This window comes from Mucilaginibacter sp. AK015, assembly GCF_014200785.1.
Taxonomy (GTDB): Bacteria; Bacteroidota; Bacteroidia; order Sphingobacteriales; family Sphingobacteriaceae; genus Mucilaginibacter.
This window is the reverse complement of sequence record NZ_JACHCV010000001.1, coordinates 576,478-634,148: the sequence shown is the minus strand read 5'-3', so window position 1 is coordinate 634,148 and position 57,671 is coordinate 576,478. Positions and strand designations below refer to the sequence as shown.

At 44.5% G+C, this 57,671-nt stretch carries 55 protein-coding genes, 1 other RNA gene and 1 riboswitch (2 of these 57 only partly in view); of the genes, 33 read left to right on the top strand and 23 right to left on the bottom strand.

Annotated elements, in window-relative coordinates:
- On the bottom strand, positions 1 to 489 hold the 5' portion of the coding sequence (locus tag HDC91_RS02720) for an MBL fold metallo-hydrolase (RefSeq protein WP_183548241.1). It extends 912 nt beyond the left edge of the window; 489 of the gene's 1,401 nt are visible here — the first part of the coding sequence; it begins with the start codon at positions 487 to 489; its stop codon lies off the left edge, out of view.
- Between the two features lie 368 nt (positions 490 to 857).
- Here HDC91_RS02720 and serC point away from each other — a divergent pair, with 368 nt between their 5' ends.
- The 7 genes from serC (at position 858) to rplT (ending at position 7,060) form a co-directional block, all read left to right on the top strand.
- Positions 858 to 1,925, top strand: a complete 1,068-nt coding sequence (gene serC, locus HDC91_RS02715) for a 3-phosphoserine/phosphohydroxythreonine transaminase (RefSeq protein WP_183548239.1) — start codon at positions 858 to 860, stop codon at positions 1,923 to 1,925.
- Between the two features lie 57 nt (positions 1,926 to 1,982).
- Positions 1,983 to 2,936 carry a D-2-hydroxyacid dehydrogenase gene (locus HDC91_RS02710; RefSeq protein ID WP_183548237.1) on the top strand — a complete coding sequence of 318 codons (954 nt, stop codon included), beginning with the start codon at positions 1,983 to 1,985 and terminating at the stop codon, positions 2,934 to 2,936.
- Between the two features lie 90 nt (positions 2,937 to 3,026).
- A complete protein-coding gene (locus tag HDC91_RS02705) occupies positions 3,027 to 3,560 on the top strand; it encodes a DinB family protein (protein ID WP_183548235.1) in 534 nt (177 codons plus the stop codon).
- A 235-nt stretch (positions 3,561 to 3,795) separates the two neighbouring features.
- Positions 3,796 to 5,721: a threonine--tRNA ligase gene (thrS, locus tag HDC91_RS02700; RefSeq protein ID WP_183548233.1), complete on the top strand. Its 1,926-nt coding sequence runs from the start codon at positions 3,796 to 3,798 to the stop codon at positions 5,719 to 5,721.
- A 1-nt stretch (position 5,722) separates the two neighbouring features.
- Positions 5,723 to 6,289 (top strand): translation initiation factor IF-3, encoded by a 567-nt coding sequence (gene infC, locus HDC91_RS02695; protein WP_162432339.1) that lies wholly within the window; start codon positions 5,723 to 5,725, stop codon positions 6,287 to 6,289.
- A gap of 150 nt (positions 6,290 to 6,439) precedes the next feature.
- Entirely contained in the window at positions 6,440 to 6,640 is a 201-nt protein-coding gene (gene rpmI / locus HDC91_RS02690) for a 50S ribosomal protein L35 (RefSeq protein ID WP_162432340.1), read from the top strand.
- 75 nt (positions 6,641 to 6,715) lie between these two features.
- Positions 6,716 to 7,060: a 50S ribosomal protein L20 gene (gene rplT, locus HDC91_RS02685; RefSeq protein ID WP_067059791.1), complete on the top strand. Its 345-nt coding sequence runs from the start codon at positions 6,716 to 6,718 to the stop codon at positions 7,058 to 7,060.
- 79 nt (positions 7,061 to 7,139) lie between these two features.
- On the opposite strand, the gene HDC91_RS02680 is transcribed toward rplT, so the two are convergent.
- Complete coding sequence (locus tag HDC91_RS02680) at positions 7,140 to 9,044, bottom strand: OmpA family protein (protein WP_183548231.1); 1,905 nt, start codon at positions 9,042 to 9,044, stop codon at positions 7,140 to 7,142.
- Between the two features lie 39 nt (positions 9,045 to 9,083).
- Positions 9,084 to 9,707, bottom strand: coding sequence for a 7-carboxy-7-deazaguanine synthase QueE (locus HDC91_RS02675; RefSeq protein ID WP_183548229.1), 624 nt, complete (start codon positions 9,705 to 9,707; stop codon positions 9,084 to 9,086).
- A gap of 155 nt (positions 9,708 to 9,862) precedes the next feature.
- Here HDC91_RS02675 and HDC91_RS02670 point away from each other — a divergent pair, with 155 nt between their 5' ends.
- Positions 9,863 to 10,624 (top strand): hypothetical protein, encoded by a 762-nt coding sequence (locus tag HDC91_RS02670; RefSeq protein ID WP_183548227.1) that lies wholly within the window; start codon positions 9,863 to 9,865, stop codon positions 10,622 to 10,624.
- Positions 10,625 to 10,820: 196 nt separating this feature from the next.
- Here the strand turns inward: HDC91_RS02670 and HDC91_RS02665 are convergent, their stop codons facing one another.
- Together HDC91_RS02665 and ffs are read right to left on the bottom strand one after the other, a co-directional pair.
- Positions 10,821 to 11,777 carry a YpdA family putative bacillithiol disulfide reductase gene (locus HDC91_RS02665; protein ID WP_183548225.1) on the bottom strand — a complete coding sequence of 319 codons (957 nt, stop codon included), beginning with the start codon at positions 11,775 to 11,777 and terminating at the stop codon, positions 10,821 to 10,823.
- Positions 11,778 to 11,890: 113 nt separating this feature from the next.
- Positions 11,891 to 11,989: signal recognition particle sRNA small type (ffs, locus tag HDC91_RS02660), an RNA gene on the bottom strand.
- Positions 11,990 to 12,235: 246 nt separating this feature from the next.
- Here ffs and HDC91_RS02655 point away from each other — a divergent pair.
- On the top strand, positions 12,236 to 12,910 hold the full coding sequence (locus HDC91_RS02655; RefSeq protein ID WP_183548223.1) for a DUF92 domain-containing protein: 675 nt from the start codon (positions 12,236 to 12,238) through the stop codon (positions 12,908 to 12,910).
- Positions 12,911 to 12,913: 3 nt separating this feature from the next.
- Here the strand turns inward: HDC91_RS02655 and HDC91_RS02650 are convergent, their stop codons facing one another.
- The 4 genes from HDC91_RS02650 to HDC91_RS02635 all read right to left on the bottom strand — a co-directional run bounded on the left by HDC91_RS02650 (position 12,914) and on the right by HDC91_RS02635 (position 16,243).
- Entirely contained in the window at positions 12,914 to 14,170 is a 1,257-nt protein-coding gene (locus tag HDC91_RS02650; RefSeq protein WP_183548221.1) for an aspartate kinase, read from the bottom strand.
- The gene (locus tag HDC91_RS02645; protein WP_183548219.1) at positions 14,157 to 14,978 is read right to left on the bottom strand and encodes a DUF3298 and DUF4163 domain-containing protein; all 822 of its coding nucleotides are present in this window, start codon (positions 14,976 to 14,978) and stop codon (positions 14,157 to 14,159) included. The genes HDC91_RS02650 and HDC91_RS02645 overlap by 14 nt, the downstream gene beginning before the upstream one ends.
- 44 nt (positions 14,979 to 15,022) lie before the next feature.
- Complete coding sequence (locus HDC91_RS02640) at positions 15,023 to 15,496, bottom strand: GNAT family N-acetyltransferase (protein ID WP_183548217.1); 474 nt, start codon at positions 15,494 to 15,496, stop codon at positions 15,023 to 15,025.
- Positions 15,497 to 15,568: 72 nt separating this feature from the next.
- On the bottom strand, positions 15,569 to 16,243 hold the full coding sequence (locus tag HDC91_RS02635) for a YggS family pyridoxal phosphate-dependent enzyme (RefSeq protein ID WP_183548215.1): 675 nt from the start codon (positions 16,241 to 16,243) through the stop codon (positions 15,569 to 15,571).
- A 41-nt stretch (positions 16,244 to 16,284) separates the two neighbouring features.
- On the opposite strand from HDC91_RS02635, the gene HDC91_RS02630 reads away from it, so the two are divergent.
- From HDC91_RS02630 to HDC91_RS02620, 3 genes are all read left to right on the top strand, one after another.
- Positions 16,285 to 16,755, top strand: a complete 471-nt coding sequence (locus tag HDC91_RS02630) for a DUF4296 domain-containing protein (protein WP_183548213.1) — start codon at positions 16,285 to 16,287, stop codon at positions 16,753 to 16,755.
- Positions 16,755 to 19,118, top strand: coding sequence for an endonuclease MutS2 (locus HDC91_RS02625; protein ID WP_183548211.1), 2,364 nt, complete (start codon positions 16,755 to 16,757; stop codon positions 19,116 to 19,118). The genes HDC91_RS02630 and HDC91_RS02625 overlap by 1 nt, the downstream gene beginning before the upstream one ends.
- A 164-nt stretch (positions 19,119 to 19,282) precedes the next feature.
- A complete protein-coding gene (locus HDC91_RS02620) occupies positions 19,283 to 20,356 on the top strand; it encodes an SGNH/GDSL hydrolase family protein (RefSeq protein ID WP_183548209.1) in 1,074 nt (357 codons plus the stop codon).
- An 83-nt stretch (positions 20,357 to 20,439) separates the two neighbouring features.
- Here HDC91_RS02620 and HDC91_RS02615 read toward each other — a convergent pair whose 3' ends face one another.
- Positions 20,440 to 20,997, bottom strand: coding sequence for a hypothetical protein (locus HDC91_RS02615; protein ID WP_183548207.1), 558 nt, complete (start codon positions 20,995 to 20,997; stop codon positions 20,440 to 20,442).
- 393 nt (positions 20,998 to 21,390) lie between these two features.
- On the opposite strand from HDC91_RS02615, the gene HDC91_RS02610 reads away from it, so the two are divergent.
- Both HDC91_RS02610 and HDC91_RS02605 read left to right on the top strand, forming a co-directional pair.
- Positions 21,391 to 22,092, top strand: a complete 702-nt coding sequence (locus tag HDC91_RS02610; RefSeq protein ID WP_183548205.1) for a CoA transferase subunit A — start codon at positions 21,391 to 21,393, stop codon at positions 22,090 to 22,092.
- A gap of 109 nt (positions 22,093 to 22,201) precedes the next feature.
- Complete coding sequence (locus tag HDC91_RS02605) at positions 22,202 to 22,858, top strand: 3-oxoacid CoA-transferase subunit B (protein ID WP_183548203.1); 657 nt, start codon at positions 22,202 to 22,204, stop codon at positions 22,856 to 22,858.
- Positions 22,859 to 22,861: 3 nt separating this feature from the next.
- Here HDC91_RS02605 and HDC91_RS02600 read toward each other — a convergent pair whose 3' ends face one another.
- From HDC91_RS02600 to HDC91_RS02590, 3 genes are read right to left on the bottom strand one after another with little or no spacing between them, the layout of a single operon-like run.
- Entirely contained in the window at positions 22,862 to 24,088 is a 1,227-nt protein-coding gene (locus HDC91_RS02600) for an RNA polymerase sigma factor (RefSeq protein WP_183548202.1), read from the bottom strand.
- Between the two features lie 37 nt (positions 24,089 to 24,125).
- Positions 24,126 to 24,467, bottom strand: coding sequence for a YciI family protein (locus tag HDC91_RS02595; protein WP_183548200.1), 342 nt, complete (start codon positions 24,465 to 24,467; stop codon positions 24,126 to 24,128).
- Between the two features lie 14 nt (positions 24,468 to 24,481).
- Positions 24,482 to 24,835: a YciI family protein gene (locus HDC91_RS02590; RefSeq protein WP_183548198.1), complete on the bottom strand. Its 354-nt coding sequence runs from the start codon at positions 24,833 to 24,835 to the stop codon at positions 24,482 to 24,484.
- A 168-nt stretch (positions 24,836 to 25,003) separates the two neighbouring features.
- Here HDC91_RS02590 and rpe point away from each other — a divergent pair, with 168 nt between their 5' ends.
- Positions 25,004 to 25,654, top strand: a complete 651-nt coding sequence (gene rpe / locus HDC91_RS02585) for a ribulose-phosphate 3-epimerase (protein WP_183548196.1) — start codon at positions 25,004 to 25,006, stop codon at positions 25,652 to 25,654.
- A 41-nt stretch (positions 25,655 to 25,695) separates the two neighbouring features.
- Here rpe and HDC91_RS02580 read toward each other — a convergent pair whose 3' ends face one another.
- From HDC91_RS02580 to HDC91_RS02570, 3 genes are all read right to left on the bottom strand, one after another.
- Complete coding sequence (locus tag HDC91_RS02580) at positions 25,696 to 27,528, bottom strand: ABC transporter ATP-binding protein (RefSeq protein WP_183548194.1); 1,833 nt, start codon at positions 27,526 to 27,528, stop codon at positions 25,696 to 25,698.
- Between the two features lie 199 nt (positions 27,529 to 27,727).
- Entirely contained in the window at positions 27,728 to 28,267 is a 540-nt protein-coding gene (locus tag HDC91_RS02575; RefSeq protein WP_183548192.1) for a hypothetical protein, read from the bottom strand.
- 13 nt (positions 28,268 to 28,280) lie between these two features.
- Positions 28,281 to 29,057, bottom strand: a complete 777-nt coding sequence (locus HDC91_RS02570; RefSeq protein ID WP_162432362.1) for an S-adenosyl-l-methionine hydroxide adenosyltransferase family protein — start codon at positions 29,055 to 29,057, stop codon at positions 28,281 to 28,283.
- A gap of 103 nt (positions 29,058 to 29,160) precedes the next feature.
- Here HDC91_RS02570 and HDC91_RS02565 point away from each other — a divergent pair, with 103 nt between their 5' ends.
- The 4 genes from HDC91_RS02565 (at position 29,161) to HDC91_RS02550 (ending at position 32,567) form a co-directional block, all read left to right on the top strand.
- A complete protein-coding gene (locus tag HDC91_RS02565; RefSeq protein ID WP_183548190.1) occupies positions 29,161 to 30,126 on the top strand; it encodes a PhoH family protein in 966 nt (321 codons plus the stop codon).
- A 126-nt stretch (positions 30,127 to 30,252) separates the two neighbouring features.
- On the top strand, positions 30,253 to 31,197 hold the full coding sequence (locus tag HDC91_RS02560) for a phosphoribosylaminoimidazolesuccinocarboxamide synthase (RefSeq protein WP_183548188.1): 945 nt from the start codon (positions 30,253 to 30,255) through the stop codon (positions 31,195 to 31,197).
- 52 nt (positions 31,198 to 31,249) lie between these two features.
- Positions 31,250 to 31,627, top strand: coding sequence for an STAS domain-containing protein (locus HDC91_RS02555; RefSeq protein WP_162432365.1), 378 nt, complete (start codon positions 31,250 to 31,252; stop codon positions 31,625 to 31,627).
- Positions 31,628 to 31,649: 22 nt separating this feature from the next.
- Positions 31,650 to 32,567 carry a ribonuclease Z gene (locus tag HDC91_RS02550; RefSeq protein WP_183548186.1) on the top strand — a complete coding sequence of 306 codons (918 nt, stop codon included), beginning with the start codon at positions 31,650 to 31,652 and terminating at the stop codon, positions 32,565 to 32,567.
- A gap of 130 nt (positions 32,568 to 32,697) precedes the next feature.
- Here the strand turns inward: HDC91_RS02550 and HDC91_RS02545 are convergent, their stop codons facing one another.
- Entirely contained in the window at positions 32,698 to 33,642 is a 945-nt protein-coding gene (locus tag HDC91_RS02545; RefSeq protein ID WP_183548184.1) for an MlaD family protein, read from the bottom strand.
- Between the two features lie 33 nt (positions 33,643 to 33,675).
- The gene (locus tag HDC91_RS02540) at positions 33,676 to 34,596 is read right to left on the bottom strand and encodes an N-acetylmuramoyl-L-alanine amidase (RefSeq protein ID WP_183548182.1); all 921 of its coding nucleotides are present in this window, start codon (positions 34,594 to 34,596) and stop codon (positions 33,676 to 33,678) included.
- Positions 34,597 to 34,702: 106 nt separating this feature from the next.
- Between HDC91_RS02540 and HDC91_RS02535 the strand changes: the two genes are divergently transcribed.
- The 3 genes from HDC91_RS02535 to HDC91_RS02525 are packed head-to-tail and all read left to right on the top strand — an operon-like array spanning position 34,703 to position 40,192.
- Positions 34,703 to 37,390, top strand: a complete 2,688-nt coding sequence (locus HDC91_RS02535; RefSeq protein WP_183548179.1) for a putative LPS assembly protein LptD — start codon at positions 34,703 to 34,705, stop codon at positions 37,388 to 37,390.
- A gap of 10 nt (positions 37,391 to 37,400) precedes the next feature.
- Positions 37,401 to 38,642 (top strand): competence/damage-inducible protein A, encoded by a 1,242-nt coding sequence (locus tag HDC91_RS02530; RefSeq protein ID WP_183548177.1) that lies wholly within the window; start codon positions 37,401 to 37,403, stop codon positions 38,640 to 38,642.
- Between the two features lie 50 nt (positions 38,643 to 38,692).
- Positions 38,693 to 40,192, top strand: coding sequence for a dihydrolipoamide acetyltransferase family protein (locus HDC91_RS02525; protein WP_183548175.1), 1,500 nt, complete (start codon positions 38,693 to 38,695; stop codon positions 40,190 to 40,192).
- A 76-nt stretch (positions 40,193 to 40,268) separates the two neighbouring features.
- Here HDC91_RS02525 and HDC91_RS02520 read toward each other — a convergent pair whose 3' ends face one another.
- From HDC91_RS02520 to HDC91_RS02500, 5 genes are all read right to left on the bottom strand, one after another.
- On the bottom strand, positions 40,269 to 41,474 hold the full coding sequence (locus HDC91_RS02520) for a glycosyltransferase family 87 protein (protein ID WP_183548172.1): 1,206 nt from the start codon (positions 41,472 to 41,474) through the stop codon (positions 40,269 to 40,271).
- Between the two features lie 117 nt (positions 41,475 to 41,591).
- A complete protein-coding gene (locus HDC91_RS02515) occupies positions 41,592 to 42,824 on the bottom strand; it encodes a homoserine dehydrogenase (RefSeq protein WP_183548170.1) in 1,233 nt (410 codons plus the stop codon).
- On the bottom strand, positions 42,824 to 43,879 hold the full coding sequence (gene metX, locus HDC91_RS02510) for a homoserine O-acetyltransferase (RefSeq protein ID WP_183548168.1): 1,056 nt from the start codon (positions 43,877 to 43,879) through the stop codon (positions 42,824 to 42,826). The genes HDC91_RS02515 and metX overlap by 1 nt, the downstream gene beginning before the upstream one ends.
- Positions 43,880 to 43,976: 97 nt before the next feature.
- A complete protein-coding gene (locus HDC91_RS02505; protein ID WP_183548166.1) occupies positions 43,977 to 45,290 on the bottom strand; it encodes an O-acetylhomoserine aminocarboxypropyltransferase/cysteine synthase family protein in 1,314 nt (437 codons plus the stop codon).
- Between the two features lie 235 nt (positions 45,291 to 45,525).
- Positions 45,526 to 45,638: riboswitch (SAM riboswitch) on the bottom strand.
- 163 nt (positions 45,639 to 45,801) lie between these two features.
- Positions 45,802 to 46,917 (bottom strand): PLP-dependent aspartate aminotransferase family protein, encoded by a 1,116-nt coding sequence (locus tag HDC91_RS02500; RefSeq protein ID WP_183548164.1) that lies wholly within the window; start codon positions 46,915 to 46,917, stop codon positions 45,802 to 45,804.
- A gap of 185 nt (positions 46,918 to 47,102) precedes the next feature.
- Here HDC91_RS02500 and mqnE point away from each other — a divergent pair, with 185 nt between their 5' ends.
- The 11 genes from mqnE to HDC91_RS02445 all read left to right on the top strand — a co-directional run.
- Positions 47,103 to 48,296, top strand: coding sequence for an aminofutalosine synthase MqnE (gene mqnE, locus HDC91_RS02495; RefSeq protein WP_183548162.1), 1,194 nt, complete (start codon positions 47,103 to 47,105; stop codon positions 48,294 to 48,296).
- A 124-nt stretch (positions 48,297 to 48,420) separates the two neighbouring features.
- Entirely contained in the window at positions 48,421 to 49,041 is a 621-nt protein-coding gene (locus HDC91_RS02490; protein ID WP_183548160.1) for a histidine phosphatase family protein, read from the top strand.
- Between the two features lie 12 nt (positions 49,042 to 49,053).
- Positions 49,054 to 49,797, top strand: coding sequence for a menaquinone biosynthesis protein (locus HDC91_RS02485; protein WP_183548158.1), 744 nt, complete (start codon positions 49,054 to 49,056; stop codon positions 49,795 to 49,797).
- A gap of 136 nt (positions 49,798 to 49,933) precedes the next feature.
- Positions 49,934 to 50,743: an SDR family oxidoreductase gene (locus tag HDC91_RS02480; RefSeq protein WP_183548156.1), complete on the top strand. Its 810-nt coding sequence runs from the start codon at positions 49,934 to 49,936 to the stop codon at positions 50,741 to 50,743.
- 244 nt (positions 50,744 to 50,987) lie between these two features.
- On the top strand, positions 50,988 to 51,461 hold the full coding sequence (locus HDC91_RS02475; protein WP_183548154.1) for a hypothetical protein: 474 nt from the start codon (positions 50,988 to 50,990) through the stop codon (positions 51,459 to 51,461).
- Between the two features lie 233 nt (positions 51,462 to 51,694).
- Positions 51,695 to 51,892, top strand: coding sequence for a cold-shock protein (locus HDC91_RS02470; protein ID WP_067061679.1), 198 nt, complete (start codon positions 51,695 to 51,697; stop codon positions 51,890 to 51,892).
- Between the two features lie 119 nt (positions 51,893 to 52,011).
- Positions 52,012 to 53,256 carry an MFS transporter gene (locus HDC91_RS02465; RefSeq protein WP_183548152.1) on the top strand — a complete coding sequence of 415 codons (1,245 nt, stop codon included), beginning with the start codon at positions 52,012 to 52,014 and terminating at the stop codon, positions 53,254 to 53,256.
- A gap of 89 nt (positions 53,257 to 53,345) precedes the next feature.
- Positions 53,346 to 54,260, top strand: coding sequence for an oxygen-dependent coproporphyrinogen oxidase (hemF, locus tag HDC91_RS02460; protein ID WP_183548150.1), 915 nt, complete (start codon positions 53,346 to 53,348; stop codon positions 54,258 to 54,260).
- A 2-nt stretch (positions 54,261 to 54,262) separates the two neighbouring features.
- Positions 54,263 to 54,661, top strand: coding sequence for a hypothetical protein (locus tag HDC91_RS02455; RefSeq protein ID WP_183548148.1), 399 nt, complete (start codon positions 54,263 to 54,265; stop codon positions 54,659 to 54,661).
- A 177-nt stretch (positions 54,662 to 54,838) separates the two neighbouring features.
- Positions 54,839 to 57,481: a DNA gyrase subunit A gene (gyrA, locus tag HDC91_RS02450; protein WP_183548147.1), complete on the top strand. Its 2,643-nt coding sequence runs from the start codon at positions 54,839 to 54,841 to the stop codon at positions 57,479 to 57,481.
- A 2-nt stretch (positions 57,482 to 57,483) separates the two neighbouring features.
- Positions 57,484 to 57,671, top strand: partial view of a lipopolysaccharide assembly protein LapB gene (locus HDC91_RS02445; protein ID WP_183548146.1) — the 5' portion only. 922 nt of this gene lie beyond the right edge of the window; the window shows 188 of its 1,110 coding nt (coding positions 1-188); it begins with the start codon at positions 57,484 to 57,486; its stop codon lies beyond the right edge, outside the window.

Genomic DNA, 57,671 nt, shown 5'->3' with positions numbered 1-57,671 from the left:
ACCCGCCGGTATAAATGTAAGTTCGATATCGCCGGTTATACGGAAAGGTTTATCGAAGCCAATTGTTACAAAACGATCTACAGTATCCATCACATGCTTTTGCAGGTAAAGCGGCTGCGGGCCGCCGCCGCTGTGTTTATGCCTGCGCCGTTTACGGCCATTACTTTTTTCCGATTTAGCTAAGAATATATTTACCGAGTCTATCAATAACAGTTCGGTCAAATCGGCAGTAGGCGGGGTGCAAAGTATCTGCCCGTTAAAGCCCATGCGCACCAGCGTGGGCAGGTTGCCCGAGTGGTCGATATGGGCGTGGGTAAGGATAACCACGTCTATTTCTTCGGGACGGAAGCCGAAGTCTTCGTTAACTTGTATGTTATGGTCTTTCTCGTAGTCAAGGCCGCAGTCTATCAGTATCTTATATTGGCCTGCCTGCAGCAAATGCATGCTGCCGGTTACCTGGCGCGCGGCGCCGTGTATGGTTAGTCTCATTTAAGTAGTTCGCAGTTGGCACCTGTATAAGCTGCCACATGCAATTATAAGGATTTTAACTCAATTATGTAATGGTTTACGGGACATTGATGTTCGTGGTGCGACCACTATGATCAAACATTAAAATCTGATAACCAGGTAATTATAATATACCGTATTGTAAATGGCCACTTACTACATTTACTGTATACGCCTGACAACCAAAATTTTATATGCTTTGCAGGCAGTATGCCGATAATGACGACTTACTAAAAAACTCTTTTTTATAAAATTGTAAAAATACTCTATAAAATTTGTCGAATTTATTAACTTCGGCCTTTCTCAGTACAAAGTTGATAATTAGTTATAAGTCAAATATAGTTCAACATATGAAACATAATTTCGGTGCCGGCCCCGGCATATTACCACAAGAAGTTTTAAAACAGGCTGCTGCGGCAGTAATTGATTTTAACGGAACCGGTCTTTCCCTGCTCGAGATCTCGCACCGATCACCGGAGTTTGAAGCCGTATTAAACGAAGCTGTAAGCCTCGTAAAGGAACTTTTCAACCTTCCGGAAGGGTATTCTGTTTTATTTTTACAAGGGGGTGCAAGTACACAGTTTGCATTAGCGCCCTACAACCTGTTACCTGAAGGTGGTAAGGCCGCTTACCTGGAAACCGGTGTATGGGCTAACAAAGCCATTAAAGAAGCTAAATTTTTCGGCGATACAGAGGTGGTTGCTACATCAAAGGAAAGTAACTTTACTTATATCCCCACAAATTATAAAATACCCGAAGATGCGGCGTACTTTCACGTAACATCAAACAACACCATTTATGGTACGCAAATGCATCGTTTCCCCAAATCGCCAATACCGGTGGTTTGCGACATGTCGTCAGATATATTCAGCCGTACAATAAACGTTGCCGACTTTGGCTTGATATATGCCGGCGCTCAGAAAAATATGGGCCCTGCGGGTGTTACACTGGTAATAGTTAAAGATGACCTGCTGGGTAAAACCGGCCGTAAAATACCGGCCATGTTTAACTACCAGGTGCAAATAGAAGGGGGATCGATGTATAATACACCACCTTGTTTTGCCATATACGTATCCATGCTTACTCTTAAGTGGTTAAAAGCAAAGGGCGGCGTTTCGGCTATCGAGGTAGAGAACAACGAAAAGGCAAAAGTACTTTACGAGGAAATTGACCGTAACCCGTTGTTTAAGGCTGTTGCCGCCACCGAAGACCGTTCGCGCATGAACGTTTGTTTTGTTGCCGAAAACCCCGAGCACGAAAAGCCTTTCCTGAAACTATGCGAAGAAAAAGGAATAGTAGGTTTAAAGGGCCACAGGAGCGTAGGCGGTTTCCGCGCTTCAATATACAACGCGTTGCCAATAACCAGTGTTTATGTGCTGATTGATGCCATGCGCGAATTTGCAGATAAAAATAAGTAATCATCAGGGGTGGAGATCAGGATTGTCTGATCTCCTACCTCTAATCTCTAAAATATCATGATCAAAATATTAGCTAACGACGGTATCGACCCGATTGGAAAAAAAATGTTGGAAGATGCCGGATTTTTCGTAGAAACCAATAATATCCCTCAGCATGAATTGCCAGTACGTTTACAGGAGTTTGATGCTATAACCGTACGTAGCGCTACCAAAGTGCGCGCAGCTTTAATTGATGCTTGCCCAAACCTTAAACTTATTGGCCGCGGTGGGGTAGGTGTTGATAATATTGATGTAGACTACGCGAAGCAAAAAGGCATTGGCGTGTACAATACGCCGGCTTCATCTTCATTATCAGTTGCCGAACTGGTTTTCGCGCAGCTTTTTACAGGCGTACGTTTTCTGCACGATAGCAACCGCAAAATGCCGGTTGAAGGTGGCACTAAATTCAACGACCTGAAAAAAGCCTATGCTAAGGGTGTTGAACTGCGCGGTAAAACATTGGGTATTGTTGGCTTTGGCCGCATCGGTCGCGAAGTTGCAAAAATCGCGATAGGGGTAGGTATGGATGTAATTGCTTACGACCTGCACCCCTTTAACCCGGAAGTTGAGATTGTTTTAGGTACGGGCGGCACAAAAGTTAATGTAACTGTTAAAACTTCAACGCTCGACGAGATCATCAAAACAGCCGATTTTATAACCCTGCATACACCATTTATTGACAAAGCCCTGATTGGTGCCGATGAACTGGCGCAAATGAAAAAGGGTGTTAAACTCATCAATATTTCGCGCGGCGGGTTAATTGACGAACTGGCGTTGATAGAGGCTTTAAACAGCGGCCAGGTATCATACGCGGCTTTGGATGTGTTTGATAACGAGCCAACGCCTCGTGCCGAGATCCTGGCCCATCCTAAAATTTCACTGACCCCGCACATTGGCGCGGCCACAAACGAGGCCCAGGAGCGTATAGGCGTCGAACTGGCCAGCCTGATTATAGGCCATTTTAATAAGTAGATCGTTATCCTGAGTTTATCGAAGTATTAGAGCCCTTGCCGAAAAGCAAGGGCTTTTTCGTTAAATTTACTTTTTGCAAAACGTAAACTCATGAGAATAATAATGCCGCCCAAGCCGGGCGATTACCCGCCATATGCAATTATGTATATGAAGCTGATACCAACAGATGGCTTAATACTAAAGTATCTGCAAAACAACTTTTACCGGGTAAAGGAGTTGATCTATTCGTTATCTGAAGAACGCCTTTTGCATCGCTATGCGCCGGGTAAATGGAGTATTAAAGAGGTGTTGGTTCATATTATTGATGATGAAAGAATATTTGCTTACCGCGCCCTGCGCTTTGCCCGTAACGAGCAGCAAAACCTGATAGGCTTTGACCAGGATAGCTATGCCAGATACTCTGGCGCGGATAAGCGGGACCTGGACAATATTTTTGACGAATATGAGGCTGTACGCAAAGCCACCATAGCCTTATTCAACGGCCTGCCCGAAGAAGCCTTCGACAGGATGGGACACGGCACAGGTACCGCTAATGATGCTACCGTACGCGCGCTGGCCTACCACATTGCCGGCCACGAAATGCACCATTATAATTTAATCAGAAGTAAGTATTTGACAATTTAGCCTGCGCACGTAATTGCACGGTACAAGGCAATCCTTGACATGCTTATCGCCAACTTTTCTATCGAAGATTGCCGCACTACGCTCGCAATGACATTTCTGCATTAGCGAGGCTTATTTAAACATTTACTTTCGCTGTATAAATAAAATCCTATTTTTGCCATAAGTACAAATCGCGTTAGTATGCGATTGGTTTTTTATAATTCATTTTTTATTAAAATTTAAATCATAGTTGTAGATGATTAGTATTACTCTTCCTGATGGTGCCGTTCGTCAGTACGACAAGGGGATCACTTCCATGCAGATAGCGCTGTCTATCTCCGAAGGTTTAGCACGTAACGTATTAGCTGCCGAAGTAAACGGCGAGGTTTGGGATGCAAGCCGCCCCATTGAAGAAGATTCGGCCGTTAAATTGTTAACCTGGAACGACGCAAAGGGAAAATCAACCTATTGGCATTCGTCAGCCCACTTACTGGCCGAGGCATTGGAAGCTTTGTACCCGGGTACCAAATTTGGTATTGGACCGGCTATCGAAACAGGCTTTTATTACGATGTTGATTTTGGCGACCATGCGTTCTCATCAGACGATTTTAAAAAGATCGAGGACAAGATGGTAGAACTTGCTAAAACCAAAAGCGAATACATTCGCAAACCGGTTAGCAAAGCCGATGCCATTGAATATTTTACCGATAAAGGGGATGAGTACAAACTGGACCTGATCAAAGACCTGCCCGATGGCAGCATAACATTTTACACCCAGGGAAATTTTACCGACCTGTGCCGCGGGCCGCACATCCCTAACACCGGCGCTATCAAAGCTGTAAAACTGATGAGCGTTGCCGGCGCTTATTGGCGCGGCGACGAAAGCCGCAAGCAGCTTACGCGCATCTATGGGGTTACGTTTCCGAAAGCAAGCGAATTGACCGACTACCTGCATGTGATAGAAGAAGCCAAAAAGCGCGACCATCGCAAACTGGGTAAAGAGCTTGAACTTTTTGCTTTTAGCGAAAAAGTGGGCATGGGCTTGCCGTTATGGCTGCCTAAAGGTGCTGCCCTGCGCGAGCGCTTGACAAACTTTTTGCAAAAAGCACAGGTAAAAGCCGGTTACGAGCAGGTAATCACTCCGCACATCGGACATAAAAACCTGTATGTAACATCGGGGCATTATGATAAGTACGGTGCGGATTCTTTTCAGCCGATAAAAACCCCGCAGGAGGGAGAAGAGTTCTTTTTAAAGCCGATGAACTGCCCGCACCACTGCGAGATATATAAAACAAAGCCACGCTCTTACAAAGATCTGCCGGTTCGATTGGCAGAGTTCGGTACCGTTTACCGGTACGAACAAAGCGGCGAGCTTCATGGCTTAACCCGTGTACGCGGCTTTACACAGGATGATGCGCACTTATTTTGTCGCCCCGACCAGGTAAAGGATGAGTTTAAAAAGGTAATAGACCTGGTATTGTATGTATTCGGCGCTTTGGGCTTTGATAATTACATTGCACAGGTATCGCTGCGCGACCCCAATAACAAAGCTAAATACATCGGTACCGACGAGAATTGGGCATTGGCCGAATCATCAATTATTGAGGCTGCCGAAGAAAAAGGATTGCCAACCGTAGTGGAGTACGGTGAAGCGGCTTTCTACGGGCCTAAGCTCGATTTTATGGTGAAGGATGCTTTAGGCCGAAAATGGCAATTAGGAACTATCCAGGTGGATTATAACCTGCCGGAGCGTTTTGAGCTGGAATACACCGGCGCAGACAACCAGAAACATCGCCCGGTAATGATACACAGGGCGCCGTTTGGCTCGCTCGAACGCTTTGTTGCAGTATTAATAGAGCATTGCGCGGGTAATTTCCCGTTATGGTTATCGCCTGAGCAATTTATTATTTTGCCGATCTCCGAAAAATATGAAGATTATGCAAAAAAACTTTCAGATGAGTTAAAAGATTCCGATATTTGCGGGCTGATTGACTTTAGAGATGAAAAAATAGGTCGTAAAATACGCGACGCTGAAGTTAAAAAGATCCCATATATGCTCATTGTAGGCGAAAAGGAAGCTTCCGAAGGGTTAGTTTCGGTTCGCAGGCATGGTACAGGCGATTTGGGAAGCATGAGCATTGAAGATTTTAAAAAACAAATAATTACAGAAATAACAGTATAACTTGGCTTTAAACAAACCTTTCAACAGAGGACCCAGGCTTCCATTTAAGAAAAAAGAGGCTGAACATAATATCAACCAGTTTATAAGGGCACAAGAGGTGCGCCTTGTTGGCGATAACGTGGAACAAGGCGTTTACTCATTAAGAGATGCTTTGGCTATTGCCCAGGAGCAGGAACTTGACCTGGTTGAAATATCTCCGAACGCAGTACCTCCCGTTTGTAAAGTAACAGATTATAACAAATTTGTTTACGAACAAAAGAAAAAGCTTAAAGAGATAAAGAGCAATGCCAAGCAAACCGTTATTAAGGAGATCCGTTTCGGACCGAATACTGATGACCATGACTTTGAATTTAAATTAAAGCATGCTCAAAAGTTTTTAGAATCAGGCGAAAAGGTAAGGGCTTACGTACACTTTAAAGGCCGCGCAATTGTTTACAAAGAACAAGGCGAGATTTTATTACTGCGTTTTGCGCAGGCCCTTGAAGATTTAGGTAAAGTAGAGCAATTGCCAAAACTTGAAGGAAAGAGGATGTTTTTAACGGTTGCTTCAAAAGCGCAAAAAAAGTAGATATGAGATGTTAGATATGAGATTTGAGACTTGTCTTGAACTCACCTAACAAATTGAATAGTAAAAACCGGGAAATGAAGTATGCCGGTGTGGGAGTAGTATCTCACATCTCGTATCTCAAATCTCACATCTAAATAAATAAATAGAGTTATGCCAAAAATGAAAACCAATTCCAGTGCAAAAAAGCGTTTTAAGCTTACTGGAACCGGTAAAATTGCCAGAAAGAATGCTTTCAAAAGCCACATCTTAACCAAGATGTCGACAAAACGCAAGCGTAACCTTAGTCACACAAGTTTGGTTTCAAACGCTGACATGGGTAACGTTAAACGTATGCTTTGCATTGGCAAGTAATTAAACAAATTTTTAACCAGGTATTAGAGTCAAAAAGCTTCCGAGAGGGACACTCACTACCAAAAAACAAACAAAATGCCACGTTCAGTTAACGCAGTAGCGTCCAGAAGACGCAGGAAAAGAATCATGAACCTCGCCAAAGGTTATTGGGGTTCACGCAGCAAGGTTTACACCGTTGCTAAAAACACGGTAGAAAAAGGTTTACAATACGCATACCGCGACCGTAAAACCAAGAAAAGAGAATTCAGGGCTTTATGGATACAACGTATCAACGCAGGTGCCCGCCAACACGGTATTTCTTACTCGCAATTAATAGGTAAGTTAGCCGCTAAAGAAATCGGTTTAAATCGTAAGGTTTTAGCTGATCTGGCGATGAACCATCCTGATGCTTTCAAAGCGATCATCGACGCTGTAAAATAAGCCATATACGCCCGGAAACGGAACTTATAATAAAATCCCGATAGCTTTTCAGCTACCGGGATTTTTATTTATATACCTATTATTTAGCAATGATCATGAACTCCGTCCGCCGGTTCAACGCGCGGTTTTCGTCGGACGTGTTTGGCGCAATGGGCTGCGCTTCGCCGTACCCTTTGTAAACCAGGCGGGTTGCTAAGATGCCATTTGCCGACAAATATTGGTATACCGAATTAGCCCTTTTTTCTGATAGCGCTATGTTAGTTTCAGTGTTACCTACATCATCCGTATATCCCGATATTTCGATCTTAACGGTAGGGTTGAGCTGTAAAAATTCTATCAATTTTTGCAGTTCGGCTTTCGATTCGGCTCTTAACTCAAACTTATTGGTATCAAAAAATATATTCCTTAATATCACTTTATTACCCACCTCAATAGGCGCTAGCAATACGGAAAGGTCAAATGCCTTTTTATCTTTAAGCCCTATCAGCGAAAAGTTATCCGAATAAAACAAATATCCTTCGCGTGATATATTTAAGCCATAATTTTTTCCGGCCGAGAGAGTGGCCAGAAACTCCCCGAGATCTGTCGAACTGTAGTCCTGATACACTGGGATATTCTTTTGCAGGTCGATGATCTCCACGGCTGCTTCTAACGGTTGTTTAGTCTTTTTATCTGCCACGGTGCCTTTAACATAAGTAACGATATTGGGCCGCAGGTTTGGCGGCAATTCAAACGTGTAAATATCATAACCACCAAAGCCCTTCAAATTATTTGACGAAAAGAAAGCGAATGAGCCGTTTGCCGTAAGCGTTAAACCATTTTCGTCCCCGCTGGAGTTGATAGGATAGCCCAGGTTCTCGGGCTTTTGCCATTTACCATCTTTGCCAAGTCGGCTTACAAAAAGGTCTTTGCCTCCCATACCCGGCCACCCATTGCTGGAAAAGTAAAAAGTACTGTCGTCAGGGTGTATAAACGGCGATTGCTCGTCATAAGCCGTATTTATCTGCGGACCCATATTTTCAGGTTCGCTCCAGCCTTTATCGCTCAGGGTCGACTTCCAGATATCGTAACCGCCATAGCCTCCTTTACGGTTACTTACAAAATACAAGGTACGCCCGTCGGCACTGATTGAGGGCTGCGCTTCCCAGCCCGATGTATTAACCGGGGCGCTCAGGCTAAACGGCTTTGCCCAATCGTTGCCTTTTTTCTGCGCGATATAAATGTCACACCGGCCCAAACCATCAGGCCTGTTGCAACCGGTAAAAAAAAGGTACTTGCCATCCTGCGAGATAGACTGCGCACCTTCGTTATATGCCGAAGTATTAATTATATTGCTCAGATAGCCAGCCTTTTGCCAGTTATTATTTAATTTAACGCTTTTATAAAAATCTTCATTATTATCAATCTTACGGGTAAATATCAGTGTACTTTCGTCAGCCGTGGCAACAGGTAAATATTCATCGGCAGCGGTGTTTATCTCAGGGCCCATATTTACAGGTACAAAACTAACCGGTTGTTTTAAGGCCTGTATGCTAAACTTGCAATCGGCTATCAGCTTTTGGGCATAAGCTATATTTTGTGGGGTAATATTGGGGTAGGTAAGGTATTTTTCCAGGTGGTGCAAGGCCGGCTCGTACATGGCAGCAGTAAGTTCACAATCGCCGATTTTTAGGTAAACCGCACGGTTATACTCCGGGTCAAGTTCAATAACTTTCAGAAAATGCATAATAGCGGGCTTATAAACGCGCCTCATGCGTAAAACATCGGCCAATTGCGCATGGGCCTCAACAAATTTTGGATCTGCTTTTATAGCCTGCTCTAACTGGCTTATCGCTCCGTCATACAAATGCTCGTCAAGGCTCTGATTGGCCAGGGCGAATTGTTTGATAGCCTCTCTGTCGGTAGTAGAGTATTGCCTTTGCTGGCCAAATGCGTTTGCATAAAGCGCTAATAACAGTATATACAGAAACCAGGTTTTGCGCATTAGTAACTGATACGATAATCAATACACTAAGTTACATTATTAAGGGATATTTAGGTACTTATGTGTTTGCAGGGATATTTCCCATTGTGGGTTAGCCATTACATAGTCTACAATAAGGGGGGTCATTTCGGTGTGCTTAGACCACTCGGGCTGCAGGTAAAGCTTGCAGTTTGGGCCTACAAGCTTAGCATTATGCTCGGCAAACGCAAAATCTGATTTATTGAAGATGATAACCTTTAACTCGTTCGCTTTATCTGCCACCACCTGCATAGGCGCTTTAAATTTTTTTGGCGAAAGGCATATCCAGTCCCAACTGCCCGAAAGCGGGTAGGCGCCGGATGTTTCAATAAAAGTTTTAATGCCTTTGTGCTGCAGGTTTTGGGTAAGATAATCGAGATTATATATTAAAGGCTCGCCGCCGGTAACTACCACCGCTTTCGATGGAAATGTTGAAGCGTTCTCAACAATAGCATCTGCAAGGGTAAGCGGATGCAGTTCGGCATCCCAGCTTTCCTTAACATCGCACCAGTGACAGCCTACATCGCAGCCCCCAAGGCGGATAAAATATGCGGCTTTGCCTGTATTGTATCCCTCTCCCTGTATCGTATAAAACGCTTCCATTAAAGGAAGCAGTGTGCCATCTTCCGGAACCTGGTGTGCCATAATAGGGCGCAAAAATAAGGTTAATGCAGAAAGCACAAAGCTAAAAGCTTTTTTATTTACAGTAATATGTCTTTTTGTTAAACATTTGTAGCCCAGCTATTTTTGATATATATTTAACTGATATTTAAGCTTTGCCCCCTTTTACCAGTCGCTTTATGAAAAAAATCTTACTTCCGTTAATGCTGCTGGGCATGCTATGCCTTAGCTCGTGCGTAGATATTGAGGAACGTTACGATTTTAAAGCCAATGGCGCCTGTAATGTAATTTATGGCTTTGATATGAGTAAGGCCGTATCGGTATTAATGAACCTGATGACCGACTCTGTACGCGAAACACCTCAATTTGGTATGGTAAAAGATACCACACTGAATTTTTACAGCGCCCTGCCCGATAGTATTTCGCAAAAGATGAATGCCGAAGAAATGAAAATGGCGCAAGGCAGTGAGCTTGCCGTTAAAATGGACCTGAAAAATAATATAATGAAGGTAAGCATTAAGCACGAGGCTAAAAACGCTGCCGACCTGCGGTACTACCTGCAGCACCTGAGCAGTATATCTATGAACAGCCAGCTAAACAACGTTACTAACAATGATAAGGTAAAAGCTTTTGATACGCAGCCGCTTATTACCGGCCAAAGCTATTATAACTACGAAATAACCGACCATAAATTTTATCGCGTAATTGACAAGGATAAGTTTAATGCTTTCCTGAAAAAGGCCGGTTCTAAATTTGCTATGGCCAAGGCTATGCTGATAGATATGCCGTATAAAGTGATCCTAAACTTTGCCAGGCCGGTGAAAAAAGTCGATAATTCAAAGGCTGTACTATCTGCCGACAGAAGGCAGGTTGTCCTTATAACCAGTATGGATGAGGTGATGAAGAACCCCGCGCTGATGAACCTGAAAATAGATTTTTGATTACTTCTTGAGTCGATAACACGAATGTAGCGTCATTTTGACTGCGCAATTACAAGGGACTATTTGGGGTACTGTCTAACTAACTACCGGTAAAAGATTTCCGTCCATCATCCGAAATGACAGGATGGTGAAATAACTTCCTGCCCTTACCACGAGAAAGAATCGTGCAGGTCCGTCGTTTTACACGCCTGGCAACTTACCGCTTCCTTACAATATCCCCGATAATCATATCGGCATGGATGCGCGAGTTTTCTATGAACCAAAGGTGTGTATCTAACCCGCCGCAAACCACACCGGCAAGGTAAAGGCCCGGCTGGTTGGTTTCCATTGTTTCGGGGTTATAGGTGGGTATAAATTTATCTTTGGTTAATGTAATGCCCAGTTTAGACAAAAAATCGAAGTTGGGCTTATAGCCCGTCATCGCCATCACAAAATCATTAGGGATGGTTATCTTGCCGTCGGGCGTATCAATATCCACTTCAGTTTGCCGTATGGCCGCCAGGTTCGAGTTAAAGTACGCTTTTATACTGCCTTCTTTTATCCGGTTGAGTATATCGGGCCGTACCCAGTACTTCACACGTTTGCTGATCTCGTCGCTGCGTATTACCAAAGTAACTTCGGCTCCTTTGCGATATGTCTCTAAGGCCACATCAATTGCCGAATTGCTGCTGCCCACCACCACCACTTTTTGCAGGGTGTAATAATGCGGGTCCTGGTAGTAATGTTTTACTTTGGGCAGGTTTTCGCCGGGGATATCGAGGTTCACCGCTATATCGTAAAAGCCCGTGCTCAGGATAACCTTTTTAGCCAGATAAGTGCGTTTTGAACTGGTTATCTCATAGCCGCCATCAACAGGCTTTACGGCGGTTACCTCTTCAAATAAATTCAGCGGCAGTTTGTTGGATAGCGCAACCCTGCGGTAATATTCAAGCGCGTCGGCGCGGGTAGGTTTATTGTTTACGGTAACAAAAGGTACGCCGCCGATCTCCAGTTTTTCGGACGTAGAGAAGAACGTCATTGTAGAAGGGTAGTTGTACAACGAGTTTACGAGGCAGCCTTTCTCCACAATAACAAAGCTTAAACCTGCTTTTTGCGCTGCCAGGCCGCATGCCAGGCCAATAGGGCCGCCGCCAATGATCAATATATCCAGCATGCTGCTAAGATAGGCAGTTATGCGCAAGAAAATATCGAATAATGAATGCTGAATGTCAAATTTTGAAGGAGCGCTGTTCAAAAGGGAAGAGAACAGAAAATCGTGAAATAAAAATGGGATAAGCTACTTTTATCGCGCCGCTCAACTCTCTACCCTTGCTGCGTTCCCACCCTGGGGGAGTTCAAGAGGAGCTGGCCGTAAAAGACTTATCCCGGCGCAAAGATAGAAAAAGGATGGATTTTAGGTTAACAAATTATTAAAAAACGAAATTACCCTAAATAAGCATTGATTATCAAAGGGATAATTTGTTATAAGTCCGCCTGCCGCTTACCTTTATAACGCCCCTGCGACTGTTTCTGCATGCGTAATTAAAGCTTTTGCCCCGCTTTTGTTAAAGGGCACCAAAAAAGTTATATGTTTGGCATACCATGCTTTTGGCCACTGTTATTTATTTAATTATGCTTTTCGGCGCTGCTTATGCCAGCTATAAAACCGGCAAACTCACGTCCGGCGGCGCGGTTATGGGTATTATGGTGGCCATATCAATATACCTGGGCACCGGCCTTAAGGGCATTGCTATGCTGGCGGCGTTTTTTATATCGGCTACTATTGCAACATCTCACAGCAAGGGCAAAAAACCGGCAGGCAGTAACACCCACCAGGAAAAGCGCGATGCAACGCAGGTATTGGCCAACGGAGGTTTGCCGGCATTGATAGGTTTGGTCGCGTTTATAATCCCCGGGAACGATTTATTAGCAACGGTGTTAACGGCAGCAGCGTTTGCGTCAGCAACGGCCGATACCTTATCATCAGAACTGGGCACGGTTTACGGGAAACGCTTTTATAATATCATAAACTTCCGCGCTGATGAAAATGGCAGGGACGGGGTGATCAGCGTGGAGGGGACACTGATCGGTATAGCAGGCTCAACAATTATAGCCGCTACGTTTGCCGCAAGCTCCGGATTAAACAGCACGTTCCTTTATATCATTATAGCTGGTACTGCAGGCAACCTCGCCGATTCCGTTTTAGGCGCCACGCTCGAAAGAAAGGGGCTGATGAACAATAATGAGGTGAATTTTATAAATACAGTTACAGCAGCAGCGATATGCTGTTTACTGATATATTTATAACTATTACTTCAGCACCACCTGGGCGGTGTTCCTGCTGGTTTGTTTCATCAGCACTGCTTTACCTGTGGTAAGTTCCTCAACAGCGGCCATGGTATAATGCCGCAAGGTTATCAGCGTAAGTTCGCTATTGTATTTTACTTTAAAAGACGCCTTTAGAGCCTGCAGCAATTTCTCAAAGCGTTCGGCGCTAAAATCTATACAGGCGGTAAAGCTCAAAGCCGATGTTTGCATCATATTCACTTTTACGTGATGCCGGGCAAACAAACCGAATATTTCGCTTAAGTGACTTTCTGATATAAACGAATAATCAGTAGCCGATATAGATAGCAGCACCTGGTTTTGCTTTACAATGATAACCGGCTTTTCAAACTTGTTTACCGCGCTTTCCTTTATCACGGTGCCGGGGGCGTCCGGGTGGGTAAAAGGTTTAACCAATAAAGGTATGTTAGCGTTTTGCAGCGGTTTTATAGTTTTTGGGTGGATGACACTCGCGCCGTAATAGGTCATTTCAATGGCTTCCTGGTAACTCAGCTCGTCAAATTTGATGGTATCTGCAAAAAACTTCGGGTCGGCGTTTAAAATTCCCGGTACATCCTTCCAGGTAGTTACCGATTCGGCCCCCAGGCATGCCGCAAATATCGATGCCGTATAGTCCGATCCTTCGCGGCCCAGTGTTGTCGTAAAATTTTCGGATGTGCCGCCCAGGAAGCCCTGTGTCACCACAATTCCGTTATTTAACAACGCGGGTATATCCTTCCGGATGCTTGCACGTGTTTTATCCCAATCCACAACGCCTTCGCGGTAGGTGTTATCGGTATGGATGTACCCTCGCACATCAAGCCATTTATTGCTAATGCCGGTATGGTTAAGCCAGGCGTTAACTATGCGGGTGGATACCAGTTCGCCGATAGAAACGATCTGGTCGTAGATAAAGTCGTAATCGTCGTGCGGCTCGTCCTCTATCATCCAGTCTATCTCCACAAAGGTGTTGGCGATCTCGTCAAATACCGGGTGGCCTTCGCCAAATAGCTCGTGCGCAATGTGGTAATGATACTCCTTTACCTCCTCAAATATTTGGTGCAGGTCTTCGGTGCCGTTGAAATAAGCATCGGTAAGCTTTTCGAGCGCGTTGGTGGTTTTACCCATGGCTGATACCACAATCAGCAGCTGACGGCCGCTGTAATTGCTTATCACGTTTCCCAGATTGATAACACCCTGCGCATCTTTAACTGATGCGCCGCCAAACTTAAATACCAGCATTTTTATGTATATATTGTGAAGCCACAGACTGAGGCCGCATTAATTTTTTTATTTGCGAATAGGGCAGTATCAACTCGGTTTGGCCGGCTGCATAAGGCTTAATTTCGTACTGATTGTAAACAAAACGGATGCCGAGCGGCGTAATGGAATAATTTTCATTCAGCGCGAATTTATTGTCCTTAAAAAAGTAATCGCGCGCCAGCGAGGAAGTGTCTGATAGTTTTTCGTCTTTTCTGAATATCTTTTCGGCGATCTTCGCCAGTTCGGGTTGATAGCCGCTTACCATAATATCGTCCAGTGTAACGTTTTTATCGGTTTTGCCATCCCAGTTAATAAAGCCGGTAAAGCTTGCCCCGTGGGCGCCACCCTGAAAGGTGTAGCCGCCATATTCCAGCGTAACCAGGGCCGAATCCTGACCGATAACTTTGGCATATGTATCCAGTGTAAAGAACATCTGTGTTCGCGGGTCATCCTTTTTAAAGGCCGTGTACGACTTCAGAAATTTGGCAGCCAGCGCATTCAGGCTGGTATCGGGATTTTCGCCAAGCATAAAAATGTTTAGCAGCTTGTGCTTTATGGTATCGTTCAGCACATGCTTATCTTTAAACTGCGGATAGCTTATTTTTACTACTGTGCAACTGCTATCGGGCTTATTACCGCAATCGGCAGCGCGTTCATGTATAGTTTGATAAGCATAGGCAAGGGTATCTCTAAAAACACCATTAGGGTCTTTTTTTGCCGGTGCGCCCCATTCGCATGAACTTAAGCCCAAAACAATTAAAAGCAGGAGTGACGTTACTCTCATCATTATATATTTAGTGATCAATGATTGTCGATTTTCATCTGCAAATCTTATAAATTGGCGATCTGCTCTTTAGATAGCGACGCGTTTAGCCAACCTGCCTCAATAGCCGCGCCATATTTTTTATAGAAGGTAATGGCCGGCTCGTTCCAGTCAAGCACCTGCCATACCATACCGCTATAACCCAGTTCGCGCGTTTCCTGGAATAACCTGTCAAACAATATCTTACCAATTCCACGGCCGCGGTATTCTTCGGTCACTATCAGGTCTTCCAGGTACAGGCGGCTGCCTTTCCAGGTAGAATAACGCACATAGTACAAGGCAAACGCCACAATTTTACCATCGGTTTCGGCTACAAAAGCCTTCCAAACAGGTTTGCTGCCAAAGCCGGCATCTTCAAATTCTTCAAGGGTAACGGTTACTTCATCCGGCGCGCGCTCAAATAAAGCCAGTTCGTTAACCAGTTCCATCAATCGCGGGCAATCTTGCTTTTGGGCAATGCGTATACTAAAATTATTTGTCATCGAGTCATTAGGTCATTGAGTCATTACTCAATATTTATTTATTAAAACCACTCACAATTCATCACTTACTAATTATTTCTTAGCCCTTCCGCCAAAAATAGTGCTGCCCAGGCGCACCATATTGCTGCCCTGCTCAATGGCTAACTTATAATCGGCCGACATACCCATCGATAGCGTATCAAACGTGTCATCCTTACGGAAAAAGCTGGTTTTAATGCCATCAAAAAAAGTTTTTAGCTCGTAATATTCTTCCTTTATCTGTTTTTCGTTAGCGGTATTGGTGGCAATGCCCATTAACCCGCGTATGCGGATATTTTTCAGGGCCGCGTATTCTTCGCTGCGCAAGAATTCAATAGCCTCGTCAAAACCCAAACCAAACTTGGTCTCTTCGTCGGCAATGTAAATTTGCAGCAGGCAGTCAATAACGCGGTTGTTTTTTAATGCATGTTTATTTATTTCCTGTAAAAGCTTCATGCTGTCTACAGATTGTATCATGCTGATGAACGGCGCAATGTATTTAACCTTATTGGTTTGCAGGTGGCCTATCAAATGCCATTCAATATCCTGTGGCAACTGTTCCTGCTTTTCAACCAGCTCCTGTACGGTGTTCTCACCAAATAAGCGCTGCCCGGCATCGTACGCCTCTTGCAGGTCGGCCACGGGTTTGGTTTTAGAAACTGCCAGCAGGGCAACATTTATATTGCTGGTTTCGTTATTTAGGCTTTTGATGTTATCTGCAATGCTCATTAATGCGTAATTTTGTTTTTATAACGCCGCTAAATTACAGAATGCAAAAATATATAAGCTTGTTTTTTTCAGTATTGCTTGGTTTAACCGCCTGCCAAAGCAACCAGTTACCCGAGGGCGTTATGAAAGAACAGCAAATGATAAGCCTGTTAACAGACATACACCTAACCGACGGCGAGATATATATGGTACCGCAAATACCCGATAGCATGTACAAATATGCCAGCGCCAAGTTTAACAACGTATTTAAAAAACACCATACTACTGATGCGGCTTTTAAAAAGAGCCTAAAATATTACACAACGCAACCCGAGCAACTGCAGGATATGTATAATAAGATAGATGCTATCCTGAAAGCAAAATTAGATTCGACCAATAAAGCGGCAATTAAGCCAAAACCCGAGGCGCCAACCAAAACGCCGGATACGATAAAACGTGCAGATACCGCAAGGACAGCAAACCCGCTACATCGTACAAAGGGTAATAAACACCTTCTAAAATCTGTTCAATAATGCTATACCCCCAAAATAGCGCGGATAAACTTGGGTTTACCGAAGTAAAACAACTGATAAAGGCCCATTGCTTAAGCGTAATGGGGCAGGAGATGGTAGATAAGATACAGGTGATGAGCAATTATGACCTGATAGCTAAATTTTTAAACCAGGCAAACGAGTTTAAAAATATCCTGCAAAATGATGCGGCGTTGCCCATCAATAATTTTTTCGACATAAAATCGCTGGCCAATAAAGCCCGCATAGAAGGCTCTTTTTTATCTGAGGAGGAGTTTTTCCAGGTGCAGGCGTCATTAACCACGGTGTTTGCGGTTATAGCTTATTTTAACGAACGTGAAGGCCTTTACCCAAACCTGGAGGCTTTGTTTGAGCACCTGCCGATAGAAAAAGCTATCCTGAAAAAGATAGATGCCATTATTGACCCTAAGGGGAAGATACGCCATAACGCATCGCGCGAACTGATGGAGATCACTGCAGGCATAGCCAAAGCCGAGCAGGAGGCGCGTAAAAAGATCGACCAGATATTTAAGGCTGCTACCGGCAACGGGTGGACGGCGGATGGCTCATTAACCGTGCGCGACGGGCGCCTGTGTATCCCGCTGCTGGCCGAAAACAAGCGGAAGGTTAAGGGATTTATTCATGATGAGTCTGCGTCAGGGCAAACGGTTTACCTTGAGCCCGAGGAGGTGTTCTCGCTCAATAACCGCATACGCGACCTGGAATTTGATCGTCGTCGCGAGATCATTAAAATACTAACCACCTTGACCGACGACCTGAGGCCTTATGTGCCACTGTTAGTATCATACCACGGCTTGCTTACCAAGCTGGATTTTGTGCGCGCCAAAGCGTTGTTTGCTATTGATATCGACGCCGAAATGCCAAAAGTAGTGAACGAGGCACGGTTAAGGCTTATGAACGCCCGCCACCCGTTATTGTTACTGAGCTTTAAAAAGGATCATAAAACAGTAGTACCGCTTAATGTAGGTATCGACGAAAGCACCAGGGTAATTGTAGTATCGGGCCCAAATGCCGGCGGAAAATCCGTTTGTATGAAAACCGTTGGCCTGTTACAATTAATGGTGCAGGCGGGGTTGCTGATACCGGCAAGCGCCGATAGTGTAGCAGGCGTGTTTAAACAGGTTTTTGTTGACATAGGCGACGACCAATCGATTGAAAGCGACCTGAGTACTTATAGTGCGCACCTATCGAAAATGAAGAAGTTTGTGGAGGATGCCAACGGTAAAACACTGATACTGATAGACGAGTTTGGCACCGGTACCGACCCGCAGTTTGGCGGGCCCATTGCCGAGGCCGTGCTGGAAGCGCTGAACCATAAAAAGGTTAGGGGTATGGTTACCACGCATTACTCTAACCTGAAGATATTTGCCAGTAACACCGAAGGGATCGAGAACGCCTCGATGCTGTTTAACAATACCGAAATGCTGCCCATGTATATGCTGGAAGTTGGCAAACCGGGCAGCTCGTACGCTTTTGAAATAGCCCAAAAAATAGGTTTGCCGCAAAACGTACTTAACCTGGCCAAAAACAAAATAAGCAGCGGCCAAAAAAAGGTTGATAGTTTGCTGGTTGACCTTGAACGCGAGAAGAAGGAGATATTTGACACCAAATTAAAGCTGGATAAGCAGCAGCGCCGCGTGGATAGCCTGCTTGCCGAGAACGAAGAACTAAAAAGCTTTTTAGACGAAAACCGTAAGAGTCTGCTTAAAGAGGCCAAACAGGAAGCTAAAAACATTATCCTGAATGCCAATAAACTGGTTGAAAACACCATTGCCGAAATTAAAAGCAGCAATGCCGATAAGGAAGTAACCAAAACCCTGCGCGATAACCTGAACGCCGAGGTGCAGCGTAATACCGTTAAACCCGACGTTGTTAAGGCAAAACCGGCGGTTGATGAAGAAATAAAACCCGGCGACTGGGTTAAACTGATTGACGGGGATACTACCGGGCAGGTAATAGAACTGATAAAAGATAATGTAGTAATCGCCATGGGCGAACTGCGTACCGTGGTAAAAAAGAAACGTGTGGAAAAAGTAGCCAAATCTACTGTGCCTAAAGAGATACGGCGCAGCGGAATAAGTCACACGGGGGATATTGCAAGCTTTAGCCCCGAAATAGATGTGCGCGGTATGCGTACCGAAGATGCGCTGTTCGCTATTGAAAAACTGTTCGACCGTGCGCTGATGATGGGTTTCGGTACCCTCAAAATTTTGCACGGTAAGGGGGATGGCATTCTGCGTAAAATGATACGGCAATATTTAAAAAAATACGACCAGGTTGACCGTATGGAAGACGAACACCCAGACCGGGGCGGGCAAGGCGTAACATATGTTTATCTAAAATAGTGATATAAGTTTAACAGGGCCAGGTGCGATTCCCTCCCAACGGGAGGGTGCAGGGAGGGGTTTAATAAAGCGATGTACTACGTTAACCCCTCCCTGCCACTACACAAGTCCTACACGCCCCTCCCTGGGGAGGCAACTGAGAATACATTAACAATAAATTTAGTATGAAACGACCTGTGTTTTTTCTGTTTCTGTCCTTATCATTTGCCTGCATTAGCTGCGGGGCGCAAACTATCATCAGGTTTGATAACCAAAATATCAAATTTATGGGGCGCATAGCGCTTACAGATAGCGCTGCGCAGCTTACCTGGACGGCATCATCCGTACTGATAAACTTTAACGGAACATCAGCTAAGGCAACGTTAAAGGACAATACGGGGATGGACAGGGTAACGGTAGTAGTCGATGGCAGGGTAACCAATACCACCATTCAGCCTGCTATAAACCCAACAGAATATACGCTTGTAAGCGGACTGCCAAAGGGCAAACACCGGTTAGAACTGTTTAAACGGACGGAGTATGACATAGGCACCTTATCTTTTTATAGTTTTAATTTAGACGGGAAGATATTGCCGCCGCCAAATTTCGCGCATACGATGGAGTTTTACGGAAACTCTATAACGTGTGGGTATGCCATTGAGGATACTGCAGGCAAAGACAGGGGCACAGCCGAATTTGAGAACGGTTATAAAAGCTACGCTAATATTACCGCGCGACATTTTAACGCCTATTATCATTCCATATCAAAAAGCGGAATTGGAGTGGTTATCAGCTGGTTTAATTATGTAATGCCGGATATATATGACCGTGTGAACGCGAACGATTCTACCAAAAAGTGGAATTTTAAGAAGTATACGCCCCAACTGGTGGTGGTAAACCTGTTCCAAAACGACTCGTGGTTAGCGACGAATAAGGATCATCCGGAATTTAAAAGGTTATTTGGCACTGAGCCGCCTACACCAGCGTATATAATCGATCATTACCAAAAGTTTATAGCATCTATCCGCAGCAAATACCCCAAAGCAAAGATCATATGTGCCTTAGGTGCAATGGATGCCACCAAAACTGGTTCGGCCTGGCCGGGATATATCGAAAAGGCGGTAGCAGGCTTGCATGATAAAGCGATCTACACGCATTTTTTTCCTTATAAGAACACTCCGGGTCACCCGAGCGCCGCTGAGCAGCAGGCAATGGCCGATGACCTGATAGGGTTTATCGAAAAGACTTTTAAATGGTAATGGTGAATAGTGAGCGGTGAATGGTGAGTAGTTGGGATATCAACCTTCCACCATTCTCTACTCACCGTTTTATACTCAGCCCATCACTCCCCAACCTTTTGCTGATCCGGTAGTTCGTCGTAGCCGGCAACGTCTCCATCGGCATTAGTGCCCGAAGTATCCCCGTCGTTATCGGCGGTACCTTCCTGGTAGCTTTGCTGCGATTGGTTGCGGTTATCCGCTGTATCACTGTCATTTTCCTCGCCGTCCTTTGCGGGCCCCTCGTTTTCACTGTCAGATTGCCCGGTTGGTACAGCACCTGTAGATTCGGTATAATTTGACTGCCCTAACTGGTTGGGATCTTTAAAATTATTGTTCTCAGGATGTTCTTCAGATGGTTCGGTGCGCTTGAAATAGTCATTACTATATCCTGCGTTTTGCGATGGATTATTGCCATCGTCGCCCGAAGGGGTGTTGCTATTTTCGCCAAAGCGGTCGCCACCCGCGCCATTGGCTTCCATACCAGGTTCGTTGCCGGTTTTTTCTTCACTGCCAAACATAAAGGCGGTGCGGCGCAGGTCCTTTTCTTCCAGGTTATCGTCATCCTCTACGCGGTAAGCACGTGGTTTATCCTGTTCGTTATTATCATTATATGCTGTCATGATGTTATAAATTGATGTATATAATAAAGGTTTGAGATATTTAATTGTTTGAATAGATCTTACCGTTGCGTTCCTTTTCTTGCTTCGCGCACAAAAGTGTTTTATATATAGAATAGCGTTCACAAAACTCAAGGGTCACTAAAAAAGTATAAATAATTCATTATCAATATTTTAAAACTATTTAATGAACTTTTACCATAAATTATAGCGTTTTTATGAAAAATGTAATACATTGATTGTCAAGTGTTCACGGATGTTCACGGTGTTCACGTGCGCCGAACGTGAACACCGTGAATAAAGGCAAATCGTCGGAAAAAATATTATGCTTGCATAGTAATTTTACTGGCATGCGTCATGCAAAATGTCTAATTTTACCGCAACCAATTATAAAACATGAATAAAGTAGTGAGCGGAGCCGATGAGGCTATACGTGATATTGAAGACGGCATGACCCTGATGTTGGGTGGGTTTGGCATGTGCGGCCTGCCCGAGAAAAGTATATCAGCCCTTGTAAAAAAAGGGGTAAAAAACCTTACCTGTATATCTAACAACGCCGGTGTTGATGATTTTGGCATAGGTTTGCTGCTACATAAGCGCCAGGTAAAAAAAATGATATCATCGTATGTAGGCGAAAACGCGGAGTTTGAACGCCAGCTGTTAAGCGGCGAACTGGAGGTGGAACTGATACCGCAGGGAACTTTAGCTACCCGCTGCATGGCCGCCGGCTATGGTATGCCTGCCATTTTTACCCCGGCAGGCATAGGTACCGAAGTAGCCATTGGTAAAGAAGTACGTAATTTTAACGGCAAGGATTACCTGATGGAAATGGCTTTTGAAGCCGATTTTGCCATTGTTAAAGCGTGGAAAGGGGATAGGCTGGGTAACCTGGTTTACCGGTCAATGGCACGCAATTTTAACCCGGTAATGGCTATGGCCGGTAAGGTTACCATTGCCGAAGTTGAAGAGCTGGTTGAGCCCGGCGAACTTGACCCGGACAACATCCATACCCCGGGCATATACGTGCACCGTATTTTCCAGGGCGAGAATTACGAGAAAAGGATAGAACAAAGGACGGTGAGGAAACGCGAAATATAAAACCACACGTCATTGAGAGGGACGAAGCAATCTTTCGATAAAAAAACAGGCGATATGTAATTTGAAGATTACCGCGCTCTCGCGCTCAATGACGGGTAATATAAAAGATATGTTAGATAAAACAGGAATAGCAAAACGCATTGCCAAAGAGATAAAAGACGGGTTTTATGTAAACCTGGGAATAGGCATCCCCACACTGGTGGCCAATTATATACCCGATGATATGGACGTTATCCTGCAATCCGAAAACGGGCTGCTGGGTATGGGCCCGTTCCCGTTTGAAGGAGAAGAAGACGCCGATACCATCAACGCGGGTAAACAAACCATCACCATGTTGCCGGGCTCTGCCGTGTTTGATTCGGCCATGAGCTTTGGGATGATCCGGGCGAAAAAGGTAAACTTGACGATACTGGGAGCTATGGAGGTTTCAGAAAACGGCGACATTGCCAGTTGGAAGATCCCGGGCAAAATGGTGAAAGGTATGGGCGGCGCTATGGACCTGGTGGCATCGGCAGAGAACATCATTGTAGCCATGCAGCACGTAAATAAAGCAGGCGAATCGAAGCTGTTGCCGAGTTGCACTTTGCCGCTAACCGGCATCAACTGCGTAAAAAAAATAGTGACCGAACTGGCCGTGATGGATGTATTACCCGAGGGCGGCTTTAAATTACTGGAACGCGCGCCCGGTGTTACCATCGACGAGATCAAAGCGGCAACAGCGGGTAAACTGATCATTGAAGGCGAGATACCGGAGATGGTGATATGAGTACTACAACGCTTCGATTTTAGCGTAAATAGTTTTTCTATCCCTATCGGTTTTGGCCAGGCGCAAGGCCTGCAGCAGGTGATCTTTGGCTTTTAAAGCGTCGGTACCTTTGTACAATTCGCCAAGCAAGGTGTGGTAAAAATGGTTGTTTACAAGGCCGAGTTTCTCAGCCTCAGCAATTGCAACCGCATTGCCGTTAACCTTTGCCAGCGCGTAGGTGCGGTTCAGCGCGGCGATTGGCGAATACTCTATAGCTAACAAATGGTTATATAAATGCAAAATATTCTCCCATTTTTCAATGGTGTCGGTCTTAATGGTGTGCCAGTAGGCGATACCGGCTTCGATATGGTATTTAGACAAGCTGTCGCCCTGAGACGCTTTGTCGAGGTATAACGCACCGTTTTGTATCAGTTGTTTATCCCATAAATTTTCATCCTGGTCGTCGTATAAAATCACTTCGCCGTTTTTATCTATCCTTGCCTTAAACCTTGACGCCTGGAAACACATCAGCGCAAACAGAACGTTTACCTCGGGTTTATTGGTAAGCGGATAACTGATCAGCATTTTAACAAGCCGCATCGCTTCGTCGCACAGGTCTTTCCGAAGGATCTCATTATCGGTTTCAGAGTAGTACCCCTCATTAAATAACAGATATAACGTGGTAAGTACAGGCTGCAAGCGCGAATTAAGCTCATTTTTAGCGGGGAACTCCATTTTAACACCGCCTGTCCGCAGTTTTTCTTTCGCCCGGAAAAGTCTTTTATTGATCGTTTCTTTATTGGTCAAAAAAGCATGGGCTATCTCATCAATGCCAAAACCGCAAAGTATGCGTAAGGCAAGCCCAATCTGCCCTTCGGGTGGGATAGAAGGATTGCACACCGCAAAAAGCATTTGCAGCTGACTATCTGTTATGTTCCGGTCGGTCAGGTCTATTTCCATGACTTCTTGTACGGGTTGCTCAGTTTGTAGAGCCGGGCTTATCTTCTCGTTAAAGATCTGCTGACGGGCAAGTATATTTTTCGCTTTATTTTTGGCCACGGTGTATAACCATGCCTGCGGGTTGTCAGGAATGCCTTTATACGGCCATATATTTAATGCCGTGAGGAAGGTTTCACTCGTAATGTCCTCAGCTATGGTTATGTTCTGAAATCCGAATGATTTGCATAGTACGGCGGTTATCCGGCCAAATTCGGTTCTGAATAAATGCGGTATAAGCTCCTGTTGCTGCATTTGGAAACAGCCCCGCCAAATGGCGGGGCCTTAATTATTAAATATAGTTAATTTCCCTGATCTCGATCTTACCATCCAGCTCAAACACCGGCGAGCCTTCCATCAGCGCTACAGCAGCTTCGTATGATTCTGCCTTGATTATCGAATACCCACCGATAAATTCTTTTACTTCGGTATACGGTCCGTTTGTAACTACGTCGCCTTTGCTAACTACCCGGCCGGTAGGGGCTAAACGGTTACCCCGCTCAACAAGTGCATCATTCGCGGCCATGTTGCCGACCCAGTCCATATAACGTTGGGTCATGGCAGTTCTTTCGTCATCGGCCATGGTAGCCAAAAGGCTATAATCGGCACGATATATTAGCAGAAAATCTTTCATAATATTCAGTTTTTTTAATGTACGTTATCGTTTTTTGCTATTTTCCTTACTTCAACCGTATTGCCTTCGCCCTGCAAAACCGGGCAACCCTTTGCAAATTCAGCAGCCTCATCCGCTGTTTCGGCCTTTACAATTATGAAGCCGCCAATGGTTTCCTTGATATCCCCAAATGGGCCATTTGTTATCAGCTTGTTGTGGTCAACCACTCTGGCGTCGTCAAACGGCAGGCCCGTACCGCTTACAAATTTGTTTTGCGCCGCTATACTGCCTATCCAATCCATGGTTTGTTTCATCCAAACCTGCATTTGCTCAGGCGATGCTACTTTGGTACCGTCCTGATGCCTCATAATTAATGCATACTCATTCATTATCTTAAGTTTAATTTTTGTTTATAGTCCTATAACAAACGGCTTCCCGCAAATTGGACAATACTGCCAAAATTTACAGCACAAAGTGTAACGAAAGATACGAAGCTTTATATCTCAAACCTTTCAATATCTATTACCTTTACAAGCAATCTTATTATATTTACCTCCATGAACCACCTGATAGCCCCATCTATTTTATCTGCCGATTTTGCAAACCTGCAGCGCGATGTTGAAATGATCAATAACAGCGAAGCCGACTGGTTTCATGTGGATATTATGGACGGCATGTTTGTGCCGAATATTTCTTTTGGTTTCCCGGTTGTGAAGGCCACTAAACAGCACGCCACCAAGCCGCTTGATGTACACCTGATGATTGTTAACCCTGATCGATACCTGAAAGATTTTGCAGAAGCCGGCGCAGACAGCATTACCGTACATTACGAGGCCTGTACGCATTTGCACCGCACAGTACAGGCTATTAAACAATTGGGCTGCAGGGCGGGTGTAGCCATAAACCCTGCTACGCCAACCGGTATGCTTAAAGATATCATTGCCGATTTAGACCTGGTGCTGGTAATGTCTGTGAACCCCGGCTTTGGCGGACAAAAGTTTATTGAGCATACTTATACAAAAGTAGCCGAGGTTAAAGCGATGAGTGCAAACACCAACCCCAATATTTACATAGAGGTAGATGGTGGTGTGGGCAGTCAAAACATTGTTAAACTGATAGAAGCGGGTGCCAATGTTTTCGTTGCAGGCAATTCTGTGTTTTCGGCGGCCGACCAACGCGCTGCCATTGCGCAATTAAAGCGACCTTAATTATCAGGCGATAAATAACTATATCTTTCCCAAACAGGTTTTTACCCCTGCGCGGTCTCGAACTGCAATTGGCTTAAATAGCGGTATAGGCCATGCTCGTTGGCTATCAACTCCTGGTGGTTGCCGGTTTCGATGATATTACCTTTTTCCAGCACAATGATCTTATCGGCTTCGCGGATGGTTGATAAACGGTGCGCGATAATGATCGACGTGCGGCCTTTCATCAGCACCTCCAGCGCATCTTGTACCAAACGTTCTGATTCCGAATCGAGCGATGAGGTGGCTTCGTCCAGGATCAGTATGGCAGGATTTTTAAGGAGGGCACGGGCAATGGCTATACGCTGGCGCTGGCCACCTGATAGTTTTACACCCCGCTCACCAACAATGGTATTATATCCTTCGGGGAACGAGGTGATAAACTGGTCGGCGTTGGCTTTTTTGGCTGCCTCGATAATTTCGTCCTTACTTGCATCAAGTTTGCCATAAGCAATGTTCTCTAAGATAGTACCGCCAAACAGCAATACATCCTGCGGAACAATAGCCACCTGGTTACGGATATCGGTAAGGGCATACTCATCCGCATCCAACCCGTCAAAATATATACTCCCGCTTTGAGGATGGTAAAATTGTAATATCAACGCCGCCATGGTAGACTTACCCGAACCGCTTGGCCCTACAATAGCCACACGCTGCCCTGCATTTGCAGTAAATGAAACATCTTTCAAAACTGTCAGTTCTGAACGGGAAGGGTACGCAAACACTACATTGTTAAACGCCAGGTTACCGTGTAGCTTTTGTTTTACAACATTCTCGCTCGCGTTAATAGAAACATTTTCGCCCTTTTCGTCCAGTATCTCTAACACCCGTTCGCTGGCGCCAACCGCCTTTTGCAGGTTGGCATACAGATCGGGGAAACTGCCCATCGCAGCGCCTACAAATATCGAATACATGATAAACGTAGTAAGGTCGCCAAAGTACATCTCGTGGTTATGCACCAGCACCGAGCCATACCATATTACACCAACAAAAGTACCGAACAGGCAAAAAACGATGAACGAGGCAAATACTCCCCTGAACTTAGCCCCGCGAACGGCAATGTTCACCACGTCGCGCAGGATCTTGTTATACCGGTTTGCTTCAAAGGACTCGTTTACAAAGGCCTTTACATTGGCAATACCCTGTAGCGTTTCTTCAATGATCGTGTTCGATTCAGCAAGTTTATCCTGTGCCTGTCGTGACAGGTTACGTATAAAACGGCCAAATACAACCGCAAAAGCTATTAAAAAAGGTAAAATGGCCAATACCGCCAGCGTAAGCTTAATAGAAACGATAGCCAGCAACACCACGCTTCCTATCATGATCACCAACTGCCTTACCATTTCGGCGATGGTGGTGGTTAGGGTATCCTGAATTTGCGAAAGATCGGCAGAAATGCGACTATTCAGTTCGCCAACCCTGCGGTTAGCAAAAAAGTTCATGGGGAGGGTGATCAGCTTAAAGTATGTATAGCGCCTTATATCCGCCAACGATTTTTCGGCTACCTGCACAAACCAAACTATCCTGAAAAATGATATAAACGCCTGCCCGAATAACAGCACCATACCAAAAACCCCAATCATGGTAATACTGTGTGGTAAAAATGCGTATTTATATTTGTCCTGCGCGGCATCTATTAAGGCGCCCAATATGGCGGGGAAGGCCAGTCCAACCAGGCTCGAAATAAACAGGAATAGTAACCCGGCGATAAATTTGCCCCGGTACGGCTTTAGGTAAGTAAGCAGCCTGGCTACCTTTTGTAAACTTTGTGAATTTATTTTTGCTTTTGGTAATTCTGCTTCCGCTTTACTGCTGCTGTTTAACCGTCCTCGTGCCATCTATGCGTTTATATTATCAACTCACAAAACTAAGGGTTAAATGCTTTTATTTAATGTTGAGTTGTAAAATTGACGTTAGGATGTGTAATTTTTTGCACGTATAAACTTAATCCTTTACGTATTTGATAAAACTGCGTAACATTGCATGCGCAGAGACGCAAAGTATTGCGTCTTTACAAGGAAATGAGGTGTCAGCTTATCAATTACTACGTTTTCTTTTTAAGATCAGTAAAACGATGACTGACACAATTAAAATTGCGATAGCAATTATATAAAGTTTCTGCCGGCTCTGATAATCTTCATTTTGTTTGGCCATCTGCGTTTTCAACGCCTCGTTCTGCGTACGAAAACTGTTAATGGTTTTCATATAGGCAATGCGTTCCTTTTCAACCTCCCGGGCGGTGTTTTCTATTTGTTTCTTTTGAAAAGCAGTGTAGTTTAGCTGATTGGTACGATAATCGAAAAGCTTTTTCAACTCAATAAATATCTCGTCGTCGGTATCAACGATATCCATCAGTATCTGGTTGCTCCGCCTGATGTCGTTCTTGGTTTGCATATGAAATATGCCGCTGCGTTTGGTAAGGCTGGTATCATACTGGCCAAACTTTAACCTGCGCGCGGCAAGCATAGCATTTATTTTAGCGCGCTGCCTGCTATAAGCTACCGAATCTGTTTTTACCTGCGCAAAGGCACCCGCGCCAAAAAGCACGATAAACATTAAAAGAAATAAATGTTTCATTGTCCCCCTGGGTTTACTGAAAATCAATAATTACACTATCGCCAAGGTTTAGGCCTAAAAGTCCGCTGGCATTGCCTTTGTTGATGGCAATCTCCAGGTGATCGCTGATCCCGAACAAACAAAGCTTTTCGCCTTCGGGTACTTCGTTATAATGCCAGCTAAGCTGGTTTATGGTTTCGTTGCGTTTAAAGTATAATACAAACCGGCGGCCCTGCTGCACACGGTTAAAAAACTCCTTGGTGATGTTGGTTATCACGTTCTGGAACGCATCGATATAAATCACCGCGCCTTTGATCAGGTTCTTTTCTATAACGGGGTGCAGGTTCATTTTATTTTCAACGCTGGTTACCGGCAGGCCTATCTGGTTAAGCGTGCCGCCGTTGGCCAGGTGGCAGGCTGCTTTTACAAAAATATCTGCCAGCGGGAAGTGCAGGAACTTCAGGTCTTGCATGATATTTATTTCCACAATTTCTTCCGGCTCCTGGTCAAACATCAGCGAAAATATACCATTATCGGCCCCAACAAAATAGTGGTTTTTATACCTGATTGCCAGGTAGCGGGTTTGCGTATTGTACACAGTATCAATGCCTATCAGGTGAACGGTGTCATCCGGAAAATAGTAGAAACTGTTCTTCAAGATAAAGGCTGCCTGCTGCACATTAAAGGCCGCAACATTGTTAGTAATATCAACAATATTTACTGTTGGCAGCAATTTATAAATACTACCTTTAAGGGCAGCCTGATAAATATCTTTATCGCCCAGATCAGTAGTTAAAGTTATAATTGCCATTAATTTTGTAAATATTTATTGCTAATCTTGTAAAGCATTTAAAGGTGCAAATATTCAATTTTTAATTCATAAAAATTCGCAAACTGACAAAAATCAATTCCTATTGAACGAGCTAAAGTTATCAATTGAGCAAATAAACCCCGCAGTTTTATGGGGACCGAATAACGATCATTTCGAGATCATCAAAAAGCAATTCCCTAAGCTTAAAATAGTTGCACGAGGCAGCGAAGTGAAAGTTTTGGGCGACGAACAGGAGTTAAGCACCTTTCGCGAAAAGTTCGACCTGCTGGTGCAGCATGTAGAAAAATTTGAGGGCTTAACCGCAATTGAAGTAGAGCGCATTTTAGGCGCCAGGGCATCGTCGTCAACCACGGCTGATGGTGAAAGCACTGCCGATAAATTTGCCAGCGGCGAGGTACTGGTATTTGGCCCTAACGGCATTATGGTTAAGGCGCGTACGCCAAACCAGCGCCGCATGGTTGACAGCCTGGCTAAAAGCGATATACTTTTTGCTATTGGGCCGGCCGGTACCGGTAAAACCTACACTGCTGTTGCACTGGCCGTAAGGGCGTTAAAAAACAAAGAGATAAAACGTATTATACTTACCCGCCCTGCGGTGGAGGCAGGGGAGAACCTGGGCTTTTTACCGGGCGACCTGAAAGAAAAGATAGACCCATATTTGCGCCCTTTATATGATGCGCTGGACGATATGATACCCGCAGAAAAGCTAAAGCTTTACCTGGAAAACCGCACCATTGAGATAGCCCCGCTGGCGTTTATGCGCGGCCGTACGCTTGATAATTGCTTTGTGATATTAGATGAGGCGCAGAACGCTACAGATATGCAGCTGAAGATGTTCTTGACGCGTATGGGTCCATCGGCTAAGTTTATTGTTACCGGGGATGTTACGCAGATAGATCTGCCAAAGAAACAGCAATCGGGTTTATACACCGCGCTGCGCATATTAACTGATATAAAAGGTATAGATATTGTTTACCTGAGCGGCGAAGACGTAGTGCGCCATAAATTGGTTAAACGCATTTTAGAAGCTTACGGGGATATACAATAGAGATTTGAGATATCAGATGTGAGATTTGAGATAATAATCTCGCATCAAAAAACAAGAATTTGGTGTGAGTATGATGTTGAGCTTGTCTCAAATCTCATATCTCACATCTCCTATCTAATTCCACACATGAACGCAATAAAAGAAACACATTTTAATTTTGAAAGGCAAACCAACTATTACAAGGGTAAGGTTAGGGATGTATATACCATAGATAATAAATACCTGGCCATGGTGGTTACTGACCGCATATCAGCCTTTGATGTGGTACTGCCCGAGGCCATCCCTTACAAGGGACAGGTGCTTAACCAGATAGCGGCAAAGTTTTTACAGGCCACAGCCGATATTTTACCAAACTGGGTGATCAGCGTGCCAGACCCGAGTGTTACCATTGGCCGTATCTGCGAGCCGTTTAAGGTAGAGATGGTGATACGCGGCTACCTGGCCGGACACGCGGCGCGTGAGTATGCGCTGGGAAAACGTCAGGTTTGCGGTGTTTCCCTGCCCGAAGGTTTAAAAGAAAACGATATACTGCCCGAGCCTATCATCACCCCAACCACCAAAGCATCGGTAGGGCATGACGAGGATATATCGCGTGAAGAAATACTGGATAAAGGCATTGTGAGCGAAGCCGATTATGTACAACTGGAAAATTACACCCGCCGGCTATTTGAACGCGGTACCGAAATTGCCGCTAAACAAGGCCTTATACTGGTTGATACCAAATACGAATTTGGCAAGGCAGGCGACACTATTTACCTGATAGACGAGATACATACACCCGATTCGTCCAGGTACTTTTACAGCGAAGGGTACGCGCAACGTCAGCAAAATGGCGAGCCGCAAAAACAACTTTCGAAAGAGTTTGTTAGAAAATGGCTTATCGAAAACGGCTTTCAGGGCAGGGATGGCCAAAAGGTTCCGGAGATGACAAAAGAAATTGTACAATCGATTTCTGAAAGGTATATCGAACTGTATGAGCAAATTACGGGCGAAACTTTTATTAAACCGGAACAAATAAACGTATTAGATCGTGTGGAAAACGCCATAAAGGAAGCTTTAGCCGCTTTATAGTGCTTTATTTAAACACAAATTAATTATATCTTAGCTTTTTAATTACAACAAAATGAAATTTACGGTTGACAAGCACGAGAAATATATTCTGATAAAGCTTAACGAATCAAAATTAAACTCACTGGTTACGCCCCAGCTAAAATCAGAATTGATACTGATCAATACCGAAGGGCAGCGTAATATTATCCTCGACCTTTCGCAAGTGAAGTTTGCTGATTCATCGGGCTTAAGCAGTTTACTGGTGGGGCATCGCTTATGTAAAAATGCAGCCGGTACGTTTATTTTATGCGGATTGAACGACGCTGTTTCGCGTTTGGTTACCATATCACAGCTGGATAATGTACTTTCTATTGTTCCGACATGCGAAGAAGGTATCGACCTGATTTTTATGGAAGAAATTGAAAGGGAATTAAAGAAAGAAGTTAGATAATAATCCGTTATAATCCCCCGGTATGAAATTTGAGGTTACAATACTGGGCAGCAGCTCTGCAACTCCTATTTTTAACAGGAACCCCACAGCGCAGGTACTCAATATAAACGAGAAACTTTATCTGGTTGACTGCGCTGAGGGTACCCAGCAGCAAATGCTGAGGTTTGATGTTAAAGCCAGCCGTATCGATTATATTTTTATCAGTCACCTGCATGGCGACCATTACCTGGGGCTGGTGGGCCTGCTATCGTCAATGCACCTTAACGGCCGCAAAAAGGCCCTGAAAATATTTTGCCCGCCGCCTTTAAAGGAAATAATAGACCTACAACTAAAATATTCTGAAACTACTTTGAACTATCCGGTTGAGTTTGTTTTTACAGACGCAGCCACAAAAGGGGTGATCTTAGAAAACCAGGACATTTTTGTAGAGACCATACCGCTAGACCACCGCATACCCTGTACGGGTTTTTTATTTAGACAAAAAAAACGGTTAAAAAAACTGATAAAAGAGCGGGTAGAAGAGCTGCAAATACCGATACCATATTATGCAGCGTTAAAAAAAGGTAATGACTACCAATCGCCTGATGGTACGGTTTACCAGAACAATACCCTCACGATGGAACCGCCCGAACCAAAATCGTACGCCTATATATCAGACACTCTGTACAGCGACAAGTACCTGGCGTATATAACGCCGGTTACAATGCTTTACCACGAGGCCACCTTTTTAAATGATATGCTTGACCGGGCTAATCAAACGCACCATACCACTGCGTTACAGGCCGGCGAAGCGGCTATAAAAGTAAAAGCCGAAAAGTTGATCATCGGCCATTTTTCGGCGCGTTACAAAACGTTGAATGAGTTGTTAGAAGAAGCCCAAAGCGTTTTCCCCAACACAGAACTCGCCGTAGAAGGCAAGACGTTTGTTATCAGTGAATAGAGATTAAAGGTTGGAGATTAATTCCTTTTCAATTTTAATTAATTAACAGTGCTGAAAAAATTTTTAAAAAAAAAAGAGACCAGTATTTAAACTGATCTCTACTCTTTTTATCTCTAAACTCTACTACAAATCAATCTCCCTTTTTACCAAATACCGAGAAGTGTACGTAGCGGCTTGGGTGGGCTTTGATATCAATAAACAAGTTATTTAAATTGCTTGATGCCGAGTTAAGGTTATCGTACATTTTGGTATCGTTCATCAGCAGGCCAAGCGAACCCTGTGTGCTGTTTATTTTGGCCATAGTTGCCTGCAGATCGGCAACCGCTTTATTGGCATTGTCTAACGTACCCTTAATGTTTGAGTTAGCCAGATCGGTACTAAACCGTTCAAAATTGTTTGATATACCGGTTAAATGCGCGCTGCTGTTTTTTAAATTACCCGATGCTGCCTCTGCGTTAGCCATAATGCCATTGATGTGGCTGGTTTGCGCGCCTACAATGGCATCTATCTTTTTGGTCGTGCCTTCTAAAGTTTGTAACGAGTTCGCAATGCTGGCAAAGCTCCTGTCCACGTTTTTCTGGAAGGTGGGGTTCATTATTTTATTAATCGCGCCCAAGGCAGAATCTACCTTTGAAATAAGCACTTCAGCTTTTTTTTGAATAGGCTGCAGGCTTTCGGCCAGGCTGCCCTGTATATCCGCCCGCAGGGTATCGCGGTCTTCGGCATACTTGTTACTATTGCCCAGCTCAAAAACTATAGCCTTGCCGCCCAAAAGGTCGGTGCTTTGCAGTTTGGCCAGGGTGTTATCCGGTATATCGTATTTATCGTCTACCTTAAATTCAACAGTAGTACGGCCATCAGCATGCAGTTCCATTTTTGATACCCGCCCGATCTGAAAGCCATTTACCAAAACAGGTTTTGATACGGTTAAGCCCTCAACGCTGCGGTAAACGGCATAAAATTTATTAGATCCCGAAAAAACATCGTTACCTTTTAAAAAGCTGTATCCTAATATTAAAACGGTTAATGCTACGGCGGTAAGGGCTCCGATCTTGGTTTCGTTAGATATTTTCATAGATAGTGGTGTAGATGAAGGGCATAAGCGTAACTATTGCGCTAATTGTTCAACGTCTGTTTTATAAGTTTTTATAGCCCGTACTATTGAATTTACGATTTCATTTTGCCCCGCTTCCGAATTTAGGTACTCTTCGTCGTCGGGGTTGTTAATGTAACCGGTCTCCACCAGTACTGATGGCATAGCGGCATGGCACAGTACATATATCCCTTGTTCTCTTAGGCCTTCGCTGCGCCTGCCGTCAGTGTCAACAAACTCTGTGCTAATTAAGTTTGCGATTTTTACACTTTGTTTCCGGAATTTGCGCATATAAGCGTCGGTGAGGATAATAACCACCGGGTCGTTGGGGTCTAATCCATCGCCGTTCAGGTCCGAATCATCTTCTATTTTATTGTTCTTGATGGCATTTTGTTCTTCGCGCGAGCGGTGCAAGCCGTAAACCAGCATTAAGGCGCCTTTCCCGGACCGGTCAGGCACACGAACGGATTTGTAAACCGCCCTGCCGCGCCGCGTACCAACACGCTGGCGTACTACCCTGTCTGCCAACGAATTGCAATGTATTGAGATGAACAGGTTCCCCTTATTCTCGTTTGCTATCTGCGCCCGCCTTTCAAATGATACATCGTCCTCGGTTGTGCGTGTCAAAACAGCATTTACCCCGTCCAGATCTTTTTCAATAGCCTTTTGCAATTTTAGTGCAATAGCAAGCGTTACATTTCTTTCAGACGAAAATGAGCCGCTGGCGCCGCGGGAATAATGGCCCGGGGGGGCGTTGTCGGGTTTTACACCATGCCCGGCGTCGATAATAATGGTGCGCAGCTTAAAACTATTATTTACAAGCGTGTCGTTTTTTGGATGATCTACTGATGTAAACGAAAACAATGAAAAGCAAACTATTATTGCACCAACACCACAAATCGCTCTTTTCAATCTGTTCAATATTTTATTTTTCATTATGTTTGAACGCTGTTAACTGTACCTGCAAAAATACTATTCATAATCAATTTTGAAATTAGTTAGGCCTTTTTTTCTACTTGCATTTATACTAATGGTTAACGTAATGGCCTCTGCAAAAAAAGGCTATCATTACCTAACTGTTAAAGATACTATTATAAAACTTGATTCTGTTAGGGACAAGAAACTGTTTAAAGTTACCTCTCCGCAAAAAGTAAACGCCAACAAAAACAAAGCCCAAAGCTTTAACGCTCCAAATCCTACTTCAGTACTTAACACCAGGCAAGATACCACACCAACGGCCGGCGGCCTTAAATCTGTTGTAAAGGCTACAGCCGAAGACTCGTCGTTTGTTGATAACGATCATAAGATGAAGTATCTGTACGGTAAGGCGCGGGTAACCTATGAAGATTTTGAGTTGGATGCCGAGTATATACGTGTTGACGAGAACAAACATGAGATATTTGCCCGCGGCGCCATCGACCCTAAAACAAGGCGTTATATTGGTCGCCCCTTAACCAAATCAGGGCAGGAAAAACCCGTTGCGTCCGATTCGTTGGTATTTAACTACACTACCAAAAAAGTTAAAATATGGAACCCTGCATCTGAGCAGGAAGGTAACTATATATCGGGCGGGTTGGCCAAAAGGATAAACGAGAATGAGGTGGCTTACCGCAATGTGATATTCAGCACCTGCGACCTGCCTTATCCCGATACGCACTTCGGTATCGTAATTACGAAGGGGATAGGCCAAAAAAACCGCATCATATCCGGGCCTGCTTATTTAGAGATTGCAGGCGTGCCTTTGCCGCTTGGCATACCGTTCGGTTTTTTTCCGAAGCCCGACTCACGTACCTCGGGGGTGATATTGCCAACCTTCGGCGAGGATCAAAAACTCGGCTTTTACCTGCGTAACCTGGGTTACTACGTGGGTATTAACGATAATATTGATGTTACCTTCATGTCCAGCTTATATTCAAAAGGATCGTACGAGTTAAGCGCTAATTCGCGTTATTTAAAACGTTATAAGTACGGTGGTAACCTAACCTTAAGCTACGGCTCGCACAACTATGGCCTGGCCGGTGACCCTGCCGTAAAAGATTTTAATGTGGCCTGGACGCACTCACAGGACCCTAGCGCAAATCCCGGTACAACATTCAGCGCATCTGTAAACGCGGGTACATCAAGCTTTTACCGCAACAGCCCGGGCCAGAACAACTACGATCTGTCACGACTCACTCAAAATAACTTACGATCAAGTATATCGTATGGAAGGACCTGGGTGGGTACACCGTTTAATCTTAACGTAAGTTTGGGCCACAGCCAGGACCTTACCCAAAAAACAGTAACGCTTGAGCTGCCTACCTTTAGCTTCAACATGTCTACCTTAAGCCCGTTTGATTCAAAAGACCGGGTGGGCGAACAAAAATGGTATCAGCGCATAACCGTTGGTTATAGCCTGGTAGGTACAAATAAACTCAATAACATACCCGAGGCGGAACTATTTAAATCGAATACACTTTCCAAGCGGCTGCAAAGCGGTTTGCAGCACCAGATACCTGTTGCCTTTAATGCTACCGTGTTAAAATACTTTCAATTTAATACCGGTGTTAATTACACCGAGCGGTGGTATCTGCAAAGTATCCGTAAGAGATTTGACCGGGGATCGAGAGACGCGATAATTGATACCGTTGCAGGCTTTGCCCGTGCAGGCGAGTACAGCTTTAACGCAGGCTTTTCTACAAAACTATATGGTACCATACCGTTTAAAAAGGGGAATATAACAGCCATCAGGCATGTATCAACGCCATCTATCAGCTTTAATTACCGCCCCGACTTTGGCGACCCTAGCTATGGCTATTATCGCACGGCGGTAAGCGCGGCAACGGTTCCTTATCCTTATTACGCGCAGCGATACTCTATTTTCGAGCAGTCGGTTTATGGTGGCCCGTCGCCGGGTAAACAGGCCGGTATAGGCTTTTCGCTCGATAATACCATCGAGGCAAAAGTTAGGCCCAAAAGCACAGATACATCGGGTGTGGCCCGTAAGATCCCTATTTTGCAGGGTTTAACTTTTTCTACCTTTTATAATTTCGCCGCCGACTCTTTAAAACTATCAAACATTAATTTTTCGGGGCATACCTCTGTATTAAATGAAAAGGTAAACATCAATTTCAGCGGTTCATTTGACCCGTACTACACCCAGGTGCGCGATTCTATTACCAACGGCCGGCTACAAAACTATATCAGGCGCGTTAACCGCTTTAGCTGGCAGCAAGGTAAATTTCCGCTGCTGCAATCGTTTAGTTTTTCGGCAAGCGGCAGCTTAAACCCTGCAACCTTCCACCCAAAAGCTACGGTGCCGGTGGGCAACACCCTGCAAACTATGGACCCCAACCAGGCCCAAAGGCTCGCCATGATAAACAGCGACCCAGGGGCATATATCGATTTTAATATCCCCTGGAATATATCGTTAAACTACAGTTTTAATTACAATAACAACATTATCAATACATCATCCAGCAATACCATAATGCTAAGCGGGGATGTAAGCCTGACCGATAAGTGGAAGATACAATACAACACCAACTACGACCTTAAACTGGGTAAGCTGTCTGATGCTACATCGTTTGCCATATACCGCGACCTGCATTGCTGGGACCTCTCAATCCAGTGGTTGCCATTTGGTTTTTATAAATCCTACAATGTTACGTTAAAGGTCAAGGCATCGATATTACAGGATCTGAAATTGAGCAAACGCAGCGATTACACAAACAACGCAGGCTTTTATTAGTAGTATTGATATGCTGGCAGAAATTATAACTATTGGTGACGAAATTTTAATAGGGCAGATAGTAGATACTAACTCTGCCTGGATGGCGCAGAAGCTTAACGCCGAAGGAATAAGAGTGAAACAGATATCGTCGGTATCTGACGACCGGGAGCATATCCTTAACGCACTGGCCGAAGCGGCCAATCGGGCCGATATCATTTTTATAACGGGCGGCCTGGGCCCCACTAAAGATGATATTACCAAACAAACACTTGCAGAATATTTTAACGTAAAGCTTGTGCTAAATACTGAAGCTTTAAATAATGTGCAGCAGATATTTAAGCGTTATAACAGGCCGCTGCTTGAAGTGAACCGTAAACAGGCGGAAGTTCCGGAAAATTGCGAGATAATTCTGAACAGCAATGGCACTGCGCCCGGGATGTGGTTTAATGTGGATGGTAAGCTATATGTTTCGATGCCCGGGGTGCCGTTTGAAATGATGTACATGATGGAGGATGCGGTAATACCAAAATTGAAACAGCTGCTAAACCTCCCGGTTATTATCCACAAAACTATATTGACCGCAGGCGAAGGTGAATCGTTCCTGGCCGAAAAGATAGCCGATATTGAGAACGACCTGCCCGGCAACATCAAGCTTGCTTATTTACCAAAAATGGGCCAGGTGCGTTTAAGGCTAAGCGCTTACAGCAATGGCGGCGCTTCGCTTTCAGATCAGTTAGAAGAATTTGCCGCCCGTATTGTTGAAAGGGTAGGCCCTAATGTGGTAGCGCTTGAGGATATCCCGCTTGAAAAGGTTGTACTAAATTATATGACCGATAACCACCTTACACTATCGGCAGCCGAAAGTTGTACCGGCGGGTATCTTTCACACCTGATCACGCAGCATGCGGGTTCGTCGCAGGTTTTTCTGGGTAGTGCGGTAACGTATTCTAACGATCTGAAGGAAAATATTTTAGGTGTTAAAAACGAAACCTTGTACCAGTTTGGAGCTGTTAGCCGCGAAACCGTAACTGAGATGGTTGCTGGCGCGCTACGCGAATTTAAGTCGGATTACGCTGTGGCCATTACCGGGATAGCCGGTCCCGGCGGGGGCACGGCAGAGAAACCCGTGGGCACCGTATGGATTGCGGTGGCAAATACAAATAAAACAGTTGTAAAGAAATTCACATTTGGTAATAAACGCCCCCAAAACATCGAAAGGAGTGCCATGGCTGCCTTTTTTATGTTGATTACTTTACTAAAAGAAACATAAATGTGACACAGTAATTGTATAATTTTGACCAACGAACTATAGTTTTGCGTATGGCCAAATACCAATTATTACTGCCAAAGATGGGTGAGAGTGTTGCGGAAGCAACCATAATTAAATGGAATAAAAAACCAGGCGATTATATTGAAGCAGATGAGGCAGTTATAGAAATTGCGACTGACAAGGTCGATTCTGAAGTTCCTTCGCCGGTGTCGGGAAAATTAGTTGAACAGCTTTGTAAAGAAGATGAAGTAGTACAGGTAGGCTCTGTAATTGCCGTTATTGAAACCGATGAGCCGGGCGGTAGCAACGAACCACAGGCCACTTCCGAACCAACACCTGCACCGCAATCTGTAACAGAGCAAGCACCACAATTTGTGGCCCAAACAAGCCCTCAGCCTGCCGAACAAGCCGCACCTGTTGCCGATATACCAGGCATCAATCAAATTGAAGAGAGAGAAAGCCCACCTATTGACGGCGTTAAATACGAGAACCGATTTTACTCGCCATTAGTTAAAAATATAGCCAGCCAGGAAGGTATTGGTAATAACGAGCTTGACCAGATACCTGGTACCGGCGCCGAGGGCCGTTTAACCAAAGACGACCTGCTGGAGTATATCCAGAAACGCGGCTCCAAAGAGGCGGCACCACAAAGTTTTGCTGCAACACGACAGCCTGAAGTTGCAAAATCAACGGAACAACCGGCAGCGGCTTATACCGCACCGCAGCCAGCACCTTCACCCGCTTCCAAGGCTCCACAGTTTGAACCTGGGCAACAAACAGGTCAACCGGCTGCCGAAATGCCAAAGGCGGCGCCACAACCTGCCGCTACATCCGTTTCGGGCGGGCATGAAATTATTGAAATGGACCGCATGCGTAAGCTGATTGCAGAGCATATGGTTTACAGTAAGCACACGTCGCCGCATGTAACTTCGTTTGTGGAAGCCGATGTGACCGAATTGGTAAACTGGCGCGAGAGAATTAAAAACGCGTTCGAGAAACGCGAGGGCGAGAAAATTACCTTTACACCTATATTTATAGAGGCGGTTGTAAAAGCTATTAAAGATTTTCCGCTGATAAACATATCGGTGAACGGAACCCAGATCATCAGGAAAAAGGATATTAACATTAGCATGGCTACTGCTTTGCCAAGCGGAAACCTGATTGTACCGGTTATTAAAAAGGCAGACGAGCTGAGCCTTATTGGTATTACGAAGACTGTTAATGATTTAGCTAACCGTGCCCGTAACAACAAACTGCAGCCCGACGATGTAAGGGACGGTACGTTCACCATTACCAATGTAGGCTCGTTTGGCAATGTAATGGGCACGCCGATTATTAACCAGCCCCAGGTAGCCATATTGGCGGTTGGGGCAATTAAAAAGAAACCGGCCGTTATAGAAACGCCAAAAGGTGATGCGATAGCCATCAGGCATATGATGTTCCTGTCGTTATCTTACGACCATCGCGTAGTAGATGGTGCCCTGGGCGGACAATTTGTGAGCAGGGTAGCCCATTACCTTGAAAATTGGGACACTAACAGGAGTTTATAGTTACAGGAATATATAGTTAATTTAATTTGTGAGTTTATACAAAAGCAAAGGCTTCCATAACCGGAAGCCTTTTGTTTTACGCTTTGTTTTCCAAGTTGTCAATCTTTAAAACGCCCGCTTTTTTGCTGAAATCACGGGTGAGCATCTCATATACGATCTTAAACCATATTAATAAGCAGGGAAGGGCTATCAGGGCATAGGGTATCACGTAGTTTACCCGCAGGTATCGCGGGAAAAGATCTGAAGGCGAAAAGTTGGTAAGCACCAGGGCGAATATCATCAGGAACCGTTCGTAGCCGGTAATTGGCCTGTCTAAGATCACATACCATATACTTACCCCGATAAAGGCGATCACATAGGTTGGTGGCTCGCTACTGGTGCTGAATATGATGGTAAATATCAATACAGATGCCAGCAATAATAATTGGTAATTAAGATTTCGCCAGTATTTTATGCGCAACATAGATGCACCGAAAACCAGTATGGCCGGCACCAATATCAACAAGTTCGAAAGGTTTTTCACCAGGAATATTTTAGTTATCATACCCATAACACTTACGTTACCCCTGGTAGAAGTAAGATTTGCTGCGTTTTTTGCCAGCAGATCGGGATACCAGTCGCGATAGGTTTGGATAATATAAGCCGGAGACGACACCAGCATGGGCAATGCAAATAACACTACCGACCAAAACGCCAGGCTTAAAATAAATTTCACTTTGTTGTCCGAAAAGAAGAAGAACGCCAGCCCTACAATGCCGTATAACTTTATAGCGGTACCTAAAATAATCATGAGCGCGGCCCAGAAATCCTGCTTTTTCCTGATAAAAATAAAGCTGAATATTACCAGCGCCGTAATCAGCGGATTTACTTGCACATTACCCGATGAACCCATTATACTGTTAACATTAAGCAGCAAAATCACAAACTTTTGCGAGTTGTTAAGGGGCAATTGCATTACGGCATAATACAATATAAAGGCCAGGAACATCGCCCAGATTATTACACCAGCCTGGTTAGGCAAAACCGCAAACGGCGCAATCACCAAACCAAACACCGGCCCGTAGTGGTTAAGGTCGAAATAGTACTGCGGCTCGGGGCCAAACAGCGTGTGCTGGTTTATAAGGTTTAAAAAGTTGTGTTTGTAAATGATGTAATTATTATGCGTGGTTAATTTGTTTGAAGGGTGCAGAACAATATCTTTTGCTACCGCGAAAAAGCTGAGTCCGAACCAAAGCGACAGAATAAAGGTCTTGTTGAATAGAATATTTTTTAGTTTTTGCATACAGGTGGCTACAGGTTGCAATAATACGTAAAGGCTGCTATATCCAAAACAAGCCAACGCAAACAAAAAAAAGAGCGCACATGATTGTACGCTCTTTCTAAAGGCAGGGGTATATAATTAAATTACAGCTTCGTACCTTTTTTCAGCGGCCAGGCTAACGCCGGTTAATTGATCGGCAAAAGCAACAAATGCTTTACTATCCGCTATAAGCTGTTGGTTGTCAATTAGTTTTTGCAGGTTTATTTTACCAATTACGAATTTATAGCTGCCCGAGTAAAAGCGCTCGTGAATGTGTTCAAACTCCAGCGCTTCTACAAGCGCTTCGTCCTCGTAACGCAGGTAAATATTTACCTCTACGTTGTTAGTGAACTGCAGGTAGTTATCGGCTTTGGCCTTTTTGTATTCGTACTGGTAATTATAACGCAGCGCGGCTATATCAGACAGTACTGCCGAGCCGGTAGGATGGCCGCCCGCTCCTTTACCAAAAAAGAATTGCTGATCGGCAAAAGCTGCTTGTACGGTTACACCGTTATATTCATATTCTACGTTGTATAAAAATTCAGTTTCATTTACAAATTTTGGCATTACAAACAGGGTTACATGCCTGTCGTCGAGTTCTTTTGCAACAGGTACCAGCTTTATCTTCAGCTTTTTCTCTCGTGCGTATTGCAGATCGTTTGGCGCAAGGTTTTGTATGCCGATGTTAAGCACCTGTACCGGGTCTATCACCACGCCATAAGCATGCGCCGCGGCAATAATAAGTTTATACTTGGCATCGTACCCGCCAACATCCATAGTAGGGTCGGTTTCGGCAAAACCAAGATCCTGGGCCTGTTTAAGGGCTGTATCATAATCAAGGTTCTCTAAATAACCTTTTGAAAGGATATAATTGGATGACCCGTTAAATATACCGCTAATGGAATGCAGCAATTCGTTATCGTAATATTCCTCCAGGTTGCGGATGATAGGAATACTGCCGCAAACCGCGCCTTCATAAAGCAGCGAAGTGCCATACTGGTGCTGCAGCGCTATCAATTCGTCAAGGTACGTGGCGATCATTTTTTTACTGGCCGATACCACATTTTTACCCGAGCTTAAGGCCCGCGATACGATCTCGAACGCGGCCTCGGTATCGTTTATAAGTTCAACCACCGTATTGATCTCGGGATTGTTTAATATCTCGTACCTGTCTGTGGTGAATAATTCTTTCGGCAACGACCGTTCCTTTTCGGGATTTTTTATCGCGATCTTGACAATCTCCAGGTTAAGGTTCTTGGTTTTGATGATATCGTACAATCCCTGGCCTACAACGCCAAATCCGAACAGGCCTATATTTAATTTCTTACTCATTAAGCGATTTTTTGTAGTTCAATAATTTTTCCTTTTACATCTGTTTTAAAAAACGACGTGATGATATTTGTAAGGTCTTCTGTTTCAATTAAAAAGCCATCGTGCCCGTAAAACGAATCCAGTTCGGCAAAGGCCGATTTTGGAATATGCCTGAACAGGTACTGTTGTTCCTCTATAGGGAACAACACATCAGATTTGATACCGATAATCAGCGTGCGTGCCTTGATCAGGCTAAGCGCTTTATCTATGCCATGCCTGCCACGGCCAACATTGTGCGAGTCCATCGCTTTTGACAGGTACCAGTAGCTGTAAGCATTAAAGCGGTTCACCAGCTTTTGCCCCTGGTAGTTCTGATAGGTTGATGCTTTAAAATTATCGGTAACGGTATCGCTATCTTCCTGTTGAGTGATAGCATAGGTTTTATAGCTGCGATAGGATAGTAGTGCAATGCTTCGCGCGGCCTTTAACCCTTTACTGCCGCCGTCAGGCGATCCGGCGTAAAAGGTACGATCGGCACTAATGGCCAGGCGTTGCGACTCGTTAAAGGCAATACCCCAGGGTGAGTGGAGTGCATTGGTTGCTATCAGTATCAGGTTTTTAATACGTTCGGGCTCAATTATGCTCCACTCGATAGCCTGCTGGCCGCCTAATGATCCGCCCAATAGTATTTCGATATGCTCAATTTCCAGATGGTCTGCAAGTATCTTATGCGCCTTAACAATGTCCCTGATCGTAAACTCCGGGAATGCCAGGTAATAAGGCTGCCCTGTAGCGGGGTTAATACTTAACGGATTAACGGTGCCATAAGGCGATCCCAAAACATTGGCGCAAACAATAAAATGATCCTCGGGATTAAAGTGGTCATTGGGGCCGAAAAGGCCTTTCCACCAGTCAAAAACATCGGAATTTGCAGTGAGGGCATGGCATACCCACACTACATTATCCCGGTTTTTATTGAGGTTTCCATAGGTATTAAAGCCGATCTCAAGTCCCTGTAGCTTCTGGCCGGATTCCAGTTCAAACGTTCCGGTATAGGTAAAACTTTGTGTGCTCATTTGTTACTTTCGTTATTTCGGGAGCAGTTGCCTGAACAACCGCTCCCTGATAACATCACTTAAAAAACTAAAAAAAACTAAAAAATTCTTGAAAAAATTAAACTAATTCCGGTTGTTGTACTTTGGCAAATGCCTGTTCAAAATCAGCCTTGATATCATCTATATGTTCAATGCCAACTGCTACCCGCAACTGCGCAGGAGTTACCCCTGCCGACACTTGTTCCGCGTCGCTAAGCTGCTGGTGCGTGGTTGCCGATGGCTGAATGATCAATGTTTTAGCATCGCCCATATTGGCCAGGTGGCTCACCAGCTTTAAATTATCTATCACCTGGTTAGCTGCTTCCTTACCGCCCTTTATTTCGAAAGTAAGCACCGCGCCAAAACCATTTTTCAGGTATTTTTTTGCAAGGATATGATAGGGAGAGGACTCCAGCCCCGGATAATTAACAGATGCCACCTGCGGGTGCTGCTCCAGCCATTTGGCCAGTTCAAGGGCGTTATCAACATGGCGCTGTACACGCAGCGACAAGGTTTCTAAGCCCTGTATATTAAGCCACGAGTTAAACGGCGACTGCGCAGGCCCAAAATCTCTCAGACCTTCCACACGGGCGCGGATAATGAAATTGATATTGCCAAACGGGCCGTTAATGCCAAATACATCGTTAAAAATTAACCCGTGATAACCCTCGCTTGGCTCGGTAAACTGCGGGAATTTGCCGTTGCCCCAGTTATATGTGCCGCCATCTATAATAGCGCCGCCAATACTGGTACCATGGCCGTTTATCCACTTGGTGGTAGATTCTACAACCACATGCGCGCCATGCTGCAACGGGCGAAACAGGTATCCGCCGGCGGCGAAAGTGTTATCTACTATCAGCGGCAGATCGTGCTTTTTGGCTAAGGCCGCCAGCTTTTCAAAATCGGGAATGCTGAAACCGGGGTTTCCAATAGTTTCGGTATAGATGGCTTTAGTTTTACCATCGATATGTTTTTCAATATTTTCGGCGGTATCGTCCTGGGCAAACCGCACCTCGATACCCAGGCGCTTAAACGCCACCTTAAACTGGTTGTAAGTACCTCCATACAAGAAAGGAGAGGTGACAAAGTTATCGCCAGCCTGCAGGATATTATTCAGTGCGATAAACTGAGCCGCCTGGCCCGATGCTGTTGCCAAAGCTGCGATGCCGCCCTCAAGGGCTGCAATGCGCTTTTCAAAAACATCGGTAGTAGGGTTCATGATACGGGTATAGATATTACCGAACTCTTTTAGCGCGAACAGGTTTGCGCCGTGCTCGGCATTATTGAAAACGTATGAAGCAGTTTGATATAAGGGTACCGCGCGCGAGCCTGTTACAGCATCAACTTCCTGACCGGCGTGCAGTTGCAGTGTTTCGAATTTTAAATTAGACATGTTCTGTAGATTTAAGGGATATTGATGAAATATTACAATTATGACAGGATAAAGCTATCCTAAGCGGGCATCACGTGTTTTTTCGGGAAACAGAAAAAGGGAACGTGTACTGCATCAACAGCAGCAGCAACACATACAAATACAGCCTGCAGAAAGGTTGTATACAGAAGAAACACCCGTTTGGGTTTGCGATGTGTTTTGTTGTGCTAAATAAATCAGACTATTCATGACTATTAATTTATATCCCCCGGGTAACATATTTTCCGGGACAGGAATTGGCACCTTCTACACCTTGTAGGGTTGCCAGCGGTTCATCGAGCCTGATCTCTCGCCGCTTCTTTATAAATCAAAATCCGTGTGAGGGAAAATTGATCGATTGGTATCGCTACCAAATAATGTTTCAAATATAGGTCAATAAGGATTTAAGTTCCAAATTAAATTTTAATTTAATTGTCATTTGTCAATAAGACGGCGTTCTTTAGGAACCAAGATAATGGCCTGAATTTTAAATTTATGCCATTGCCTGTTCCAGATCCTCTATCAGGTCATCAATATGCTCTAACCCAACCGATACCCTTAACAGGTTAAAAGGAGTTTTGGTATCAGGGCCTTCAACAGATGCACGATGTTCTATCAGGCTTTCAACGCCACCAAGGCTGGTGGCCTGGGTAAAGATCTTTAGCGCGTTCACCACTTTTTTTGCTTTGTCTTCGCCTCCTTTAAGGGTGAATGACATCATGGCACCGGGATAACTCATCTGCGCTTTTACAATATCATACTGCGGGTGCGATGGCAAACCGGGATACATCACGCTTTCAACGGCGGGGTGTTTCTCTAAAAATTCCGCTAAAAGCAAGGCATTATGCACATGCCCCTTTACACGGTAAGGCAGGGTTTTGATGCTGCGTACCAGGTAGTAACAGTCCATAGGCGAGGGTACCGCGCCGCCCATAGTTTGTACATTTTGGATCTTTTCCCACCAGTGGTTTTTCTGAGCAGTAATAAGCGCCCCGCCCATTAAATCGCTGTGACCGCCAAAATACTTAGTGGAAGAGTGCATCACCAGGTCGGCACCCAATGCGAGCGGCTGCTGGCACAGTGGGGTGGCAAAGGTATTATCGCAAACCACCTTAATATTATGCCCGCGTGCAATAGCAACTACCTTTTTGATGTCAGTAATTTTCAGCAGCGGATTAGACGGCGTTTCTATCCATATTACACCGGTATTGGGTTTAATATGGGCGTTTAACGCATCCTCGTCATTCACATCAATAAAATCAAAATCCAAAATGCCCTCAAACAACGTTTTAAGCTGGTTGCGCAGTCCGTGATACATATCGTCGGGGCAAATGATGTGTGTGCCCGGCTCAAGCGATTGAAATACCGACATACCCGCCGCATTACCTGATGAAAATGCCGCCGCTTCAGCGCCGCCTTCTAACTGTGCCAATACATTTTCTAACGATGCACGGTTAGGGTTTGCCGAACGGCTGTATTGATAACCCGATGAAAATCCGCCATCTTCATCACGCTCAAACGTGGTCGACATTACGATTGGTTGTACAACAGCTTTGGATGAGGCATCGGTGTGGTTACCGGCGTGGATGGCGATAGTTTCTATTTTCATAACAGGGAATAATGTCGCCAAATTAACCAAGAAAATTCAGTTATCAATAGCGGCCGATGCAAAATGGTTCTACATTTTCCTACTGTAACATCATTGTCATACTTGCGTGTTTAAACACGTTCCAAATTAGTAGGTACGTTTTAAAACTAATGCAAATTGCTACATTTGCTCAAATATTTTTCTAAATGGAAGTATCAGAAAACTTCAGGGTATTGCTGGATAACCCCCAACTTTTACCCGAGCTTAAGAACATTGCCGAGAAGGTACTTCATAACCAGCGCATCACTTTTGATGAAGGCGTTTTGCTTTACGAAAAAGCTGAACTGGGCTACCTGGGAGTACTTGCCAACTACATACGCGAACAAAAACACGGTGACAAAACTTATTTTAACCGTAACTTTCATATCGAGCCGACTAATCTTTGTGTTTACGATTGCAAATTTTGCTCCTACTCGCGCCTCATAAAACAACGTGCCGACGGGTGGGAATACACGATGCAGGAGATGCTCGACATTGTTAAAAAGTACGATGACCAACCCGTTACCGAAGTGCATATTGTAGGCGGGGTTTTACCGCAGTACGATGTAGCTTTTTACAGCGAACTATTCAGTAAAATAAAAGCCCACCGGCCGGATCTGCATGTAAAAGCTTTAACACCGGTAGAGTACCATTATATATTTAAAAAAGCTAAAATAGATTATGCTACCGGTATGAAGCTGATGAAGGATGCGGGCCTGGAATCGATACCGGGAGGAGGGGCGGAGATATTTCATCCTGAAGTGCGCGACTTGATAGCCAAAGATAAATGTACCGGCGACCAATGGCTGGCCATACACGAGGAGTGGCACAAACTGGGCATGCGATCTAACGCTACTATGCTTTACGGGCACATCGAAAAATTTTATCACCGGGTGGACCATATGGAACGCCTGCGCCAGTTACAGGACAGGACGGGGGGCTTCCAAACCTTTATCCCGCTGAAATTCCGCAACCGCGATAACCAGATGAGTAACGTGCCCGAATCAACCGTTGTAGAAGATCTGCGCAACTACGCCATAGCGCGCATTTATCTTGATAACTTTGACCATATAAAAGCCTATTGGGCCATGATAAGCCGCACCACCGCGCAGCTATCGCTAAATTTCGGGGTTGATGATATAGACGGCACGCTTGACGATACCACCAAAATATACTCGATGGCGGGTGCCGAAGAACAAAAACCGGCCATGAGTACAAAAGAACTGGTTGACCTGATAAAGCATGCGGGCCGTTACCCCATAGAGCGCGATACGCTTTACAATGTGATTACCGATTATAACGACTACCAGTTTGCCGAAGAAGCAAAACCGCGCTTTTATAAATTGCCGGTTATTAATTAGTTTATTGGTCTGTTGGTTCACTGGTTCATTAGCTCATTTATTCATTGGTACTTACCAATAAACTAATGAGATAGTTAGCCAACATCCGAACCAATGAACTGATGAACAATTGAACTAATGAACAATGATTCAAAAAACATTATATATAACACGCCACGGCCAAACCGACCTTAACAAACAAGGCATTGTGCAGGGCCGCGGGCGCGATACCGATCTGAACGATGAAGGCCGCCGCCAGGCAAACCAATTTTATGAGGCTTATAAAGATATACCTTTTGATAAGATTTATGTATCAGCTTTAAAACGCACGCAGCAAAGCGTACAGCAATTTATTGACCTGGGCATCCCTTATCAGAAACTATCGGGTCTTGACGAGCTGGCCTGGGGAGTACACGAAGGACAAGCCGCTACGCCCGATACCAAAGCCGCTTTTTTACAATTAATGCGCGACTGGCTGGATGGTAAGCTGGATGAAAAATTTGAGGGCGGCGAAAGCCCTAACGAGGTAAAAGAAAGACAGCTAAAGGCACTTGAAATCATCATGAGCCATCCCGAAGAAAAAACGGTGCTGATATGTATGCATGGCCGCGCGCTGCGCTTGCTAATGTGCGTACTTACTAATCAGCCGCTTACCCAAATGGATAATTTTCCGCACCAGAACCTTGTGCTGTATAAGGTTACCTACGATGGCGCCACCTTTACAATTGCAGAAGCAAACAATGCCAAACATTTAAAAAACGATTAGAGAGAACGATACGTGAATAAGATAAAAATTTCTGCCGTTAGCTACACTAACACCAAACCCTTTTTATACGGATTACAACACTCGGCGGTTAAGGACAGGATAGACCTGAGCCTGGATATGCCATCTGACTGTGCTCAAAAGTTAATTGATAACGTGGTTGATATTGGTTTAATACCCGTAGCCGCTACCTTAAGTTTGCCTCAGTGGGAGATTGTATCTAATTATTGCATTGGCGCTGTGGGCGCGGTAAACTCCGTGTTCATTTTCAGCAATTGCGATATCAGGGATGTAAAGCAGATACAGCTGGACCCCGAATCGCGCAGCTCAAATAACCTGGCACTTGTGCTGCTAAAAAACTATTGGAAGGTACAGCCCGGCCTGATCAAAAACGCGCCCGATTACGCGGCATCGGCCGATGAGCACACCGCCTTTGTACAAATAGGCGACCGCACTTTTGGCAAAACAGAACAATATAAATACGTTTACGACCTTGCTGCAGAGTGGCAAAAGTTTACCGGCCTGCCGTTTGTATTTGCTGCCTGGATAGCCAACAAACCCATCCCGGCCGATTTTATTAAAGAATTTAATGAGGCTTTAAGGTACGGACTGGCGCATCGCCCCGAGCTTTTAAAAGAATTGCCTCAGCGGGCCGATTTCGACCTGCAGGATTACCTGATGCACCGCCTGGACTTTGACCTGACCGAGGATAAAAAGAAAGCTTTGTATCTGTTTTTGAATTATATAAAGGCGCTGTAAGGTTGTCATAGTGAACTTGTAGAACCAATACCAGTATAAGTATTTAACAAGGTCAGACTAACATTCTTTTCGGACAAAAATTCATCTTCTTAAAACCATATTCATTATTTGGCATTGCTCATATAATTGATAGGTTATGAAAACACAAAAAAATTTGAAGGGGCAGGTTGCCATTGTAACCGGCGCGGATAGCGGTATAGGCCAGGCGGTAGCCATTGCCATGGGGCAGGCGGGGGCTAAAGTGCTTATTAACCATATCGGCCAGCACGACAAAGCCGATGAAGTGGTTAAACAGATCACCAAAGCTGGCGGAAAGGCATTTGAGTTTCATGCCGATGTAGGCAACGAACGCGAAGTACAGGCAATGTTTGCAGCTGTTATAAAAAAGTACGGCAGGTTGGATATAATGGTAAATAACGCCGGTTTACAAAAAGACGCAAGCCTGATTGACATGACCCTTGATGACTGGAACACCGTTATCAATACCAACTTAACCGGGCAGTTTCTGTGCTCGCGCGAGGCCGCAAAATTATTTATCGAACAAGGAGTAGAGGACGGCGTTAGCTGCGCCGCCGGCAAGATCATTTGCATGAGCAGCGTGCACGAAGTTATCCCCTGGGCCGGACATGTAAACTACGCAGCCAGTAAGGGCGGCATAGGTATGTTTATGAAAAGCATAGCCCAGGAGCTGGCGCCGCACAAAATTCGAGTGGTAGGGATCAGTCCGGGCGCGATACAAACGCCCATCAACCAAGAGGCCTGGGAAACACAAAAAGCACTTGATAAACTTTTAACGCTAATCCCGTACAACCGCATTGGCCAGCCCGGGGATATCGGCAAACTGGCTGTTTGGCTGGCATCAGACGAAGCAGATTACATCACCGGTACTTCCATTTTTATAGATGGCGGCATGACATTGTACCCGGGTTTTGCAGATAATGGATAAAAATCGTCATCAAAAAGTCACAAACACCGGTCTTCTTAATATTAAATTAACTTAGTGTACTAATTACAATAAGTATCGCATGTTTTTATTGACATATTGTTAAAAGTACACTATCTAATTGTTTGGATTTTTTGATTTTGATTAAAAACGGTGTAATATTATCAAATATTTATAAAAATTAGCTTAAATTATAACTTTATTCAACAACTGGCTATATTTGTTGCATAATTTAAAATTTAAGCTCATGAAAAAGTTATTTATATCAACCGCTATCGCAGCATTGTTCACAGTGAATGTTTTTGCTGCAAACACAATTACCAAAACCGAAGATGGTTCTGAGAATGTATCAAACGTTGTTACTTCAAAATTCAATAATGACTTTGCACGTGCAGAAGGCGTTACCTGGAAAGTTAGCCCCAAATTTCAGAAAGCTACCTTCACTATCGACGGTGTAAAAAAATCGGCCTTTTATAACCTTAGGGGCGAGTTGATAGGTGTGACCGAGAATGTACAATTCAGGGTGCTTCCTGAAAAAGCAAGAAAAGAAATTGCCCAAAAATACGAAGGTTATTTTGCTAATGAAGTAATTAAACTTGATAACGGTGACGACAGCTTTGATTCGATCACCTATTTTGTTGATCTTAAAAGCAGCAAAGAGGAAGTTTTGGTAAGGGTTACACCATCTGCCGGTGTTTACTTCTTTCAGCAGGTGAAATAATATTGCTCCTGTTTATACAGGTTAAAAAGTCATTAGCTTTTGCTGATGACTTTTTTATTTAATATCATTTTTTTATTATTATTAACTTAATAATAATTTTATTTGGTTATACAATAATTTTATATATTTGATACAGATAGTTGTACGTTCTACATTGATTATTAAACCATTTTTATACTCAGTTGAATAACTACTGATCTTAACGCAATTTTTAATACGCTTATAATATTATTATGAAAACTGGAAAAGTAAAATGGTTTAACACACAAAAAGGTTACGGATTTATCATTACAGACGATGGTAAAGACCTGTTTGTTCACTTTAAAGATGTACAGGGCGGTGTAAATGCAATTAAAGACAACGATAACGTTGAATACGAAGAAGAAGAAGGACGTAAAGGCCTGCAGGCGGTAAACGTTAAAAAAGTTTAATAAACGCCCTGCCACGATATAAACCCCTGTTTACACAAACAGGGGTTTTTTTGTGCGGATAATTTGTTTTTTACACGCATTTTATACCTTAGCCTAACTAATTATATTTCATCCTGACCATGACTGATATCGCCCCGGCAAAACTCACCCGCAATGCCATTTTCCTGGTACTGGTAGCCTCGCTTGGCTATTTTGTTGACATTTACGACCTGCTGGTTTTCTCGATAGTTCGTAAAGCCAGTTTGCATGATATTGGCGTTAGCGAGGCGGACATTATGCCCAAAGGCCAGTTTATAATAAATGTGCAAATGTTCGGGCTGCTTTTGGGCGGCTTGCTTTGGGGCATTATAGGCGATAAGCTTGGCCGTATAAAAGTATTGTTTGGCTCCATATTGATGTACTCTATAGCCAACTTCGCCAATGCTTATGTAAGCGATGTAAATACTTATGCTATTATACGCTTCGTAGCAGGCATAGGCCTTGCGGGCGAATTAGGGGCAGGCATCACCCTGGTTACCGAAACCTTAAGCAAAGAGAAGCGCGGTTACGGCACCATGATCGTGGCGGTAATAGGTTTGTTTGGCGCGGCTGCGGCTTACGCGGTGGCCAAAAACGGCTGGCAGCATGCCTATATGGTAGGCGGCGGTCTGGGTATTGTGTTACTGCTGCTTCGGGTGGGTACATTTGAATCGGGCATGTTTAACAGTGTAAAGCAGAGCGGGGTGTCAAAAGGCAACTTTTTTATGCTGTTTACCAATGCAGACCGGTTTAAAAAATATCTTTATTGTATTTTAATAGGAGCGCCGCTTTGGTACGTGGTTGGCGTATTGGTAACCCTTTCGCCCGAGTTTGGCAAGGCCCTGGGTGCTGCCGAACCCCTTAGCGCAGGCGAGGGAGTATTATACAGCTACATCGGTATTGCCATAGGCGATATTTTTGCCGGTGTGCTGTCGCAGGTTACCAAATCGCGTAAGCTAACCATGGCTGTGTTTCTGATAATATCTGTGGTTAGCGCGTTTATGTACCTGGGTTCAAAGGGTATCACACACGATAGATTTGTATGGATATGCTTCTTTATGGGCTGCACTGTTGGCTACTGGGCCACGTTTGTAACCATAGCTGCCGAACAGTTTGGTACCAATATCCGCTCAACCGTAACAACCACAGTACCTAATTTTGTAAGGGGATCGTTAATACCCATTAATATGGCTTTTAATGCCTTTGTAGTACATTATGGCATGGTTACCAGCGGTTATATCATGATGGTTATTTTGACGCTGATTGCGTTGTTCTCGCTTAGCCAGTTAAAAGAAACTTTTGGTAAGGACCTGGACTACATTGAGGAAGAAGCAGGGATCAGTTAATTAGTGCTTACTTGCGCGATTATTTTAGCTTGCAAAGTCAAATACTCCTTACTTAACAACTAATTTAACTATTCACTACATTTGCGACGATGATAAGTAAGGAACAGATAGCGGCGGATTATAAACAGATACAGGATGAGATATGTGCTGCCCTGGAAGCCACAGACGGCAAATCGGTTTTTGAAGAAGAACTTTGGGAACGTGAAGGGGGCGGGGGCGGGCGCACCAGGGTTATCCAGAATGGCAATATATTCGAAAAGGGCGGCGTAAACTTTTCGGCCGTACACGGCCAGTTGCCGCATACCGTTAAAAAAGCGTTAAACGTAGAGCAGGACGACTTTTTCGCTACAGGTATATCCATCGTTATCCATCCAAACCACCCGCTGGTGCCTATCATCCACATGAACATCAGGTACTTCGAAATGCCTTCATCGTTTAACGCCGATACCCCGCCCGTACGTTGGTTTGGCGGTGGCATAGACCTTACCCCGCATTATGTTATTGAAGATGATGCCCGTTTTTTTCACTCACAGTTAAAGCAGGTTTGCGACCGGTTCAACGCCGATTTTTACGAGCGCTTTAAAACATGGGCCGATAACTACTTTTACATCAAACATCGCGACGAAACGCGTGGAATAGGCGGCATATTTTATGACCGCTTAACCGAAAACGACGACATTACCTGGAAAACCGTTTTTGAGTTCTCAAAAGCGGTGGGCCGTTCTTTTGCGCCAATTTATACCGAACTGGTTAACCGCAGCCGTGATAAGCAGTTTACGCCCGAACAGCAGCAATGGCAGTACCAGCGCCGCAGCCGTTATACCGAATTTAACCTGGTGTACGATGCCGGCACCAAATTCGGGCTGGAAACCAACGGCCGTATCGAATCGATACTGATGAGCCTGCCGCCAACCGCCAAATGGGTTTATAACTACCAGCCGCAGCCCGGCAGCGAAGAAGAGAAGACATTATCGTTATTAACAAAGGGTATCAACTGGGTATAAGCATGTTTAAAAGAATAATACCAGCTATAGTGTTGTTTATGGCCTTATCAGCATTTGATGTCACAGATACGCTTACCGGCACCTGGCAGTATAGCGGCGGCGTATACAACGGCAAAGCCGAGCCCGCCCCCAAAGATTACACACTGCAGCGCCAATATAACGAGGCACACTATACCGCCCTTCTTTTAGAAAAAGGAGAGCAGCCCTTCCCTTATGAAAAGGGAGATTACGTGCTAAAGCAGGATACCTGTTTTGAAACCCAGACGTTTAGCGCTCAACCCTCTAAAGTGCTCAACATCGCCATTAAATACCGCTACCGCATCCATAATGATACGCTCACTTTTAGCGGCGTTTTGCCCAACGGCACATCCGTGCAGGAAGATTGGAAAAGGGTAAAATAAAACACGTTTTTATGAAACGTAACAATACTGTGCTTTTATGCTAAAAAACGTGGAAAACAAGTATAAATGTTAGTAAAAAAGCCACCTTATTACGTATAATTTCTTAACTTCGCAGGTCATATAAAAACACATTTTTTATACGCATTTACTGTTTAGATTTTCCACTAAGAAAAACCAATGGCTGAAGAAACCGAAAACGACAATTCGCACCAAGAAGACAGAATAATTTCGATAAATATTGATGAAGAAATGCGATCGGCTTACATTGATTATTCAATGTCGGTTATCGTATCAAGGGCGCTGCCCGATGTGCGCGACGGCTTAAAACCCGTTCACAGGCGGGTGTTATACGGGATGCTTGATCTGGGCCTTGCAAACAACAAATCTTACAAAAAATCGGCCCGTATAGTGGGTGAGGTATTGGGTAAGTATCACCCGCACGGCGATACGTCTGTGTACGACGCCATGGTACGTATGGCGCAAGACTGGAGCCTGCGCTACCCCTTTGTTGAGGGTCAGGGTAACTACGGATCAATTGACGGCGACCAGCCTGCGGCAATGCGTTATACCGAGGCAAAGCTGCAAAAGATTGCCGAGGAGATGCTGGCCGATATCAACAAGGATACCATCGACTTTCAGCTAAACTTTGATGATTCACTGCAGGAGCCAACCGTATTGCCGGCAAAATTCCCTAACCTTTTGGTTAACGGAGCATCGGGTATTGCGGTAGGTATGGCCACCAACATGGCGCCGCATAATCTAACAGAGATAATTAACGCTACCATAGCGCTGATAGATAACCGTCAGATTGAGGTAAGCGAGCTGATGACCTATGTTAAAGGGCCCGATTTTCCTACAGGGGGTATTATATATGGTTACGAAGGCCCGCGCCAGGCGCTTGAAACAGGCCGTGGCCGTATTGTGATACGCGCACGTGCCGAGATTGAAACCTACGGCAGCGACCGCGAGCGTATCATTGTAAGCGAAATACCTTACCAGGTGAACAAGGCGCTGATGATAGAGCGTACTGCCGAGCTGGTAAACGAGAAAAAAATAGAAGGCATATCGGCCATTCGCGACGAAAGTAACCGTGAGGGCATACGTGTTGTTTACGAGATAAAACGCGATTCGAACGCGGCTATCGTATTAAACAATCTGTATAAATATACGGCGTTGCAAACCTCATTCAGCGTAAACAATATCGCGCTGGTACACGGCCGCCCAATGCTGCTTAACTTAAAAGATCTCATACATCATTTTGTTGAGCACAGGCACGAGGTTGTTATTCGCCGTACGAAGTTTGAATTAGCGGAAGCCGAAAAACGCGCGCATATTTTAGAAGGTTTATTGATAGCCCTCGATCATATCGAGGAAGTTATTAAGCTTATACGTGCCTCATCTACGCCCGATGAGGCGAAGGAAGGTTTAATGAGCCAGTTTGGCTTGAGCGATATACAGGCACGTGCCATATTGGATATGACCTTAAGGCGTTTAACCGGCCTTGAGCGCGATAAGATCCGGGATGAGTACGACGCCCTGATGAAAACCATCGAACACTTAAAATCCATTCTTGCCGACGAAGGCCTGCGTATGCAGATCATCAAAGACGAACTCGCCGAGATAAGGGATAAATACGGTGATGAGCGCAAAACCGAAATGGTACACTCATCTGCAGAAATGCAAACCGAAGACTTTATTGAGGACGAGGATGTTGTAATTACCATATCGCGCGAAGGTTACATTAAGCGTACTTCGCTAACCGAATACCGCAGGCAGGGCAGAGGTGGTAAGGGATCGTTGGGCAGCAATAGCCGCGATGCCGACTTTATTGAGCACCTGCTGATTGCAAGTAACCACAATTATATGCTGTTCTTCACCGAGAGCGGCCAATGTTTCTGGTTGCGTGTATTTGAAATTCCGGAAGGTACCCGCACATCCAAGGGCAGGGCTATTCAGAATATAATCAATATCCCTAAAGAAGAGAATATTAAGGCTTATATCAAGCTTAAATCCCTTAAGGATAAAGAATACTTGGAGAACAACTTTATTATAATGTGCACTCGCAAAGGTGTTATCAAGAAAACATCTTTAGAGGCTTACTCACGCCCGCGTGCTAATGGTATCAATGCTATCAACATCAACGATGGCGACTCGTTGCTTGAAGCAACATTAACTACGGGTAGCAGCGAAATTGTTATGGCGCTGCAATCAGGCCGTGCCATACGCTTTAACGAATCTACTGTTAGGCCAATGGGGCGTACCGCCACCGGCGTACGCGGAATTAGCTTAGACAGCGAAAAAGACGAAGTAGTGGGTATGATAGCCATTGACGATAAGGAAACAACTGTATTGGTAGTATCTGAAAAAGGTTACGGTAAACGCACCGATATAGACGACTACAGGGTTACCAATCGCGGTGGTAAAGGGGTAAAAACACTCAACATTACTGAAAAAACCGGAAACCTTGTTGCCATAAAAGGTGTTACTGATAAAGAAGATCTGATGATCATCAATAAATCGGGTATTATTATACGTATAGCGATAAGCGAATTGCGTACAATGGGCCGCGCCACGCAAGGGGTAAGGCTGATTACCCTGAAAGGTAACGACGAGATAGCATCGGTTGCTAAAGTAGAGCATGATGAAGATGAGGAATTGGACGAAGCGGTATTGGCAGAAGCGGCAGAAGATAAAGTAATTGCCGATGAAATTGATGCCGATGTGCTTTCGGAAACCCCAGATGCCCCGATAAAACCGGATACTGAAATTGATACAGCTAACGCAGACGACGAATCTGCCGATGATGACCAAACTGAATAATAATGCAGCAAAGCCGAAAAATCAGGTTATTGATTTTAGCGTTGTTTACCACATCTGTTGCCTTCGGCCAGTCCGAGGCATTAAAGACTGTGGTAAACAATCTTGCTTTTTATAAGCAAAAAGGAGATCTTAAATTTTTATCGAGCGCCAAAAAATCCGCGGATAGTTTGGTTGTAACTAAAAAGGATTC

Excerpts from the sequence above, each read along its gene's own strand:
- serC (WP_183548239.1), top strand. The coding sequence starts at position 858 with ATGAAACATAATTTCGGTGCCGGCCCCGGCATATTACCACAAGAAGTT.
- HDC91_RS02710 (WP_183548237.1), top strand. The coding sequence starts at position 1,983 with ATGATCAAAATATTAGCTAACGACGGTATCGACCCGATTGGAAAAAAA.
- HDC91_RS02705 (WP_183548235.1), top strand. The coding sequence starts at position 3,027 with ATGAGAATAATAATGCCGCCCAAGCCGGGCGATTACCCGCCATATGCA.
- thrS (WP_183548233.1), top strand. The coding sequence starts at position 3,796 with ATGATTAGTATTACTCTTCCTGATGGTGCCGTTCGTCAGTACGACAAG.
- rpmI (WP_162432340.1), top strand. The coding sequence starts at position 6,440 with ATGCCAAAAATGAAAACCAATTCCAGTGCAAAAAAGCGTTTTAAGCTT.
- rplT (WP_067059791.1), top strand. The coding sequence starts at position 6,716 with ATGCCACGTTCAGTTAACGCAGTAGCGTCCAGAAGACGCAGGAAAAGA.
- HDC91_RS02680 (WP_183548231.1), bottom strand. The coding sequence starts at position 9,044 with ATGCGCAAAACCTGGTTTCTGTATATACTGTTATTAGCGCTTTATGCA.
- HDC91_RS02675 (WP_183548229.1), bottom strand. The coding sequence starts at position 9,707 with ATGGCACACCAGGTTCCGGAAGATGGCACACTGCTTCCTTTAATGGAA.
- HDC91_RS02670 (WP_183548227.1), top strand. The coding sequence starts at position 9,863 with ATGAAAAAAATCTTACTTCCGTTAATGCTGCTGGGCATGCTATGCCTT.
- HDC91_RS02665 (WP_183548225.1), bottom strand. The coding sequence starts at position 11,777 with ATGCTGGATATATTGATCATTGGCGGCGGCCCTATTGGCCTGGCATGC.
- HDC91_RS02655 (WP_183548223.1), top strand. The coding sequence starts at position 12,236 with ATGCTTTTCGGCGCTGCTTATGCCAGCTATAAAACCGGCAAACTCACG.
- HDC91_RS02650 (WP_183548221.1), bottom strand. The coding sequence starts at position 14,170 with ATGCTGGTATTTAAGTTTGGCGGCGCATCAGTTAAAGATGCGCAGGGT.
- HDC91_RS02645 (WP_183548219.1), bottom strand. The coding sequence starts at position 14,978 with ATGATGAGAGTAACGTCACTCCTGCTTTTAATTGTTTTGGGCTTAAGT.
- HDC91_RS02640 (WP_183548217.1), bottom strand. The coding sequence starts at position 15,496 with ATGACAAATAATTTTAGTATACGCATTGCCCAAAAGCAAGATTGCCCG.
- HDC91_RS02635 (WP_183548215.1), bottom strand. The coding sequence starts at position 16,243 with ATGAGCATTGCAGATAACATCAAAAGCCTAAATAACGAAACCAGCAAT.
- HDC91_RS02630 (WP_183548213.1), top strand. The coding sequence starts at position 16,285 with ATGCAAAAATATATAAGCTTGTTTTTTTCAGTATTGCTTGGTTTAACC.
- HDC91_RS02625 (WP_183548211.1), top strand. The coding sequence starts at position 16,755 with ATGCTATACCCCCAAAATAGCGCGGATAAACTTGGGTTTACCGAAGTA.
- HDC91_RS02620 (WP_183548209.1), top strand. The coding sequence starts at position 19,283 with ATGAAACGACCTGTGTTTTTTCTGTTTCTGTCCTTATCATTTGCCTGC.
- HDC91_RS02615 (WP_183548207.1), bottom strand. The coding sequence starts at position 20,997 with ATGACAGCATATAATGATAATAACGAACAGGATAAACCACGTGCTTAC.
- HDC91_RS02610 (WP_183548205.1), top strand. The coding sequence starts at position 21,391 with ATGAATAAAGTAGTGAGCGGAGCCGATGAGGCTATACGTGATATTGAA.
- HDC91_RS02605 (WP_183548203.1), top strand. The coding sequence starts at position 22,202 with ATGTTAGATAAAACAGGAATAGCAAAACGCATTGCCAAAGAGATAAAA.
- HDC91_RS02600 (WP_183548202.1), bottom strand. The coding sequence starts at position 24,088 with ATGCAGCAACAGGAGCTTATACCGCATTTATTCAGAACCGAATTTGGC.
- HDC91_RS02595 (WP_183548200.1), bottom strand. The coding sequence starts at position 24,467 with ATGAAAGATTTTCTGCTAATATATCGTGCCGATTATAGCCTTTTGGCT.
- HDC91_RS02590 (WP_183548198.1), bottom strand. The coding sequence starts at position 24,835 with ATGAATGAGTATGCATTAATTATGAGGCATCAGGACGGTACCAAAGTA.
- rpe (WP_183548196.1), top strand. The coding sequence starts at position 25,004 with ATGAACCACCTGATAGCCCCATCTATTTTATCTGCCGATTTTGCAAAC.
- HDC91_RS02580 (WP_183548194.1), bottom strand. The coding sequence starts at position 27,528 with ATGGCACGAGGACGGTTAAACAGCAGCAGTAAAGCGGAAGCAGAATTA.
- HDC91_RS02575 (WP_183548192.1), bottom strand. The coding sequence starts at position 28,267 with ATGAAACATTTATTTCTTTTAATGTTTATCGTGCTTTTTGGCGCGGGT.
- HDC91_RS02570 (WP_162432362.1), bottom strand. The coding sequence starts at position 29,057 with ATGGCAATTATAACTTTAACTACTGATCTGGGCGATAAAGATATTTAT.
- HDC91_RS02560 (WP_183548188.1), top strand. The coding sequence starts at position 30,253 with ATGAACGCAATAAAAGAAACACATTTTAATTTTGAAAGGCAAACCAAC.
- HDC91_RS02555 (WP_162432365.1), top strand. The coding sequence starts at position 31,250 with ATGAAATTTACGGTTGACAAGCACGAGAAATATATTCTGATAAAGCTT.
- HDC91_RS02550 (WP_183548186.1), top strand. The coding sequence starts at position 31,650 with ATGAAATTTGAGGTTACAATACTGGGCAGCAGCTCTGCAACTCCTATT.
- HDC91_RS02545 (WP_183548184.1), bottom strand. The coding sequence starts at position 33,642 with ATGAAAATATCTAACGAAACCAAGATCGGAGCCCTTACCGCCGTAGCA.
- HDC91_RS02540 (WP_183548182.1), bottom strand. The coding sequence starts at position 34,596 with ATGAAAAATAAAATATTGAACAGATTGAAAAGAGCGATTTGTGGTGTT.
- HDC91_RS02535 (WP_183548179.1), top strand. The coding sequence starts at position 34,703 with ATGGCCTCTGCAAAAAAAGGCTATCATTACCTAACTGTTAAAGATACT.
- HDC91_RS02530 (WP_183548177.1), top strand. The coding sequence starts at position 37,401 with ATGCTGGCAGAAATTATAACTATTGGTGACGAAATTTTAATAGGGCAG.
- HDC91_RS02525 (WP_183548175.1), top strand. The coding sequence starts at position 38,693 with ATGGCCAAATACCAATTATTACTGCCAAAGATGGGTGAGAGTGTTGCG.
- HDC91_RS02520 (WP_183548172.1), bottom strand. The coding sequence starts at position 41,474 with ATGCAAAAACTAAAAAATATTCTATTCAACAAGACCTTTATTCTGTCG.
- HDC91_RS02515 (WP_183548170.1), bottom strand. The coding sequence starts at position 42,824 with ATGAGTAAGAAATTAAATATAGGCCTGTTCGGATTTGGCGTTGTAGGC.
- metX (WP_183548168.1), bottom strand. The coding sequence starts at position 43,879 with ATGAGCACACAAAGTTTTACCTATACCGGAACGTTTGAACTGGAATCC.
- HDC91_RS02505 (WP_183548166.1), bottom strand. The coding sequence starts at position 45,290 with ATGTCTAATTTAAAATTCGAAACACTGCAACTGCACGCCGGTCAGGAA.
- HDC91_RS02500 (WP_183548164.1), bottom strand. The coding sequence starts at position 46,917 with ATGAAAATAGAAACTATCGCCATCCACGCCGGTAACCACACCGATGCC.
- mqnE (WP_183548162.1), top strand. The coding sequence starts at position 47,103 with ATGGAAGTATCAGAAAACTTCAGGGTATTGCTGGATAACCCCCAACTT.
- HDC91_RS02490 (WP_183548160.1), top strand. The coding sequence starts at position 48,421 with ATGATTCAAAAAACATTATATATAACACGCCACGGCCAAACCGACCTT.
- HDC91_RS02480 (WP_183548156.1), top strand. The coding sequence starts at position 49,934 with ATGAAAACACAAAAAAATTTGAAGGGGCAGGTTGCCATTGTAACCGGC.
- HDC91_RS02475 (WP_183548154.1), top strand. The coding sequence starts at position 50,988 with ATGAAAAAGTTATTTATATCAACCGCTATCGCAGCATTGTTCACAGTG.
- HDC91_RS02470 (WP_067061679.1), top strand. The coding sequence starts at position 51,695 with ATGAAAACTGGAAAAGTAAAATGGTTTAACACACAAAAAGGTTACGGA.
- HDC91_RS02465 (WP_183548152.1), top strand. The coding sequence starts at position 52,012 with ATGACTGATATCGCCCCGGCAAAACTCACCCGCAATGCCATTTTCCTG.
- hemF (WP_183548150.1), top strand. The coding sequence starts at position 53,346 with ATGATAAGTAAGGAACAGATAGCGGCGGATTATAAACAGATACAGGAT.
- HDC91_RS02455 (WP_183548148.1), top strand. The coding sequence starts at position 54,263 with ATGTTTAAAAGAATAATACCAGCTATAGTGTTGTTTATGGCCTTATCA.
- gyrA (WP_183548147.1), top strand. The coding sequence starts at position 54,839 with ATGGCTGAAGAAACCGAAAACGACAATTCGCACCAAGAAGACAGAATA.